The organism is Acinetobacter sp. H1(2024), assembly GCF_046557555.1.
Classification (GTDB): domain Bacteria; phylum Pseudomonadota; class Gammaproteobacteria; order Pseudomonadales; family Moraxellaceae; genus Acinetobacter; species Acinetobacter seifertii.
Window position 1 is genome coordinate 1 of the sequence record NZ_JBKGFO010000010.1, and the last position, 57,671, is coordinate 57,671.

Here is a 57,671-nt window from a genome sequence, read left to right on the forward strand (position 1 = left end):
GCAAACCGGCAAGACGCACACTACTGCCCCAGTCAGAACTATTGGAAATAAAATCCCCTAGGGTATATATCCTAACTTTTTCAGGGTCTACATATTGCCACTTGCTCTCTAAGCGCACCCACTTCTCATGGCTATAACTATTTTCATTACTACCGTTGTATAAAACGCCTGATGAAAAATTACCAAGCGCGCTGTTAAAAATCCCTTCTGCCGAACCTGAGAAAATACTCTCATCATTGGTAATGGTGTGATACATGCTGTAATTCAGAATTGCAGCATTTAAAGGTTTCATTTTTAGTAAGTTGGTGTTTGTAGTCGGTTGACCAGTTAAGTCAACAGAATAGTCACTCAACATGCTCGCAGGAACTTGTAAGTTTAGAGACTGCTCATTTTCCAGATACTTAAACTGGATTCCTTTCAGTTCATTAATACATACCCATTGGCTGTCAGGGATATGTTCATCCATTTTCAGTCTTAAGGCTTTTAAGTCATGGACGCGTATATATAATTTTCTATCTTGATCTTGATGTACCGATATTAAGTCGGTAGAAGTATTAGAATTGACAGAAATATTTAAAAATAGTTGTATATAGCCTTTATCAGAACCAGAGGTCTGAAAAGCGGCGTTTGAAACTTCCGGAATATTAGGCAAAGCGGCATTAGTGTTGTCTTGTAATGATTCAGCAAAAGCATGAACCGGCAAGTACATAACACACAAAGCACTTACGAGATATTTCATATGTGCCTCGTTAAAGAGATGCTGGCTTACCGTTAATATTCAATGAAATATTATATTTATGATCAGCTTGGAATTTAAAATCTGGGCTAATATTAAAGTTTCTTGATTTTCCTGAAAGAATATAACCATTTACGGTATTTACTTTAATCGGATAACTTTTATTTGAAGTAGTATCAACAAGTGTTAAATTATTTAAAAGCGCGTGGCGATTACCCACATTGCTAATAGTAAGATAAGCATTGTTTTGTTCTTGCTGTATTGACCAACTCAGTTTTGTAATCGCATCTTTATTCACTACAAATACAGGTAATGATGAGCGAAGTAATACATTTACACCTTGAGATGCTTTACGGCTATCGATAGGTTTTGGTAATTCATCAAGAATAATACGATAAGTTTTTTCACCAGAAATTGGTTCTGGCTTAATACGGACTACACGCAAATTATAAGAATCATTCGGTTTTAATTTTAAGAAAGGTGGACTAATTGCAATATCATCTGTTGGAATTAATTGATCTTGTCCAGCATTCTGAGTCCATTCAAATATACGTATTTGTAAGTCAGCACTTTCGTTCGACTGATTATATAAACTAATTGAGGACGCAGATTGATCACTCAATATTTCAACACTCACAGGAGAAAGACGTATTGAGGCAGCATTTAACATACTAGGCAAAAATAACAATAAACTTGTAGCAACAAAGATATTTTTTTTCATAACTTGCCCAGAATTACTTTTCTCAAATTAATCTAGAGCTAGCTCTTACAAAGAGCTAGCGACAACAATAAACAGAACTTATTTAAAAAATTAATAAGTCACAGTCACAGTTACTGTGTCAACATAGCTACCAGCGCTTGGCAAAGCTGAGCCAGCAGGGATACGGCCATATACGTTCACTGTTTGTACTGTACCAGTGCCTGTACCACTATAAGCTGTTGTTGCAATACCAATTGCTGTTGCACGGTTAGTATCAGAGAAAAGGTTATAAGGGATATATTCGTTACTTGTTGCTCCACCAATCATACGGCGTTGAGTAGTCTGAGCATTTTTACCTGCGTCAAACGCCAAAGTCCATGGCACAGTGTTGTTACATAAAACTTTAATTGCAGTACCACCTGTAGTAGTCGTATCTGCATCTACATTGCTCGCAAGAGAACTTAAAGTACCGAAGTCTAAGATTGCATTTGCAGTTGTGCCTGTAGCTGAGGTATTAAGTACACAGCTATTCGTAATAGTGGCTTTAACAGTTAATGTACCAGTAGCCGTTGCAGCATTTGCAGCGGTGATAGACATTAAACCCATAGCAATTGCAGATAAACCGATGAGAGATTTTTTCATGATTGAAAACCTTTTTACATTACGCCAATAAGAATTAATAGATGTAAAAACTAGCCTTCCCCAATCCAATCACTAGCTTCTTTGACTGTTTTTTCAAAGCGTCTTTTTTTTTACTCTACTGTGCGCGCATCATACAAAAAAACAACAAAAATATAGATATTTATTTCATTTTAAATATCTATTAACAAGTTAAATTTCGATGGATTTCTCAATTATGAGTATTTATATGGTATACACCACTTTTTAAAGAAATTTCCGGTAATTTTATTCAATTTTTTATTAGTTTTATTAAAAAATCATAAAAATTCATTAGTTAAATTTTACCATCATTTTTTATATTTTATTATTTTTAGAACTAACATTAGATTAAAAGATTAAAAAACAGACATATTTATAATTTTATATATTTTAAATGAATAAGAAATTAAAATTTAATGAATAAGAATTCTAAGAGTTTAGAACATGTTTTGATTGATTTCCTTAACTTTAGAACAAGAGAAAATTATTTATAAAGAAAGAAATACTTGCTTAAGTATTTCTGAATACCAAATGAAAAATGAACCCCAACACCCCACCTACCATCGCAAAGCTAAGTTGAACATAAGCCTTTCCGTACCAAGCCAACTTATTAAATGGATAATTTTCGCTATATTCATCAATGATCAAAATATTTTTTATGTCCCAAGCATGAAATCCTTTAGGTCTTACTGCAAAAAAATCAAGAATAGGTGTGAAGCCTAAAATAAATAAAATACCTAGCAAGGGATAGACAATACTTCCTGGAAAAATAGGTTTCTTTTTTTGTTCCATATCATCAAAAATGATCGCAATTGCAACTAGACAAGATTCGACTAAAGCAACTTTTTTAAAAGTTTCAAAATCATAACCTAGATAAAACATTAAAACTAATAAAAATACATCAGTAAAAAAAACAGAAATTGTTAATAATTTCCAGCTCATTCCAATTCCCTACTTAATTTTTAGAGTGCTATATAGTTGTAATAAGATCGGTCTAAAATACTATATCAATCTACAAATATTACCAAAAAACAAATCTAAAAAATATCAGATCAACAAGTCAAAATTTACACTTATGATCAAATTACAAGCAAACAAGGCTCTAAGAGCCTAGCTAAATATTTAAGAAAACCGTAATAAACATAAAAAAACAATTTTTTATAATATTAAAGCTCGGTTTAAAAAATTTATTTCTGTAATTATTCACATATTTAAAATCAATAAACGCTCATATTAAAAGTATAATATATAAATATTATTGGACTTATTCCTAATCTAAAACTTAATAATATCTAAAATATCCAAATTTAAAAAAATGAGTAAATAGTGCTCTGGGCATATAAGAATATTAAACTTTTTAATCTTAAGCATCTTCGACTACTTTTGATCTCCACCTCATTGAAACTAACAATTCCATACTTGTAGTTTAAGTTGCTTCTTGGCAAGGTATCTAGCAGTAAAACATTAGGAATTTGTTCACATATGGCGAGTCCAGCACAAATTATTCGACATAAATTTCTCAATACATTTTTTTCACGCCATTCTCTCTGGTTCTTATGTATTTTTACTGCACTTAGTATCACTTGGTTCAGAACTGTATATACCCCACATAGTATCTATTATTTTATTTCTGATACTTTACTCAACGGATTATGGGTGCTTACAGGTGTATTGAGTCTATTAGGGTTATATGACGTATTACAGAATAGGCACTCTATCTTAAGAAATTACCCGATCATGGGCCATTTTCGTTTTCTATTTGAAGATATACGTCCTGAAATTCGCCAATATTTCATTGAAGCCGATCAAGATGCACTACCCTTCTCGCGCATGCAAAGAAGTTTAGTTTATCAACGTGCTAAAAATGAAAATGCAGATAAACCTTTTGGTTCAATTATTAACGTATATCAAGAAGATTACCGATTTATTGTTCATTCAATTAGCCCATGTCCACCGGCAGACCCAAAGAGCTTTCGGATTCAAATTGGTAATAGCCAATGCCTTCAACCGTATAGCGCTTCTATTATGAATATTTCTGCCATGAGTTTCGGTAGTTTAAGTGCAAATGCAATACGCGCATTAAACAGAGGAGCACAATTAGGCGGTTTTTATCACGATACAGGTGAAGGTAGCCTCAGTCCTTATCATTTAGAAAATGGTGGTGATATTGTTTGGCAAATTGCCAGTGGCTATTTTGGTTGCCGTACTTTAGATGGAAAGTTCGACGAGCAAAAATTTGCTAAACAATCTCAATTACCACAAATCAAGATGATTGAGTTAAAACTTTCACAGGGTGCTAAACCAGGTCATGGCGGCATTTTACCTAAGCATAAAATTACTGCTGAAATTGCCGAAATTCGTGGTGTCTCACGTGATCACGATTGTATTTCTCCAGCAAAACATTCAAGTTTTTCTACACCAATTGAAATGATGCAGTTCTTACAGAAGTTGCGCACATTATCTGGCGGAAAACCTGTTGGTTTTAAACTATGTATTGGGCAACCTTGGCAGTTTATGAGTATTGTAAAAGCCATGCTTGAAACAAAAATTGTTCCTGATTTTATTGTAGTAGATGGTTCTGAAGGTGGAACTGGCGCAGCGCCAATTGAGTTTAGTGATTATATTGGAACACCGTTACGTGAAGGCCTACGTTTTGTACATAATACACTTGTAGGTGCTGGGTTAAGAGACCAAGTTAAAATTGGTGCAAGTGGTAAAATTATTAGTGCATTTGATATTGCTAGCACATTTGCACTAGGTGCAGATTGGGTCAATTCAGCACGAGGATTCATGTTCGCAGTTGGATGTATTCAAGCTCAAAGTTGTCATACCAACCAATGTCCTGTAGGTGTAGCAACCCAAGATAAAGATCGCCAAAAAGCCTTACATGTGCCCACTAAAGCAGAACGTGTATTTAATTTTCATAAAAATACATTACATGCTTTATCTGAAATGATTGCTGCTGCTGGCTTACGCCATCCTTCGGATATTAAAGCCCATCATTTGGCACAACGTGTAAATGACCGTGAAATTAAAAATTATGCTCAATTGCACTTTTTCTTAAAAGACGGAGAGCTTTTGCAATCTGAACTTAATAATGATGGTGATAATTTTTATTACCGAATGTGGAATATGGCTGATGCCAATCATTTTTAATTTATATTAACTTGATAATTTGAGCATCATAGTTAAGTGTGATGCTCTTTTCTATTTTAAACTTATATGTGATTTCTACTTAAATTAGTTTCTTATTTTAGTTTGTATTTAATGTATTTTTCACCTACTATTAAAGTATAAATAATATACATGCTTTAATTTTATTAAATAAATATCCTCAAATTGTTATAACAAGAAGGTGTATTCTCATGTTAAAGAAAACATTCATTTCATCTTTTGTCGCATTGGCTGTAGGGTTAAGTAGCTATGCAGTTGCTTGTACACGTGCAGTTTATTTAGGCAATAATCAACATGTTATTACTGCCCGCTCGATGGACTGGAAGGTTGATACGGGTACGAATTTATGGATTTTGCCAAGTGGTGTTGCCCGCGATGGAAGTGCAGGATCTAAATCAATAAAATGGACTTCTAAGTATGGCAGCGTTATTGCAACTGGTTACGAAGTCTCTACAACCGATGGAATGAATGAAGCTGGTTTAGTTGCAAACGTCTTATGGCTAGTTGAATCTCAATATCCTGATGTAAAAAAATCAAATAAACCACTGTTAAGTATTGCCGCTTGGGCACAATATGTTCTTGATAATTTCGCAACTGTAGATGAGGCTGTGAAAGCGCTTGAGAAAGAACCTTATACAATTGTAACTGATAGCGTTCCAGGTGAAACGAGATTAACGACACTACATTTATCTATTTCAGATAAAACGGGTGATAGCGCAATTATTGAATACATTGGTGGCAAGCAAGTTATTCACCACAGCCGAAGTTATCAAATCATGACTAACTCACCTACTTTTGATAAACAATTGGCATTGGCAGAATATTGGAAACAAATTGGTGGTACCGTTATGCTTCCTGGTACAAACCGAGCTTCTGACCGTTTTGCTCGCGCTTCATTCTATATCAATGCAATTCCTAAAAATGATGATATGAAACAAGCACAGGCGTCTGTATTTAGCGTAATTCGTAATGCATCGGTTCCATACGGTTTAAACACACAAGAAGAGCCTAATATTTCATCGACTCGCTGGAGAACTGTTGCAGACCATAAACAGATGCTTTATTTTTTTGAGTCAGCCTTATCACCAAATGTATTTTGGGTTGACTTAAAGAAAATAAATTTTAAAGACGGTAAAACACGAAGACTTGATCTTGGACCTGAGCAGAGCCATATATATGCAGGTGACGCGACATCTGAATTTAAAGTTACGAAACCATTTGCTTTTTTAAGTCCAAAAACTCTTTAATGAGGGGTAAAATTTATCATCTTTAAGATAAATAATATTAAACGTGCTTTCTTGGAATTACATTATGAAAAAAGCCCTATTTTTATTAGGTACTTGTTTACTTACAGCAGCTTGTAGCACAACCTAGTATAAGTCTAATACCACGACAGCAACATCTGAGCTAAAAACAGCTGGTCAGCTTAATTGCTTACCTACAGAACTTTGTCCAAGCTTACTGGTTAAATGGAATGAAAAACAGAAAAATCAAGTTCGTGTAGATGTTCATTTAAGTAGTAGTTACAACTTCTATGATATTAATTCGTTAGTATTTGATATCGATGGAAAGCAGTTTAGTTATAAACCAGCTCAAGCTACTGAGAAAACGAATGTTAGTCGACTTGTTCCTAAGCACTCGACGACATACTTTATTATTCCAAGTCAATTCTTACAGGAATTTAAAAATGCTCAAAACATTAATGTTCTAGTTAAAACTGACAAAGGTATTATTGAGCGCAATATGTATTCTCCGCAGAAACAATCTTCGGTCTATAAAAACTTCGTTGAGCTTTATCAGAGTTTAAAATAATCATCTGATTTAATTAAATGATGCACTCAATCTATTGACTAGGTTGAGTGCATTACTTTTTTAATAATAAAAATGCTTTGGCTTTGCATGTAAAAAGGCTGGAATCAAACCTGTTAAAGCTGCACGTATATCTGCACGCTCATTAATTAATTGATGAGACCCCTCTTCAAGCATTAATAAGGTTTGAAGCCTAAACTTACGGCGAATAAACTCAATGTTATAACGCCAATCTACTGTTTGATCTAATGCACCTTGCGCTAACCAGACAGGAATACGACAAGCAGGTCGTTCTTCCATTTCCTGCATCCATTTCGACATTGCCAAAATCCAGTCCATCCCCATCATGCGTGGCTGCAATGGGTCTTTTAAACGAATAAAACGTAAAAATTCAGGATTATGATTATTACGTCTAAAGTGCCTTGGTACTTGGCGTTTAATGCGGCGGATAATGCCAAGTCCCACTGGATTATGCCACCATGCTGTTTTAGCTGGGCGAATTAAAGGTGAAAGTAATAAAACTCTATCAACAATTGGATCTTGGCGTTTTTCTGCATACTCAAGCAAATGATGCATCCAAATTGCACCACCCGTACTTTGACCTATCCCTACCCAAGGCTTAGGTAACTGATCTGCGTGTTTAACATATCGATAAACAGCCATCATAACCTGTTGATAATGATCAAAATTTTGAATACTTGCTGGTGAACCATTACTTAAACCATGACCAGGTAAGTCATAGGTAATTACACTAAAACCCTGTTCAAGTATTTCACGAATAATGGGCTGATATATTCCACTATGTTCAAGATAACCATGTAATAAACAGACAGTTCCTTGTACTTTGTCTAATTTAGGTTTAAAAACTTGAACATGCAGACGGAATAAAGGCATTTGGACATAGCCTTGCCAGTGATCACAGTCGAGTAAATGTAAACCGTATAATTTGCGATATGCTAAAAGTTCACGAGAAGGTTCTTCTAATGTATTTAAATTAAGAGGACTTAAAACTTGCGGAGTGAGATCACGGTTAGGTACCGGTAAATCTAATTGTTTTAATACGGCAGGATTGAGAAATGGAATCTCAGACATTAAGGCACCTCTCGACAATCACTTGAACCAAATAGCATGTCACGAATTGTCGCAAGTAATTCATAATTTGCACGACGACTATGATCGTAATTTTGTACACTCGGTTGCCAACGTGTAAGTGCTGTTGGCATTGGGGCAATAACAGGAATCGTTTCGATACCATTCAAGGCAAATAAGCGACGTGTACGCGGCATATGATATTCATCTGTGACTAACATTACCGTAGGAGCACCACCTTTCTTTTGAAGCAGTAACGAACTAAAACGAGTATTTTCACAAGTATTCATACTTTTTTGTTCTAATAACTTTGCATCGACCCCACGCTTTTTTAGCCATGCCTGCATATAAGGTGCCTCAACACCACTCAACACAATCGGCAGGTCATTTTGTTGCTCAACTTCTAACGTTTTTTCCAGTCTTAAACGTGTATAACTATTAACTACAATGTCTTTGCCATTTTTATCTAAAGTTAAACCACCACCTAACACCACAATTGCATAAGGTTCTGACAGTTTTTTTGGTTGAGGTTGAAGTGGATTTTTACTGACATCTTCAACTTTCTGCTCAGGCTCGCTTACCGCTTTTTGATGCTCGGGTACTACAGGTTTTCTTGCCAAAAACTCTGTGTATTGTTCTGTAAGCGCTTTATTTTCTGAGCTGTTAATAAAAAGTGCTTCATCAATAGGACCACTTGTTTCATCAGCTGCATCTATTTCTGAGTTTTTAGCAACTAAAGGAACACTTACAGCTGAAGTTTCTTGCTCTTCTTCCATTTCTTGTTCTTTTTCTTCTAAAAGAATAATTTGCTGCAAAGCTTTATAGTTTTCTTGTATGTAGCCCAAATCTGCTGCTTTTTTCTCACGTAAAGCATCTTCGGTCAACTTTAAATAAGCTTGACGAGCAATCCATAAATTTGAACCTGGCTCTAAGTTATCATGTTCACTTAAGGCAGCTTTTCTCTGGCTTTCCGCAGCCACTTCATTTACATCCACAGGCACAAAATAGTTAAGCCCAGCTACAATAAGTTTTGAATAAAATGGTGAATATAAAAAAACTACGAAACAGCCTAATAGTACAAATAGCACAGTGACTACTTGTACAAAACGTACCATTAAATGTACTTTTGGCATAAAACTATTCCGTATGATTTTCAATTAAACCTAAACTGTTATAAAGCACAGGTTCTGGTTCTAACATAACATGGAAATGCTGATCAACATCATGCTGTACAGCCTGATAAGTTTTCTTCACATCAGCAAGAGATGCATTGGCATAATTCACCAAAACCAATGCTTGTTTGTGAAACATACCCACCACACCCAACTGCTTACCTTTCCAACCTGCTTGATCAATTAACCAACCAGCTGCAATTTTAACGTTACCGTTAGCTTGAGGATAATGTGGAATTGTTGAAAATTGTGTGATTAAACGTTCAAATTCTTGCTCATTTACTATTGGGTTTTTAAAGAAACTTCCTACATTTGGATATTCTTTAGGATCAGGAAGTTTACTTTGTCGAATGTTAATAACCTGATTTTGTAAATTTTCAGCAGTTAGATTGTCTCCAACTGCCTGCTTTAAATCACCATAATTTAACTTTAAATGAGGCTGCTTAGGTAATTTAAAGGTGACATGCGTAATGATGTAGCGTGTCGGATCATCTTTAAAAATGCTATGTCTATAAGAAAAATGACAGTCTGCTGCTAAAATTGATTTGATCTCTTTAAACTGTCGGTCATAGACTTGCACTGACTCAATGAACTCACCAACTTCAACGCCATAAGCACCAATGTTTTGTACTGGTGAAGCACCAACTAACCCTGGAATAAGTGCTAAATTTTGCAAGCCATACCAGTTCTGCTTAGTACTATATAAAACAAAATCGTGCCAAACCTGCCCTGCACCTACTTTAACTTGAACAAAATCCTGATTTTCAGATAAAACTTCTATACCTTGAATATCAAGATGTATAACTAGCGCATTAATCTGCTGCGGCAACAACATATTACTACCGCCAGACAAAACAAGTACGTTTAACTCATGCTGTTTAGCAAAATCCAAAGCAGCTTTAATATCTTCGATAGACGTGATTTTAGTGTAATGAGATGCTGTCACATCTAAACTTAAAGTGTTGAATGGCTTAAGCTGTACTTGATTTTGAATTTGCATTGTATTGAAAAACCTATTCCTAAACATTCAACTGTTTTTTTAAGATATTAACCCACGCTAAAGTACTTGATTCACATTGGTCAAGTACACGCTCAAAGCCTTCCTCACCACCATAATAAGGATCAGGCAAAGCTTGTTTTGGATATTGCGGATCATGCTCACTCATTAATGCAATTTTTGCTCGAATTTGATGACTGCCAAATTGAAATATCGCGTTTTGTAGCAAATCGTGAATATCTTCAAAGTTTTGATGATCCATTGCCAAAATCAAATCAAAATCTAAAAAATCTCGAGTTGAAAGTTGTCTAGCACGTAAAGATGACAAATCATAGCCTCTTTTTTTAGCATGCATTTGGCTACGCTGATCAGGTGCTTTATTTGGATGATAATTACTCGTTCCAGCCGAATCGACGATTACATTGAGTTGATGCTTATCACAATAATGTCTGAAAACCACTTCAGCGGTGGGTGAGCGGCAAATATTTCCTAAACAGACACATAAAACCTTATATTGTGTTTCCATTAGAAATTAGTTCCAAACATTTGAATTACATAAAAATAAACAGATTGCTTGCAAAGTTACTGCAAAATTCCGACAAGCTACAAATCTGGCCAAGTCTTTCTTGACCCTAATTGCCTGTTGCATTTTGTCAAAACTCAGTTGGGTTGAAAAGGAAAATAATGTTTATCAATAGATTAAAAGTTGATAAATCAGGCGATAAAGTCGCTAAACTTTTATTTTGAATTTAATTAGAGATAGCAATCATATTTTGAATAAAATCATATTCAATTATAAAAGCCCTACTCATAGGGCTTTAGATAAATCATTTTTCTGAACTCATTAACTCGATCATTTCCTTCGTTGGCCTTAAGCTACCTAATTGCCACTGCTCAGGTGGATATTCATCAATACGAATCCAGACATGTTCCCGAAAAGCAGGATTACCTTTACCTTCTATTTCTACAAATAAGTCTGTTATGCGTTTAAAAAGTTCGGCCTTACTGTCTTTATCGAGTAAACCTTCTATAGTTTGTATATTTATAAATGGCATAATGCTACCTGAATTAACTCTAGGTCTAAATTAAAGACTCATCCTAATTGGAGCCTCCTCTAATGTCAAATCAATTTATTCCAGAACATAAATTTCCCGTAGACGTCTGTGGGATATTCAAAATTACAGAAATATTGAATGACAGATGGACGATCTTATTATTAAGAGAAGCTTTCTATGGGGTAACGAAATTTAATGATTTTTTAGAAAATACAGGTATATCAAAGCAAGTTTTAACCGATCGTCTCAAACATCTTGTCCAATTAGAAATATTCGAGCTATCAATTTATAAAGAAGTTGGCGTACGAGAGCGTAAAGAATATTTACTCACTAAAAAGGGTAAAAGCCTAAATATTGTTCTACTCGCGATGCTTGAGTCAGGTGGTAATTTTATTGAAGAAGGTAAAGATGTAGTCAAAGTTTTTGATAAAAGTACCGATGAAGAACTGAAATTAAAACTTGTAGATTCATCTAATCAAGTTATAGATTTGAAGAATTTGGAACTTAAACTCATCCATTCTAAAAAATAAATTTCTACATCTTAAGTTCAGTGATGCAAGTTCGAAAGCTATCATATTAAAAATAAAAAAAAGCCTACTCTTTCAAGTAGGCTTCCCCTTATGACTTTTGCGCTGATCATTAAGGTTTATTGTTGTTTAAAGCAACCCCATGATCTTACAGAAATACTTAAAAATAAAAAAGACCTTTCGGGTTTACTAAATCATGCCCTTGTAAGACTATTCAACCACCTATCAGGGCACTTATCTTTACGATTTTATTTATAAATTAAAACTAAGAGATGAGCTCTTCTGTAGTGTTTACCTTAGCAAAAGCATTCCTAAAAATCTGGTTGTGATGATCAATTATATATTGGGCACTTAAATGTATTGAATCAAATGTAGTATGTGCATCAGAGGCTACCATTATTTTATATCCAATCTCTGAGGCTACCATTATTTTATATCCAATCTCTGAGGCAGCTCTAATAGTCGTGTCTATACAATATTCAGTTTTCATTCCAGTTACTATAATTTGTTTAATATCAAGTCTCTCTAACAGTTCTTTTAAGTCCGTATTCTTAAAGCTACTCGGATAAGTTTTCTCAATAACAAAATCTTTATCTGAATTAAAAGATAAGTCTGCTATTAGTTGAGTATTCGGACTATCTGGATCTAAGGGTGTATTTTTGTCACCCACATGACGGACAAAAATAATGGGTCTGTTATTCAATCGGTGATGTTCTATTAGCTTAAGAATATTTGAAAGTATGAGTTGATGGTTACAAGGTTTCGACTCTGCATTGAATAGGCCATTTTGCATATCAATAACAAGTAAAGCTGATTTTGAGTTATGACTTTTATCCATAATCTTTCTCTGTAAAAAACCAATAATGTGCAGAGAAAAATAAACCCAGCCATTATTGGCTGGGTTTGGTTATCTTATTAAGTCGCTCTAATAAAAAATCACACGCAGCCTTTTCTGAAGGTCGTGGTGGTGGTATTGATTTTTTTTTAGTAAACAGTTCATGAATTAAACTTGCTCATCATTAAAGCGCAAATAAACATAGCATAGTTTTTTCTCAAAAAACAAAGCTTATTTACTTAATTGAATGTAAGTACTCATAGGCTCCTTTTTCATTACTCTCCAGCTTAATAACAGCATCCGTTTCGTCATTTAGTGTCAAATTAAATATTATCCCATTCTCATAAGAAATTTGATGGCCCATTCGGAACTCAGAATCAAGTGATTCAAAAATAATAAATTTTCCCTCGCTATTTGAAGCGATATAGTAAGTATTGTTCCGATGAACATATCTAATTGTATACATCAACATGTAAATCCCATCTCAAATCAATTATGCTTTTTCTTGAAAATAAAAAGACCCATTTTCACTTTTCATTAAAAAGTCCTAATGGAAAAGGCGCTTAAACCTAAAATAAGAAACAGTTATTTGATCATATTTCCTACTTAGTAACGTCTATACAACCTCAACGCGAATTAAGATAAATAATTATTTAATTCAAACTATTAAAAAATGAACTCCTCCCTTTTACTTTCTAAAATCAATTATTTGGCTTTTTCAACTTATACTATTAAATTGATATTACAGAAATACTTAATAATAAAAAACCCCACCATTAGTCGATAGTTAGCAGGGTACATGGTAAAAAATTTGCTTTTAGCAGGTTATTTCAATTTAGAATTTTTAAAAAATTTATTTATTTTTAAATAACTTATCAGTCGTATTTCTATCAATTTTACTACGATGTCCATTTTCAAAGTATCGATCGACATGACATAATTTTGTTTTGGTATCACAGAACACACCATTTGAGAGTGTAAATGCTGAAGTATCAAAATCGCCTTGAGAGAAAGCCTTATTCGCCTTATAAGGACCTAAGTATTTAGTTGTAAGTTTTTTTGAGATACCTTTTTTGTCTGCGCATATGTATTTGTCACAAATTACACCCTTTTGAGGTGAAAATACACCAGAGTTGTTTTTTGCCATCGCTACTGAGCTAAGCATGAAGCAACTACATCCAATGATACTAAGTAAAATTTTAGAAATTTTCATTTTTAGAACCGAATAAAATTATTAATTGTTAAGGCATTATATAAATTAGAAGCTTGCCAGAAAATCTCTACCCGCCTATAAATAACAAAAAGCCCACCATTCAATGCCTTTTTAAATAACTTATGCATCATCTGCACATCCTTCTCGAACCCAAACAGATAAAAATAGTGTTTATGTCATCTAACACCCAACATAATTGCCCTAGAACTACTTTATTTTAAGGTGTCCTGTGCTAAGTTATTTAAAGATTGAATCTTATAGAACCATTCGACAATAATGTTCAAGAATAAGGAAATAACGTATATGAGCCATTTTCAGTTTCAAACCGTTCCAAATATCATTTCTGGCTTAGGTTCTATACAAGAATTACAAAATGTTTTGTCTTCAAAAGCTTACCGTAAGTTATTGCTAGTCACCGATGCAGGCATGATCAAAAATCAATTACATCTACCCATTCTTCAAATTTTAAATACGCTCAACATTGAATATGACATTTATGCAGATGTTCAGGCTGACCCACCAGAACAAGTGGTCTTAGATGCAGCCAATTATGCAAAGCAGCAAAATGTAGATGCCATTATTGGCTTTGGTGGTGGTAGTTCTTTAGATGTTGCAAAAGTAATCGCTTTACTCGCGCACCCCGACCAGACTCAAAGTTTGCAAGACATGTATGGCGTAAACCAAGTCACCACAGCTCGCCTTCCACTTATTTTAATTCCGACCACAGCTGGTACAGGTTCAGAAGTAACACCTATTTCAATTGTGACTACTGGCGAGACAACAAAAATGGGGATTGTCTCTCCAGTACTGTACGCCGACATTGCGATTCTTGATGCTACTTTTACTCAAAACCTTCCAGCACATATTACCGCTGCAACAGGTATCGATGCGATGGTACACGCCATTGAGGCATATACCTCTAAACATAAGAAAAATATTTATACCGATATTTTAGCTAAGAATGCTTTGAAGTTACTAAACCATAACTTACCGAAAGTTCTTAAAGATGGTAATGATTTAGAAGCACGTCAAAACATGCTGTTCGGTTCAATGCTGGCAGGTCAAGCGTTTGCTAATTCACCTGTTGCGGCTGTACATGCTTTAGCTTATCCACTGGGTGGACATTTTCATTTATCGCATGGACATACCAATGCCTTAGTTCTGGTTGAAGTTTTAAAATTTAATGCGCCGAATGCAAAAAAATACTATGCGGAACTTATGCAATGGTTAGACCCATATAGCAATGGCAGCACTGATGGCTTGTGTGATCTGTTCATTGACCATATGCAGAACCACTTAGACCGTAGTGGCTTGACCTTAAAACTTAGAGATTTGGATATTGATGAGTCGAGCTTACCTCGGCTTGCTCAAGATGCCATGTTGCAAACTCGCTTACTACAAAATAACCCACGAGACATGACAGAAGCCGCTGCTTTGGCAATTTATCAGGCAATTCATTAATGACTAAACCAGTTTTAAAAAATCGAGATCAATTTAAGTTCTTTTTAGACATTCAAACGCGTTGGGCAGATAACGACATCTATGGTCATGTGAATAATGTGACTTACTATAGTTACTTTGATACAGCAGCCAATGCTTTACTCATTCAAAAAACAGGTTTTGATATTCATGAAGCAAAATCAATTGGGTTAGTGGTTGATTCAGCTTGTAGCTTTTTACAAGAGTTATCATTTCCAGAAATTATTCAAGTAGGTGTTGCGATTGGTAAAATTGGTACGACTTCTCTACGTTATGAATTAGCGATCTTTAAACAAGGCCAAGATCAAGCTTCAGCTCAAGGACATTTTGTGCATGTGTTTGTAGATCGTGAAACGCGTAAGACTGTGCCCATTTCTGAGTCAGTCCGTGAAGCTTTAAAAAGTTATTTATTATAAAAAATGGGGCAAAAAGAAAATGATCTGTTCTTTTTGCCCTCTTCAAACTTACATCATTGCGGGATCACTAAAAGAGTCTTCACCCGTTTCGACTCGACCAGCAAAACGTCGGTAATAATATGTATCACTCTGACTAGTTACTTCAAAATCATACCAATGCCCTACATCAGCCAAAGCCCAATGTTGTTTAACAACCTGTCCCGTTTTTACGGTAAGTTGTAACGGCGCATCTTGTCGATATGCACAAGGTTTTACCGTCAATATTGAATCCTTGGTTCCTTCATTCATAAGTTCGACATAAACATCACCATTGGCAATGTCATAACAGACGCGAATTTCAGGTTTAACGCCACTATCAACAATACGTTGAATATCCCCTTTGAAATGACGATGGTAGCCATTTGGACCGAGTACCCATAAGTCGTAACGGCCCAAGTTATCTTTTAAAGCATCCCATTCATCATCTAAAGTTTTATTCGGCTCGACAATATAACGCTTTGGAATGCGATCCAAGTTGAGCTTGTCATAAACATGAAAAACCGCAGCTTGCGTACCTGTATTAGAGAATATTAATTTTACCTTACCGTCCGCTTTACAGCGCGCACTGGTATGCAATTCGTAAGGTAGCGCACGCGACAAACGTATGCCACTTTGCTGAATCGGTAACTTAATATCCGTAGGTACAGGAACAGCTGGCAAAGCTTCTTGATTTTCTCTTAATGCATCTGCCTGCACACGTGTTTGTTTACCATTAAGCTGCGGTAAAGCATCTGCATTTGGTGTTTTAAAGTTAAATGCACTGGTCAAATCACCACACACTGCACGGCGGTACGCACTAATATTCGGCTCTTTTACACCGAAACGTTTTTCTAAAAACATGAGCACGGACGTATGGTCAAACACTTGCGAGTTTACCCAACCACCACGGCTCCACGGAGAAATCACATATAAAGGAACACGCGGGCCTGGACCATAAACACGACCATCAGGTGTAGGCTGAGAATGGCTTCCTTCAGGCGCAGCGTGGTCAAAATATTCATCCTGCATATCGGCACTACTTAATGTCGATTTGCCAGCATACTGACCATTTGCAAGTCGTGATGGCGCAGATGGTGACGGTACATGGTCAAAGTAACCATCATTTTCATCGAAATTAATAAGCAGTGCTGTTTTACTCCAGACTTCTGGCACAGCAGTTAATGCATCAATAATTTCTTGAATAAACCAAGCACCTTGAACTGGGCTTGAAGGATCTGGATGTTCACAGTAAATTGATGGCGCATTAATCCAAGAGACTTGCGGTAATTTACCCTCACGAATGTCTCTTTTAAAAGCGTCAAGGTACTCTTCGGGTTTATTGCCTGGTAGTGTATTTGCAATGCCTTTATAGAGTGGATTTTTGGCATTATCAGTAGCCGCATCATAGGCTTTATACGGTAGTTTTTGGCCCGTATCGGCATACGGTTTATTCGGTTCGCCACCACTTGCAACTGGGTAGCCAGAAGCAATGTTTGCCTTTCTAAAGGAACGAAATGCACCAAGCATATTATCGCCCCATTCATCCGGCATATTTTGATAACAAATCCAGCTTACCCCTGCTTCTTCTAAACGCTCAGCATAGGTCTTCCATGTGTAACCACGATCTGCCGTAGCGGGATTACCATCAATCCAATCCCATTCGTTATTTACAAATGAACGCTTAGTCGGTGTTGCCCCATTGGTACCGGTTAAATGAAAAGATCGGTTCGCATCTGTTCCAGTGTGCATAGAGCAATGATAGGCATCACAAATCGTAAAGGCATTGGCAAGCGCAAACTGATATGGAATTTCTTTTTCTTTAAAGTAGCCCATGGATATATCAGTCTTATGAGTTGGCCAGTTCGCCATACGCCCATTATCCCATGCCAACTGACTATCGTTCCATGTATGCGGTGTGCCATCTGCACGCTGTGCATTATTGGCTGTACCGTCTAAATGAAAAGGCGTTAGAACTTGCCCATTGCGTCTAAGCTGTTCCCAAACCTTACGACCATTTGGCAAAGGAATTGTAAAGCGGTCAGCAAAACCTCGAACGCCTTTTAACGTACCAAAGTAATGATCAAAAGATCGGTTTTCCTGCATTAAAATAATAACGTGCTCAATATCTTGAATGGTACCCGTTTTATTGTTTGCAGGAATTGCTAAAGCCTTTTGAATACTAGATGGAAAAGCTACCAATGCCGCAGCACCAAAACCCATATTTAAAGAGTAATTTAAAAATTTACGACGTGTAATCATGATCAGGTTCTTTTTATTATTTAAGTTTAAGGAGCACAGCGCATTACAGGCTTTTTACCTGTCTCTGGTGTATTTGAATTATCATTTGATGAGTCGTTACAACCACTCAGCAGAATGGCGCCGATCAATAAAAAATAAGAATATTTAAAGGAAGTTGTTCCTGTGCATTGCCTTTTCATGACGATATATAGTCCATTTAAAATCTAAAATGGCTAACATAGAAAAGTACAATGACAGTGGCGTGACTTGAATATTTCAATCCAGTGAAAAATATGAAAATTCTATTATTTCCACATTTCTCACCAGATCAAAATTTATGTAAATTTAAGGCTTTAATTGAATATTTTGGAGTTCGCCATCAAAAGTATCAATCAGGCTTTTTATAACGGGTTGTTGCTGTAATAGCTCTGTCGCTCTATGGAAAGCTTTTTCTTTACGAATGCTTTGCATGACATAAGGTGTAGATGTATTAACTGCACCATACTCAACCGTAAATTGTGTATTCGGCCATTGCTGGTTTAATGCATCAATGAGGCCTTGTTGTAATTGGGTCAACATATTTTCATATTCTTGAGGAATATGGAAAATCGTATTGCCTCCAATTTCTCCAGTCATTACACCATGTTGAGCAAGTTCTTGAACGGCTGGAGAAAGCTGGCTGTTTCTAAACCAGTATTCCCATTTTTCAAGTGTCCACTCACCTGCTAAGACTTGAGCAGAAAGCTTCAAAATATCCTGAGGCATCAACTGCCCGTTATCAGTTGCGCTAGATTCTTTTTCAGCTGTAGCAGTTTCAACAACCACTTCAGCTTGCACCAATGGTTGCTGCTCAATAACAGGTTCAGAAACCAAGTCATGAGTTAAAGGCGCATCCTGACCAAGAGAAAACTCAGTATCAGATGTTTCAAACAAACCTTGCGGCTCAGCCGTAAAAGTTGGCTCAGGTTCAATTTTTTTGGCCTGAGTTTCAGTCTGAACTTGTACTGCCTTTTGTTCTGGCACGGGAATGAAATCTTCTTCCAGAACACTAATTATTTCTTGAACAACTGCTGACTCAAGCCCAATTAGCTCATGATGATTTGGATCAAATACCATTAAATCCTGATTAGACTGAGGTTCAGGTTCAGGTTCAGGTTCAGGTTCAGGTTCAGGTTCAGGTTCAGGTTCAGGTTCAGGTTCAGGTTCAGGTTCAGGTTCAGGTTCAGGTTCAGGTTCAGGTTCAGGTTCAGGTTCAGGTTCAACCATAGCGGGTTGGTTAATAACTTCAACCGGCTGAACAGTACTTACAGGAGTAATATCTTGAACTGTTGATTGCGCTTGTGAGTTTAGCCCCATCACTGCTTGCTCATTTTGTTGAACAGGCTCTGAAACTAAAATTTCATTAGGTGCTAAAGGACGGAAAGCCAATAAGCGTAAAATACACATTTCAAAACCTTGCTCTTGCGTTACGGCAAGTTGCAAGTCTGAACGACCTTTACATGCGATTTGGTAATAAAGCTGTAAATCTTGAGCAGAAATCAGCTTAGACAATTGCATGATTTTGCGATTGATTTCATCGCTATATTTCAAACTCAAATCAGGTAGATATTGTAAAATTGCCAATTCATGCAATGTCGAAATTAACTGATCAAGCACCAGTGAAACATCTAACGCTTGATGTCTAAATTGCAATAAAAGCTGACTCACTTTTTCACGTTGGTTTTGATGAACCGCTAAAATCAAATCATAAATAATCGTACGGTCAATCAAGCCAAGCATTTCTTTAACATCTTGATGATGTACAGAACCTTGACCATAAGCAATCGCTTGGTCAGTTAAAGATAATGCATCACGTAATGAACCTTGAGCAGATTCAGCAATTTGCCAAATTGCATCTTGATCGGCATTAATTTGCTCTTTTTCAAGAATAGCGCCAAGGTGCTTGGTAATTTCATCGACGGCTAAAGGTCGTAAAGTAAATTGCAAACAACGTGAAATAACCGTAATCGGTAGCTTTTGTGGGTCAGTCGTAGCAAACAGAAATTTAACGTGTTCTGGTGGTTCTTCTAGGGTTTTTAATAACGCATTAAAAGAATGCGTAGAAAGCATATGTACTTCGTCAATCAGGTAAACTTTAAAACGACCTTGCGTTGGCGCATAAGGAACGTTGTCTAAAAGTTCACGTGTATCTTCTACTTTTGTTCTTGAAGCAGCATCGATTTCGATCAGGTCAATAAAACGGCCTTCATTTACCGCTTTACACGTTGCACAGACTTCACACGGCGTTGAAGTCACACCTGTTTCGCAGTTCAAACACTTGGCTAAAATACGTGCAATTGTAGTTTTACCTACACCACGCGTTCCTGTAAATAAATAAGCATGGTGAAGACGACCGCGTTCCAATGCACTACTTAATGCACGAGAAACATGGTTTTGCCCCACTAACTCATTGAAATTACGTGGACGGTATTTTCTAGCAAGTACTTGATACATGTATGCTCCTTTTTACAGGCATAAGCATACTTTGTTTTTAAAAGAGTGTGAACGCATAAAGCTCATATCCGTACAGATAAACTGCGAACTGACTTCTTTTCTCTACCAGAACCATTTATTTGTTTAAGGATGATCATGATGAAGCTCTTGATCAGTTACACCTTCATCCATGGTTTGGACCAGCCCTACACCATCCTTAATTTCAGCCGAATAATTTCCTTTCTCGGTAAAAATCTGCATGATCGTATAGTGATCTTTTTGACTTTGAGTAATGGTAAAGAAATTCTGGTTCGGATCGCCCTGATCAAATTTTCCAGTCCATCGAACAATATCTTGGTCAACAGGTTCGATCTCTACAATTTTCCCTGTGCGATTAATGCCATTTTCCAACATTTGAAACTTAATAGTGTCGCCCACTTTTTTAAGTTCAATCACATTTGGATCATATTTAATGACCATACCTTTCGCATTTTTAAGCAGCGGAAAATTAATATTAGAAGGAAGCTGATCTTTTTCTATTTCATTAAAAACAATTTGTTGCCTAGACAACTTTTCCTTTTCTGATGAACTCAAATTCAGCATATTTTGACGAGAAAATTCACTCTGACTATCTGCCACTTTTGTCCCAGACTCTTGCTGACTTTCTAAAGGCGACGTTAAAGCAGAAGAGCTTCGCTGTGAAAAAGCAAACCAGATTAAAACTGCTAACGCCACACAAGCGATAGCAGTTCCTATTAACAATTTATTTTTCTTCATTATTTACAGCTAAAATAGAGATTAGTTATATAGAGAAATTTTCTGTGCGTTCAGGTTAATGACACTGACAGCATCAATTTTTCCTTCTTCACCTAAACGTACACCATATTTCGGGTTGTATAGGTATGGGCTAGAATAGAAATTAATATTATTACCACCCATTGCGGTACTTCCTAACGGATGAGCAAAGCCTGAGCCAATATTAGTTGAACCATTATGGTACAGGCCAAGATTGTGCCCGACTTCATGGCGCATAGCGGCAAAAGAACAACCTGCAATATCATTTGCACCAATCATATTATATGCAGAAGCATTGATCCAAGCCCAACCACAGCCACCATCGCCCGGCTCATTACCTTGATAATAAACACCGTCTGCCAATACACGTTTACGCTCATTCTGTACCGTCGTGTCATCTCGTCCAGTCGAGATCGCTTCTTTTAAAGTGGCTGCAGGGATTTTATAAGTTAAATAGCCCACATCTCTTAAGTAAAAACGCGCATTTGAATTTTCAGCGGTTAAGTTTGTTAGATTTACGCCTTCAATCATTCTAAGTTTTGCAGCGCTCTCTCCTAAAATTGCATTTACTTCTGGACTAGAAACTAACAACATATCAATTGTATAACTATCTACTGTCCAGCCTTGAGCAGTGTAAATAAAACGGCGATTTTCACCATTTTTAATTGCAGTAGACAAGCCATTAGCAGCATTAATATAGGTGTTTGCCGATGCATTCGACACAATAACCACCTTATCCCCGACTTGAGCTTGAGCTGGTAGCTGCAAGGTCGGTTGCCAATTTGATGTAGACAGTTTCACCTTTAAAGTGGGCTGAGTCATATTCGGTAAAGTTGCAGGGATTGTTGCCGTTGAATCAATCACCTTTGTTGGTGAAGAGATCAGCTGCCAATAGCCTTTATCACTTACATACATAAACTCATATTGATCGCCTGTTTTAAGCGTTAAAGTCGCTTGGCTATTAACATTGGTATTATTAATCTTTGCTGACCAAGTCGCTGTAGACTTGATAATAACTCTATCTCGATCACTTGCAGTGGTAGGCAAAGTGAAATTCGAGACCCAGCTCCCATCTCCAAATGAAACTTCCGTTAGCGGGCTACTTACCGCGGCTAAAGATGTTCCGATTTGCTGAACATTTAGCTTCTGAGGTTTTATATACTCTGGAACCCATTTTCCTAAAGCAGAATAATATTTAAACCAATATTCAGAGCCATTTTTTAATGTAAAACTGCTCGGGAATAGTAAATTTGTTTTATCAATCTCTGAGCTTGCACTTGCTGTAGAAACAACTTGTACGGTTGTTCCGTCACGTACATCACTCGGTAATGCAATGGTTTGTGCCCATTTGTCATTTTGAATGAGTACTTTTTGCATTGATGCGGTTGTTAAAGGTACGACCTCATAGTTAGTACCATTGGTAGGACTAACCGTCGCTAGCTGAGCAATCCATTTATTTTGACTGCTATTAAAGATGAGTTGATAAACATCTCCACTATTTATCTTCAACACTTCTAACGGAATATTCGTATTAGAAGTATCTAAATAACTACTATAGGCAGCACTAGAACGGATTGTAATTTTGTCCGAATTATTAGCACTTGCTGGTAAAGAGAGATTTTTGACCCAATTCCCATTAGCTAAAGAAAATTCTAAATCTGAATAACCAGATGGTATTGATCCACTATTATTATTCTGATTTGGTGAAAGTACAGTTGCGGCATACACAAGTGAAGACGCAACAATTGCTCCAATAATAAGTGATGTTTTTAATTTAAAATTCACAGCGGCCTCTTTTATTTGTTTTTAGATTTTCGAATAGCAGGTTAACAAACCATTTTTTTACAGTCAATTTTCGATCAATCAATTTTTCATTAAATTTCAATTACATGAATATTGAATCATTTTGAAATAAAAACATGAAATTTATTAAAGAATGGGTTATTTATGAGAATTAAATAACTAAATTTATTATAAAGAAAATATTAAAAAAGACATTTGAAGGTAAAAAGAAAGATAAATCTCTCTTTTTACCCTTTATTTTAGTTTACTTTCTTAGGAAAGTTAAACCAGACAAATACAGTTAAAAGGAAGAAACAAATAGCTGAAATAGTGAGTACCCAACTATGCGCATAGCTAAAAGCTTGCTGAGCAACTTCAATTAATTGCCCTCCCAAAGGGCTTTCAAGGTTAGAAGCTAATTGCATGGTTTCACCAATCGAGATACTCGCTTTTTCAATTAAGTTCGATGGAAGCTCTGCTGGTAAAATAATTGAGCGGCTATAAAACCAAGATAACATTAACCCGAAAATAGCGACGCCTAAACCAGCTCCAAGCTCATAGGCCATACCTTCAATCGCACCTGCTGCACTTGCTTTTTGTGGTGGAACAGATGACATAATGGCAGCAGTTGAAGCCAGTAAGGCAATCTCAATACTGAAGCCTAAAAAGACCATACACGTCCAAGCTAAGAAGTGATCGGTCGAAAAGTTAAGCTGAGCAAGCCCCCAGAGACTAAATCCACTTATTAAAATACCGACAGTAGATACAAGTCTAAGTCCCCATTTATTTAAACAGATTCCGGCTAATGGACCACCTAAACTAATTGCGATCATAAATGGAATAATAAACATGGCTGCTTGTAATGGAGAAAACCCATGCACAAACTGCAACTCTTGAGACAAGAGTAATTCAAAGCCAACCAAAGCAATCATGGAAACAACTGCCATCACAATGCTGGTAGAAATCACTGGATGTTTAAACAATTCCAGATCAATCATTGGCATGGTCGTTCTTTTTTGGCTTCGAATGAAGTGAATTAAAGTACTTATACCCACCACAAACATCACGACTGTAAGTACCGAGAAGTTGTACATCGCCGATTTAATTGAATAGATGAGGCTTAAAATGGCTACAACCAAAATTAAAGCTTGCCCTAGGTTAATTGGCTGATCAGTTTTCTCTTGTTGTTTTGGAATAATCATCGCGATCATGACTAGAACGACTAAAATAATCGGGATATTGATAAGAAATACAGCTCCCCAATGGAAATGTTCTAGTACAAAACCACCAACCAATGGACCAAAAGCTGCTCCGCCACCACCCACTGTAGACCAAAGACCAAGTGCAAAATTTCTCTGCTTTTCTTCGGTAAAAGCATTACGAATACCCGATAAAGTGGCAGGAATAAGCATCGCTGCCCCTAAACCTAAAACTGCTCGGGAAGCAATTAGCGCGTAAGCTGTTGGAGAAAAGGCCGCAGCTAGAGAACCGACTCCAAAAATTGCAGTTCCAATAAATAATAATTTTTTAAAGCCAATACGATCACCAAGTGCACCCATCGGCAAAATCAAACCCGCCATAATCAGTGAATAAATATCAATGACCCATAAAAGCTGATTGGCAGTTAAATTCAATGCTGCACTTAAAGACGGTGTTGCAACATGCATCACAGTTGCATCAATCGTAACTGGTAAATAAATAAGGACGATAATTGTCAGGATTAACCATTTTTTTTGCATAACGCTCTTCAATATCCAAAACTTGGACACCTGTTCAAATCATGGTTATTATATACACAATTGGACACTTGTCCAACTTTTAGTTTTAATGTAATTTGTGCCGAATTCAGTCAGGTGAAAGAAACATGGCCTATCTTAATCGCGATCAACGCAGAGAAATGATTCTGCAAGCTGCCATGCAAGTTGCTTTGGCTGAAGGTTTTACAGCCATGACGGTACGCCGAATCGCAACAGAAGCACAAACATCAACTGGACAAGTTCACCATCATTTTTCTTCGGCATCTCATTTAAAAGCTGAAGCTTTTTTAAAGCTCATGGAACAACTTGATGAAATTGAGCAAACCTTAAAAACCACTAGCCAATTTCAAAGACTCTTCATTTTGTTAGGTGCAGAAAATATCGACAGACTTCAGCCTTATTTACGATTATGGAATGAAGCTGAACTCTTGATTGAACAAGATGCAGAAATAAGAAAGGCGTATAACCTTGCCATGCAGAGTTGGCATGAATCTATTGTGCAAGCGATTGAATGTGGCAAGAAAGAAGGTGAATTTAAAAATACATCTAATTCAACAGACATAGCTTGGCGGCTCATTGCCTTTGTATGTGGATTAGAAGGTATTTATCAACTTGGTTTACAAGGTTTAGCTGAAGAAGACTTTAAGCGTCATACCGAAGCAATTATTCGTCTAGAATTATTATAAATATTGAAGCTGGCATTTATTAAAAACACCAGCATTTATTGATTATATAAAACTTAGAACCAGCCTTTACGTCCTTTTAAAACTTGATCGGTGCAACGTAAGGCTTCTTGAGTAAGCCCCCACAAACGGTAATCGCCCGTGATTGAACCAATCTGGAAGTTATGTGTATAAGCAAAGCTAAGATCACGCTCAGGGTCACACCATGCACCTGAGCCATTGTAACCAATATGCCCAAAGCCATTTTTAGCGCGTTTACCCATGGTAATAATGCGGTGATATCCTAAGCACCAATTCATCGGAATTGGCATGACACGATCACGTGCATAACTTTGAATGGTACTGAGTTCTTTAAATATTTCTGGGCGAATAAGTTGCTTTCCATCCCAATCACCTTGATTTGCTAGCATCGCATAAATTTTAGCAAGACTGTTTGCAGTAAATGTACCGTTTGCTGCCGGAATAACTGCTTGTAATCCCTCATCACTAAAGAAACTAAAATTCTTCATTCCTTTTGGAATCATGGCATCTTGAAAGTCTTGTGGGTCCTGCCCAGTCCATGTAATCATTTTTTCAGAAAGAGAACTTTTGCGCGGCTGAGGTTTGTTAGGTTTTTCAGCTTGAGTAGGTGCTAGTTTTTCTGATTTTGGTTGAATAATTAACCGTGCTACCCGTTCCAGCTCACTTGCAGGCGTACCAAAATAAGCACCGTCTAACTGCAAAGGTTCAACAAGATATTTTTGCATGAGTTGATCTAAAGATTGACCAGTTGCTTTTTCAAGCACGCCACCGACAAGCCAACCAAATGTTAAAGCTTGATATGCATTGCCCTGTCCTGCAAGGAATCTTGGCTTGGTGGCTGCCATCACATCTAACATATGTGACCAGTCCAGCATTTCCCTCGCACTTTCAATAATATTTCGAATATCAAACATACCACTTTGATGGCTCAGCACATGGCGTAAAGTCATTTGCTCTTTACCATTTTGAGCAAACTCAGGCCAATAAGTCGCAATCGGTTTATCGTATTCTAAAAAACCTTCACTGACTAAAATATGCGCCAAGGTTGCAAGTACACCCTTACCTGTAGAGTAGCAAACTGCCAAAGTGTCAGGTTGCCAAGCTTCATTTTGTGATTTTAGACCGGTGTAGATATCTACAACTTTCTGGTCTCTAAAATAAACCGCTAATGCAGCACCACCTTGTCCTGTTCTAGCATCTTGAAGACGGCTAAATTGGTGGGCTAAATCAATAAAACGTTCATCTAAAATACCGTGATAGTTATGGGTATCGGCCAGTAAAATTTCTTTAATCACATGAAGTTCCTTGCATTTTTTGTTATTTTGCTCAAAAGCAGCCCAAACCTCTGTTCAGGCTGCTGATATTTTTATAATGCTTTTACAGTTCCTGCAACATGCGGTTTTTTCGATTTTGCATTACGAATCAAAAAGTCAGTCTTTTTGTCTGTATTAGCAGTTAAAAACTCAACTTTTGACGGTAAGAACATTGGTAGCTTAAACCACACATCTGCTTCATAAGCATTAGGTAACTCAAGATTCGCTAATGCTTTAGCCTTGCTCCACATACCATGCGCAATGGCCTGTTTAAAGCCAAATGCTTTTGCTGTAATGGCATGAATATGAATTAAGTTAAAATCACCAGACACTTTCGCATAACGGCGGCCTGTGTTTTCTAAAATATCCCACTCTGCCTTTGGAACATAAGCTGGCGCTTGTTCTTCTTTAGCTTTCTCACCTACTCTTTTCTCGACTTTTTGGCGAGATAAATAAGTCGTTAAACCTTCCATCATTACTTCATTGCCAACTTTTGCCGTAGTAATAAAGTCAAACTGAACACCTTTATCATGTGGTTTTAGTTCCCCAAATTTACATGATAGAGTGAGTTTTTCAGTTACACCAATTGGTCTGGTTTGTTTAATCTGGTTACGGATATGCACTAAACCTAAAATTGGAAATGGAAAGGCTTCTGCTGTCATCATGTGCATTTGCAAACTTTGAGAAAGCACAGCCAGATAAATTGCCGGTACAAAACCATTATTTTGAAAGCCACATACTTCGTTATAAGCTTTGAGATGGCTCTGATCAATTTCAAGACGGTCTACCACATATTCAACTTGTGGCAAGATTTTTGGCCCCTGAGGCTTTTTAAAAATTAAGCCTTGTACTACTTTTGGATAAGCCAATGCCGCTTTTGGTAGTTGGCTAAAATGACGAGTATTCATACCTAACCTTTTATAATTTATAGATTCTTGAATAAAAAAGGGATGCACAAGCACCCCTATTTGGCTAAAAGTGCTTAAGCGCCCAATAAGCTTTGACCACACACACGTACAACGTTGCCGTTTACACCTGTAGACGCAGTTGATGCAAACCATGCAATTGTTTCTGCTACATCAACAGGTAAACCGCCTTGTTGCATTGAGTTCATACGACGACCAGCTTCACGAATTGCAAATGGAATTGCCGCCGTCATTTGAGTCTCGATAAAGCCAGGTGCTACTGCGTTAATGGTAATACCATTTTTTAAGATAGGCGCAGTAAATTTAACTAGACCAATCACACCAGCTTTAGATGCAGCATAGTTGGTTTGACCAAGGTTACCAGCGATACCACTAATAGATGATACACAAACAATACGGCCATTTGCATTTAGACCATCGTTTTCTAACAAGTAGTCATTTACACGTTCAGCAGCAGACAAGTTAATGTTAATTACCAAGTCCCAAAGCTCTGGCTTCATGTTTGCCAAAGTTTTGTCACGAGTAATACCTGCGTTATGAACGATAATATCTAAACCGCCTTGTTTAGCCGCAGCAGTTTTAATTTTTTCGCCTGCATCGGCAGCAGTAATATCAATTGCCAATGTAGAACCACCAATGTCAGCAGCTACACGGTCAAGGTCAGCTTGTTGTTGTGGTACATCTAAACAAATTACATGAGCACCATCACGTGCCAACACATGTGCGATTGCTTCACCAATACCGCGGCTTGCACCAGTTACTAACGCAGTTTTTCCAGCAAGCGGTTTTGCCCAATCAACATCAACTACATCTGCTTTAGATACACGAATTACTTGACCAGACACATAAGCTGAACGTGGAGAAAGCAAGAAACGTAAAGTTGATTCAAGGTTTGCAGCAGCACCTTCGTCTACATAAACAACTTGAGCAGTAATACCCTTTTTAAACTCTTTACCTACAGATTTGATAAAGCCTTCAAGTGCACGCTGAGCAATCGCCTGTTTTACAGTTTTTGCAGTTTCAGGTGTTGTACCAATCACAATTACACGACCAGAAGTTGCAACTTGACGTGCAATCGGATTAAAGAATTTATAAAGTTCGTTTAACTGTTCTGAGTTTTGAATACCAGACGCATCGAATACTACTGCTTTGAATTTTGATTCTTTATCGCCTGCATTGAATGGGCGTAAATTTAAACCTACTTTTGCAGCTTCTTGTTGTAATGCAACATTATTGCCTACATAGCTGTCAGCATGAATATTGCTAAGTACTTGTGCAATCTCACCAGACAATACACTTGACGGCGCTGCGCCAACCAATACTGCACCATTCACTACTGGCTGAGCACTTTCAAAACGCTCTAATACAACAGGTGATGGTAAACCCAGATTTTTAACAACGAATTTACCAATAGGAGATTGTGTAAATGCTTGGTATTGATCAGTCATGATTATTATCTCTCAAAGAAATGAATTTTCTACGACAGGCTTCATTATGTTATGAGATGGACAGAAACAATATGAAATCAGTCGTTCATTAGAGTTACTCCAAATCATACTTGAGTTCATCTTTGGATGTCTTGACCTGAATGCTATCTACAATGTCATTCTAGTCAATACAGGTCTATTTGAATTGTGTTAAGGTAGCTAGCAAGAATATCGTTATTATGCTTGGAAAAGCCTTATGAGCAAAACAACTCAAGAAAATCCAGCAGTCGAGAATTCTGCTCAGGAAAAAGTGTCAAATACATCAAAGTCGGCTTCTAACACGGCTAAGCGTAACAGCACTACTCCTAAAGCAGCAACTAATACACAAAAAACGACACGTACTCGTTCAACGACTGCACCTGCACGTAGCCCTCGTAGTAAGAGCGCTGCTTCAGCAACCCCGTCTACATCTTCAAATGTAGCTGCAGCACCAAAAGCAACAAAAACCAAACCTTCTGTTCAACAGGATAAAACCATGAGTCAAAACACTGTTCGCCGCGTTGCAATTATTGGTGGCAACCGTATTCCATTTGCACGTTCAAATACTGCTTATTTCAAAGCGTCTAATTCTGACATGCTGACAGCAGCATTGAATGGTTTGGTTGAACGCTTTAATTTACAAGGTAAGCGTATTGGTGAAGTTGTTGCGGGCGCTGTTTTAAAACACAGCCGTGATTTCAACATGACTCGTGAAGTTGTACTGAGCACAGATCTTGCTCCTGAAACTCCTGCTTATGACATTCAAATTGCATGTGGTACAGGTTTACAAGCAGCTTTTGTCGTTGCCAACAAAATTGCACTTGGTCAAATCGATGTAGGTATTGCAGGTGGTGTAGATACAACTTCTGACGCGCCGATTGCTGTAGGTGATGGCTTACGTAAAGTTTTACTTGAGCTCAATGTTGCTAAAACGGGTAAAGACCGCCTTAAAGCTTTAACAAAAATTGATTTTAAAAAGCTTCTTGATGCACCAAGCAACGGTGAACCACGTACTGGCCTTTCAATGGGTGAGCACCAAGCAATTACTGCTTTAGAATGGGGTATCACTCGTGAAGCACAAGACGAGCTAGCTGCAAGCAGCCATCAAAAACTTGCTGCTGCTTATGAGCGTGGTTTCTTTGATGACTTAATGACTCCTTTCTTGGGTCTTAACCGTGATAACAACTTACGTGCAGACAGTACAGTTGAAAAACTTGCTAAGTTAAAACCAGTTTTCGGTAAAGGCGAAACTGCAACAATGACTGCAGGTAACTCAACTCCGTTAACTGACGGTGCTTCTGTTGTATTGCTTGCATCTGAAGAATGGGCAAAAGAAAACGGTCATGAAGTTTTAGCTTACCTTTCTTTCTCTGAAACAGCAGCTGTTGACTTCATTGGTAAGAACGGCCCTAAAGAAGGTTTGTTAATGGCTCCTGCTTATGCAGTACCTCGTATGCTTAAGCGCGCTAACCTTAAACTTCAAGATTTCGATTTCTACGAAATCCATGAAGCATTTGCATCTCAAGTATTGTCGACATTGAAAGCTTGGGAAGACGAAAAATTCTGTAAAGAACGTCTTGGTCTAGATGCACCTTTAGGTTCAATTGATCGTTCTAAACTGAACGTAAATGGTTCATCTTTAGGTGCAGGCCATCCATTTGCTGCAACAGGTGGTCGTATCTTGGCTACTGCTGCTAAATTGATTAATGAAAAAGGTTCAGGCCGCGCATTAATCTCGATCTGTACAGCAGGTGGTGAAGGCGTTGTAGCAATCGTAGAGAAATAATTTTACGATTCACCTAAAAAAGCACCCTGATGGGTGCTTTTTTACTTTAACTACTTAATTTTAATGAAGTGATGCTGCTTTAGCATTTGGGAAAAACTTATCTTCAATATGGTCATAGCACCACTGGAAAATAAAGGTATAAACCAAAATACATAAGGTTAAGCCAATATCTAAAATAAATGCATCAATCACAGTCATCTGCATCATATATGCAATCATTGGAACAGTCGCAATCAGCAAACCACCCTCAAAACCAATTGCATGTAAAATCCGCACAGGGATCGTTCTTTCCCAATTATATTTATGCTCTACTTTTTCGAAATAGTGGTTAAAAATCATATTCCAGAAAACTGAAACCACTGCCATAAACACACCGAGTGTTCCGGTCACTTCCATCGGCATGTTAAAAATAAAACTTAATGCAATCGCAATGATGACCAATAAAATTCCTTCATAACTGATTGCATGAATGAGTCTTCTCTTGGAAATCAACATTTTTAAATACTCAATAATTACTTGGATAATGTGCATTTTATTTTTATAATTTTGATTAATCCAATTAGGTTCTTTCAGTTTTTTTGACAGATGAATATTAATCAAGAACAATTGCTCATGTTCCAAGCCGTTATGGAAACAGGTTCATTTTCAGCAGCAGCACGCAAACTTGGAAAAGTTCCTTCTGCTGTAAGCATGTCTATTGCTAATTTAGAAATCGATTTGAACCTGACATTATTTGAACGTAAAGGCCGTGAACCTACCCCAACAGCTGAAGCACGAGTGCTATATGAAAAAACGGCGCAACTATTAATTGAAATGAATCAATGGAAACAACACGCCCATGCATTAAGTACTGGTCTAGAACCAAACCTCACTATTGTTGTGGTGTCTGAGCTGCTACATACCAATTGGACCGACTATGTTTGCCTATTAGAAAGCCGCTTCCCTGACCTACAAATTAATATTGTGTCTGCCCCTCAAGAGGATGCACTTCACATGTTACTAGATGGCTCTGCCCAACTGGCCCTTATGTTTGAACGTGAACATTTAGACAATAGAGAGCAGTTTGTAGAACTCAAACGTGAAGCTTTAATTCCTGTTATTTCAAAAACCCATCCGCTCGCAAGCCAAGAGCATGTTTCTTATGAGCAGATTTTGGGTACGAGACAAATTGTGGTGGCAAGTCGAGATGAGACGTTAAAACCCGAATTATTATTTTCAAAACACTACTGGCGTACAGACAACCACCACTCCGCATGCCTAATGATTTTACGTAATTTGGGTTGGGGGGTACTGCCACAAGAAATGTTTAAAGAAAACCCTGAGTTAAATAACAAGCTAAAAGCATTAGATGTATTTGATTTTACACCGTGTTTTGAATATTACGTCGACTTAGTTTGGAGCCGTGAAAATGAACTTGGTGCTGCTGCACGATTCCTCATTGACCATATTCGTAATAAGCGAATGCAGCAGGTCCCTTAAAATAATTTCAATTTAGATGCACAACATAAACGTTTTTCTTTGAAACATAACAATTGATATATCGACAGTATGGATAGAGTTTGTGCTATAAAGAAAACATAAGATTTATTACTGAAGATGTTGAATATCAATGACTCATACAGCACTTGACCAATTAAAAACATTAACGACCGTTGTTGCTGACAGTAGCGACCTTGATGCCATTCGTAAATTTCGTCCCTTAGATGCTACAACGAATCCTTCATTAATTACGGCAGCGGCAGAACAACCAGAAAGTAAAGAGCTCATTGAAGATGCTTATTATCAAGCCAAAGAAGAAGGCTATAAAAGTGATGAGTTGATTGAAAGAACCATTGATATTTTAACCGTAAAATTTGGCGTAGAAATTTTAAAACTCATTGAAGGCCGTGTTTCGACAGAAGTTGATGCTGCCCTTTCATATGACACCGAAGCAACCATTAAAAAAGCGCATGAATTATGTGAACTTTACAAAGGTTATGGTATTGATCAGTCACGTATTTTGATTAAAATCGCGTCGACTTGGGAAGGTATTCAAGCTGCTAAGGTACTTGAAGCTGAAGGGATCGCTTGTAACCTGACTCTCCTTTTCGGTTTGCATCAAGCTCAAGCATGTGCAGATGCTAAAGTAACTTTAATTTCGCCATTTGTAGGCCGTATTTTAGACTGGTACAAAAAGGCTGAAGGTGTAGACGCTTACCCAATCGAAAAAGACCCAGGTGTGGTTTCAGTTAAGAAAATCTACACTTACTACAAGCAGCAAAATATTCCAACTCAAGTGATGGGTGCGAGCTTCCGTAGTATTGATCAAGTGCTTGGACTTGCAGGATGTGATTTGCTAACGATTTCACCGGGGCTACTTACCCAGCTTGAGCAAGATACACGTACAGTTGATGCAGCTCTTGATGCGACTAAATCAAAACAAGCAGAGGCTATTGTTAGACCTGCTCAAGATGAACAAAGCTTTAAAGACGAACTTAATCATGACTTAATGGCATTCCAACTTTTACAAGGTGGTGTTGATGGCTTTATTAAAGCTCGTGACCAATTAAGTTTTTTATTACGTCAATCTTTTGGAATTGATGCAGAAATTAAACCTTAAAAAACTGCACTTTTCATACAAAATTGCCGATTTTTGTTATTATGACAAAAATCGGTTTTTTATTGGGTTTCTTGTGTTCGGCATAACAGATATAACGACATATATTATTGGTACATTCCTAATTGTGTTATTACCCGGACCCAACTCTCTATATGTGATGTCAATTGCTTCACGCTACGGGATTAAAACCGGATATATGGGTGCACTTGGTATTTTTACTGGTGATCTTATTTTAATGCTCTGTACCGTACTGGGTGCTGCTTCTTTATTAAAAGCATTTCCTTGGGTTTTTATTATTCTTAAACTCGTTGGTGCACTTTATTTGTCCTATTTAGGGTTTAAGCTTTTACAAGGCAGTATTCAACGCTGGAAACTACGTAATCAACCACAACCAGAAATGGCTGATTTACCTACTTTAGATAAAATTCACCCGTATAAAACTGCCTTAAGTATTAGTTTACTTAACCCTAAAGCGATTTTATTTTTCTTATCTTTCTTTGTTCAGTTTATTAATCCAGATTACGCTTATCCAGCTTTAAGTTTTTTAATTTTAGCGGTTATTTTACAAATTATTAGCTTTAGCTATTTAACAGCGCTTATTTTCTCTGGAATTAAGCTCTCGGCATTTTTTAAACAAAACCATAAAATTGCAGCAAGTAGTATTTTCTTGGTTGGAATTTTATTTTTTGGATTTGGTTTAAAGTTGGCAACTTCAACGATGTAATCTGCCTAGCCTATAAAGATGAACATACTGAACTTTTAAAATGCAAGCATGCCATCTGTTTTAACTTCATTGAGTACAAAGAATGTTCTAACCTGCCTTACTCCTGGTAAGGCAATAATTTTCTCACTATGAAATCGGTTAAAAGCAGCCAAATCTTTAACACGAATTTTTAGAAAATAATCGACTTCTCCAGCAACTAAATAACATTCTAAAACATTCTCCAAACCACCCGATGCCTGTTCAAACGCTTGAAAGCTATCGGGTGTTGAACGGTCTAGTACCACACCCACTAATACAATTGTTTCACGCTGTACTGTAGCTGGATTAATCCGCGCACGAACATCCAAGATTGCCCCTATTTTAAAAAGACGCTGGGTATGATTCCAACAAGATGAGGTGCTTATACCTACAAGTTTTGCCAGTTCGGCGTTACTTAAGCGTCCATTTTCTTGTAAACAACGCATAATTTTCAGATCAAGCGGTGTTAAATTTTCAGCTTGTTCATCCATAAGAACAATATCCAGTATTCATTAATTTCTATGAAATGAATAATAGCATTTATAGCTATTTAAAAAATATTATTTCATTTTTAAGATAAAAATAGAAAGCACCTTCTTAAAAAAAATTGTTAGATTTACCTAGCTGAAAATGTAGGCAGAAACATATTAATTTTTCAGGGATTTAGAACATTTAGCCATGCAAAAGATTCTTCAAGATTTTTCTATTCCAGCTGTATTCGCGGGTTTCATTACCTTTCTTATTGGTATTAGTGTTTCGGCTATTTTAGTGATTCAGGCCGCCCAAGCTTTAGGTGCTTCACCTGAACAAATTACCTCATGGTTTTGGGCTTTAGGTTTGGGTCTTGGTTTATCAGGACTTATTCTTTCTTGGAAATTCAAATACCCTGTAGCAACAGCTTGGTCTACTGCTGGTCTCGCCTTAATTATTGCAACTGGCAGTGGATATAGCATAAATGAAGCAATTGGTGCTTTTTTAGTTGTTGGTGTACTGACTGCAATTTTAGGTTTTTCAGGAATTTTTCAAAAAGCACTTTCATATATTCCTCAAAGCTTGACCAGTGCCATGCTTGCAGGGGTTTTACTCAAATTTGGTATTTCACTTTTCGCAAGTTTACAAAATGATTGGGCATTCGTTTTATCTTTGCTCGTCATTTATATCATTACAAAAAGATTATGGCCGCGTTATAGCATCGTGTTCACAGCACTTGCTGGTGTCGTACTCTGCCCTGTGTTTTTAGACTTTCATATGCCTACGCTTCACTGGTCTTTGGCTAAACCTGTTTGGATTAGTCCTGTCTTTAGCTGGTCGGCTCTTTTGGGCTTAGCGTTACCTCTTTTTGTGATTAGTATGGCTTCGCAGTATTTACCAGGTATTGCCATGATTAAGAGTTATGGCTATAAACCACATGTTAACCAACTCATTGGATGGACCGGTTTAACCCAAGTTTTGCTTGCACCTTTTGGTTGTTATAGCGTCAATATTGCCGCGATTAGTGCGGCTGTATGTCTTGACGATCAAGTTCATCCTGACCCAAGTAAACGTTATATTGCTGGCATAAGCTCTGGGTTTTTCTATGCATTGATGGGACTATTTGCCGCAACACTGACAAGCTTGCTCATGTCTTTTCCTCATATTTTTATTGTAGCTTTAGCAGGTATTGCACTACTTGGTACCATCAGCCACAACATTGCACTTGCATTTGGCCCTGTTGAAGACCGCGAGGCCGCATTATTTACCTTTTTATGTAGTGCTTCGGGTATCCAATTTTTCGGTATAGGTTCGGCATTTTGGGGTCTGATTGTCGGTATTATTGTATTTGTAGTTCTTAAGTTTAAGGCTAAAAAATAAGGCCTAAAATAAAAACTTTGCGCTTAACCGTTTAGAGCATTTCATAAACAGTTAAGTGCAAAGTCTTATTAAATTAATTAATTGCGTTTTTATCCCAAAAAGCTTGCCGTATTTGTGGCATTGCATTTAAGTGGTTAATAATATGCTGTGCTTCTTCTGTCTCAATTGAAGTCGCAATAAGCGTCACCTCTATCTCAACTTCTTTTTCTCCAAAAGGTGTCACATCAATGTCTTTAGCAGGATAATTGTGATGCTTCAACGTTAGGTTTAACTCATCCATAACCACTTTACTCTGACTGCGGTCACATATGATGTAAATGACATGCAAGACTTCTGTGTCATCGTCTAATGGACGGCGGTCAATGATATGAACAATCGGTCTCAATAACGTATTGGCAGATAAAATAAAAGCTGTTGCCAGTATAGCTTCAATAATTAAATCGGAACCTGCTGCAGCTCCAACCGCAGCAGAACACCACAAAGTCGCTGCGGTATTTAAGCCATGGATATTACCTTCTTGACGCATAATCACACCTGCGCCCAAGAAACCAATCCCTGAAACCACATAAGCAATGACCCGAACAGCGCCATCTGCTCCAGTAAGATTTGTTGCAACATCCACAAAAATTGCAGCGCCTACGGCGACGAGTACATTGGTTCGAAGACCAGCAGTCCGTTGCCTATATTGACGTTCAAATCCAATTAATGCTCCTAAAACAAAAGCAACTGAGAGACTAATTAAAGTATCAACAATATTGGATAAATCTGCATGTTGTAGAAATTGCAACTTCATCTTGCACCTATAGTTTTATTGCCAACCGTAACGGCGGATGTAGATTTTTTTTACCCATTGAGTAATACACATATAAGCAATCAAAATGAATGGCAAATATAAGAAATAACTTAATGGTAGAGCTTGTAGTTTTAAATAACTTGCTAAAGGCCCCATTGGTAAGAAAATACCAATACACATAATCACCACTGTCATGACTAACAATGGGGTTGCAGCACGACTCTGAATAAATGGAATCTTAGCCGTACGAATCATATGAACAATCAATGTTTGGGTGAGTAACCCTACAACGAACCAACCAGACTGGAATAAAGTCTGATGTTCGGGCGTATTTGCGGAAAACACAAACCACATCAAACAAAAAGTGATAATGTCAAAAATTGAGCTAATTGGTCCAAATACCACCATAAAACGACCAACCTCTTCAGGCTGCCAACGCTGTGGTTTTGCTATTAATTCTTCATCAACATTATCAAAAGGAATCACGATTTGTGACACATCATAAAGTAAGTTTTGAATGAGTAAATGAATAGGCAGCATTGGTAAAAATGGAATAAAAGCACTCGCAATTAATACCGAAAAAACATTACCAAAATTTGAACTCGCCGTCATTTTGATGTATTTCAACATATTGGCAAAAGTTCGACGACCCTCAATTACACCCTTTTCAAGTACCATTAAGCTTTTTTCGAGCAAAATTAAATCTGCTGATTCTTTAGCAATGTCTACAGCAGTATCTACAGAAATACCAATATCGGCAGCACGTATTGCAGCAGCATCATTAATACCGTCTCCCAAGAAGCCAACCACATGACCATTTGCTTTTAACTGATCAACAATACGCTCTTTGTGCACTGGGCTTAACTTGGCAAAAATATGGTATTGCTCCACTGCTCTTTTGAGCTGCTCATCAGTTAAGGTTTCAACTACACCACCTAACAGAACCTGATCATAATTCAGACCAATTTCTCGGCACACTTTTTGAGTGACAAACTCATTATCACCAGTAAGTACTTTTACAGTTACACCATGAGCATGCAAACTTTGCACTGCTTCTCGAGCAGACTCTTTAGGTGGATCAAGGAATGCGACATAACCAATTAAAATGAGATCACTTTCATCAACAACCGAATAATTTTCCTGATTATTATCAAACTCACGATACGCTACAGCAACAACACGTAAGCCATCACGGTTATAACGTTGAGTTAATGCTTCAATTGCCACTTCACGTTGTTTTGTTAAAGGTTCTACTTTGCCATTTACTTCAACATAACGGCAAACTTTCAACATTTCCTCAACTGCGCCTTTAGTAATCATACGCACTTTTTCTTGAGGCGTTTGTACCACGACTGACATACGGCGGCGATCAAAATCAAAAGGAACTTCATCTAACTTCTTATAACGTAACTTTTGCGTTTTGATCTGATCATCTACAGCTTCTAACACAGCCACATCAAGCAAATTTTTCAAACCAGTTTGATAGTAACTGTTTAAAAATGCTTGCATGAGCACAAAATCTGATTTTTCACCATTCACATCAATATGTTGAGATAAAAAGATTTTGTCTTGAGTGAGCGTTCCAGTTTTATCGGTACATAAAACATCCATCGCACCAAAGTTTTGGATTGCATCTAGACGTTTAACAATCACTTTCTTTTTAGATAAGAAAACCGCGCCCTTTGCTAAAGTTGAAGTCACAATCATCGGTAGCATTTCTGGAGTAAGACCAACAGCAACTGATAGTGCGAATAAAAATGCCTCGGTCCAATCACCTTTGGTAAAGCCATTAATGAAAAGTACAACAGGTGCCATCACCAACATAAAGCGAATGAGTAACCAACTGACTTTGTTAACACCCATTTGAAATGCTGTGTTGCTTCGATCAGTAGCCGTAACTCGGTGAGCAAGTGCACCAAAATATGTTTGAATACCCGTACTTAAAACAACTGCTTGAGCCGAACCAGAAACAATATTGGTTCCCATAAATACAATGTTATCTAGCTCTAAAGCACTCGTTTCTTCGAGATTTTTCTGTAAAGGAAATTTCTCGACAGGCATCGATTCACCAGTCATTGCAGCTTGAGAAACAAACAAATCTTTGGCATTTAAAATTCTGCAATCAGCAGGAATCATATCTCCCGCCGATAGTAAAATCACATCACCTGGCACCAAATATTGAATTGGCATTTCAAATTGATGGTTGGTTTGATTCTTAACATCAATACCATAGCGCTCATGCATAAGCGCTAAATCTTCTGCACTGACTTGATGACGAAGTACTGTAGCAGTATTGCTCACCATTGCCTTTAAAGCATCCGCAGCTTGATTTGATTTTGCTTCTTGCCAATAACGAAGTAGCGTCGAGAGAATAACCATCACACTAATGATGGTTGAGCCAGTTAAATCATCGGTAAAGAAAGCAATTAATGCCAAAAGGCTAAGCAAAATATTGAACGGATTGCGGTAGCAATACCAAAGATGTTGCCACCAAGTTAATGGTTTCTCATGAGTAATCTCATTAAGCCCCACAGCCATTTGCTGGGTATGTGCTTGCTCTTCTGTAAGCCCTGTGAAGTGAGTATCGAATTGTTTTAATAATTCACCTGTTTGGGCTCTTGATGCATCGAGCAGACGCATAGATAAGTTTTTGCTAATTTCTTGAGCATAGCTTGATTGATGTAGCTCTTTAAAAGATCGATTACGACCAAAAAAACGCATCAAATGAAATCTTTGTAAAAATGCTGTGAAGAGTCGTTGCCAGAATTTCATCACGAAATCCTCCATTTTTTAGGCGTACAAAGCTCTCGACCTTATTGAGAAATAAAGTCTATAAAAATTTAGAAAGCAATAGGAGATCGTAGACTTACGATGAAGAAGAGAAAATTAGCCCAAAGCCAAACCAACGCTGACGAAAAGTCACAGGTTTGAACATAGCTCGGATACTTTGAATCGTATGAGAGGAATTATTTACCAACATTGAAGTTTGGTAGGCATAGCTGTGTGTGGAAGCATATAAAAACATTGGCTTCTCCCCATTTCTAGCGAGAAACTAAACAGATAAGCGCTTGAAGTACTTGATTACAAATAAAGTAATTTGTATAGGTTTAATCTAATTTTTTACAAAGCTATCTCATTGCAAGATAGCCCTTCCTAAAGGTGATCTTGCTCAGTATTGGCTTTGGTTTAATTGATAATTAAACTCGAACCTCGAACAACTACCCATTTAGGATCTCCATTAAATAAACTCGCGGCAAGTATATGTTTTACTCTCCAGCACACAAGTTTATTTTTGTAATTTTTTATTAACAAAAATTTTAATCAAGCTCTATAGCTCTCTTACAACTACTGTTTTCGCCATCTTGTCATGCCATCCTTGTTTTTTCGGATCAAACGCCACCCAAAAAAGACCGATACAAAACACTAAAATGGATGGAATATATCCAATATAACGAATGATAGATTGCATCAAAGTTAACTTATTGCCTGTTTTTTCATCGAGAACCTTTAAACGCATTAAACGTTTTCCAGGGGTACCCGCAAGATAGATCCAACATAAAACGGTATATAAAAACGGAAAAGCATAATTCACGATCAAATCAAAACCATAATTTTGAGGTTTACTGCTCAAACCAGTAGAAAATATCAAATCATAATCGCCATGATAAAAAATCCATGCTGCAGGTATAATTGCTAAAAACATGATAAGGCTATCTATAATCATTGCCCCAAATCTTAGCCAGAACCCTGCATATTCGTATTTATAACTCATGCATACACCTCACTTTTTTTATGCTTTTATTTTACACCAAACACATAACTTCATTTTAGTTTCATCGTAAAGGAAACGTTTTTATTTTTAAATACTTGAAGTAATTTTTTAATCTTCAATTTTATTAAGAATTGCCCTAATTTTTTCGAGACCCTACACCCATCACATTAAAATAACATAGATCATTTTTAAGTATTTTATAAACACAAAACTCTAAATAAAGTAGCTTAATTATTTCCATTCGATTAGGCATATATAACAGCTAACTATTTTCAATAGAAAAACATCGATTTTACGCTCTTTTTTAAATAATAAAGCAGAACAAAAAAGTCCTAAACTAATAATAATTTAAAGAGGCTTGAAGTTAATATGCTATTAAATTTTTCAGAATGTTAAATACCACCAAGAAATATGATAAAGATCATATTTCTTATTTAACTTCAAAATAATGCTTTTCAGTAACGAGTTTTATTTTTAGATTTTTATATAATCGATCCTTGGCATTCTCGAGCGAAGGGACTACTTTTTCTGCAAATTTATCATCAGCCATAAGTCTTGCATAAGTTTTGTAGCCGATTACTAACTTTTCTGGCTCTTTACCTGTTTGTTTAAATTCTTCAATAAGCTTACTTACTTTCTTTGCTGTTAAATCTGCCATATGGTCGCTCCCCCTCGATATACTATTTGGTTATACGAGCTCAGTGTGACAAAAATATGAAAAAGTAATTTATTGTAAAGTTCATCTAAAAAATAAGTTTTCAGTTTAATCTTTACTATCTTAATAGTTATATTTAAAAACCTTATAAAACAATGAAATAATTAAACTTCATTTAATTTGATTGTAACTTAATTGAATTGATTTGTACCTTTAAACAAATGTGTTACTCTTAAAGTAAGAAAAGCTTCATACATATAACAACTTGTAAATAAGAGGAATAACATTATGAATTATCAACATATTATTGTACCTGTAGATGGTTCAGAAATTTCTTTGGCAGCAGCACGTCAAGCTGCCCATATTGCTAAGGCTTTTGGTAGTAAACTTACAGCGATTAGTCTTGTTGCAGTAGACCCATTTAGCGGTGTCGATTTTTATTACATCTCCCCTGTTGTAAAAGATTACTTTGTTGAAGCTCGTGCTAATGCTGAAAAAACACTGGCTAAAGTAAAAGCTTTATGTGCTGAAGAAGGTGTTGATATTGATACAGAAATTATTCAGGGTGAAATTTCATCTGACGGTATTTTAAAAGCTGTAGAAGACTTAAAATCAGACTTAATTGTTATTGGTTCACATGGCCGTAAAGGTTTCCAAAAACTTATTTTAGGTAGTTTTGCGCAAGATGTTCTTAACAGCACCAAAATTCAAGTTTTGGTCGTAAAAGAATAATTTCTTGATGTTAAGGAAAAGCCTAATCTATATCTATGGATTGGGCTTTTCCTTTGTGAACTGCATAAATTTTACACAGACTAAAAATCATTATAGAATACCAACCTCGTTTCCTATTCTTTGTGAGTCACGCCAATGAAGTAAGTCCTTTTTCTCATCAATTTTCCTTTTTTGATGTGCAAAATAGACTATTTCTTAGTGGCTTAACGTCTTTATTTAAAGTTTAACTTTCCTATTTTGTACATCCTGTATTTATGAGGTTTTAATGACTCAGCAGGCATGTGTAATATCACAACTCACTCTAGAATTTCCTTCGAAAGTGATGTTTAAACAATTGAATTTCTCACTAGAGTATCGCCAAGTATCCGCTTTAATTGGTCGTAATGGTCAAGGTAAATCCTTACTTATGCAATTGCTTCAAGAAGTTTGTCCCATTGAGGAAATGCACATCAGCGGTCAAATTACTTGGCAAACGAAGCATGCATATTTATCTCAATTAATGCGTCTTTCTTCATCCACCATTGCAGAAGCTTTAGAGATCGATCATCTCTACAATGCCTTGCAAAGAGTAGAACAAGGCGAAGCTGAATATGATGATTATGATTTATTAGAGGGCAAATGGGATCTTCCTTCAGTTTGGGAAACTTTATTGCGATCGGCACAACTCCCAACCGATTTAAAGTTTCCAGTTCATCAATTAAGTGAAGGACAAAAAACCAAGTTAGCGTTAGCAGCATTATTTTTAAAAACCGACCACTATCTATTGCTTGATGAACCAAGTAACCATCTCGATCAAGATGCTAGACAATGGTTGATTGCTCACCTAAAAAATCATCCGGCAGGTGCTCTTATTATTAGCCACGATCTGACCTTACTTAATGAAGTAGACCATATTTACTATTTAAATGAACATGGTTTACATCACACTACTGGAAACTATGATTTTTTTTATGAGCAATATCAAGATCAGATTGAGTCTTTAGAGCAGTCGATGCATCAACATCAACGTGAAGTTAAACACATGAAGCAGAAGCAACATGATGTTTTAATGAAAGCACAAAAACGTGAACGTGCTGGTAATAAGCTTCGTGATTCAAATTCACAAGCCAAAATTTTACTCGACTTTAAAAAAGAACAGGCTGGGCAAAGTTTAGGAGCAATACATTCTCAACATCAGCGTCAAATTGATCAAAGCCAGCAAGACTTAAAGAATAAAAAAGTACTTCTGGAAACCGTTAAGCCCCAGCAATTTGTCTTCCCCTCTTTTCAAAAAAGGTCAGGAGAAATTCTCAGGGTTCATAATCTAAAACTCAACTATGGCACACAGCAGCCAATTAGTTTCGCACTCAAAGCTTCTCAAAAACTTCACTTAGTTGGTCGCAATGGTATTGGTAAATCAACTTTGTTAAAACAGATTGTTCAAAGTAGTTTATTGCCTACCGACGAAATTAGCCTATTTGTAAATTGTTTTTATCTTGATCAGAACTTTAGCTTTTTGTTAGATCATCTATCAGCAGTTGAAAACCTAAGGAATATTAATTCGAATATTTCCGAATTGGAGTGGAGAAATTTACTAGGTCAACTCAGGCTCCGTGGTGATAAGGGCACCCATCCTTTAACTCAACTGAGCGGCGGTGAAAAGTTAAAAGTCGCATTGTTAGGTTTGAGTCATGCAGAGACTATGCCTGAACTTTTATTACTCGATGAACCAGAAAATCATTTAGACATCGAATCAAGAGAACTTTTCGCGAAAGCAATTTCAAGCTATGAAGGTGCTGTATTACTTGTTTCTCATGATTCAAATTTTGTTGATAAATGCGGAATTGTAGAAAAACTTTATTTAAGCTGATTCTATTTTTAATCTATACATAGGCTCGATAGTATAGAGCTTATGTATAGATTATCTTTGTCATTTTATATTTTTATTATCTAATATTTGCAAATCTAAATTAAAGGACACTGTTCTATTTTTACGTGCACTATTTCGCATTTGATAAACTTGGATAATATAATCACCATCGACGGGCAATACTATTTCTCCGGAAAAACCTAATGTCGAACCCACTAACAAGGCTTGATCTTTGCCTGGCTTTTTACCTGGAGCAAAAATATTAACATAAGCTAAATTACTATAACTATTAATATTGAATTTTAAAACTTGCCCACTTTTTGCAAACACTCTATATCTAACATCATCATAACCTTGAAACTTTCCAGTTAATGTCGTTTGATGTGAGCCTTTTAAAAAACTTACTTTTGTTTCAACATTCTTAGCAAGAACTGATAATGGTATAGATAAAATTAAACTAGATAATAATATAGTTTTAATGATTTTTTTCATTTTTAATCCTCAACATTATTTTGAATAATTATATGAAATATACTTTTTATTAAGTTTTAATTTATGTATAAATTTGATGTGTACCGTTTGAGTTTGTAAATCATTTTCTTATAGCCTTAAAAAATAGATGTCACTAAACTTTAACTTGCCAGCCAAATAAAACCAATTTAGAATCCGCCCAACGAATTTCTGGGGGCTTCATTGTGAGTACTTGCTCGATTGATAGAATTAAATCATCGACTCATATCTAAGTATCCACTACAGCCCTCTGGCTCTCTTGTGGATCTAAGAGAGTCCTCACCTTATTTTATTCTTATTCATCAGTTTTGTTTACAAACTAGCAAATACTTACATGTGCTCTTTGCTGTATTGGAGTCATCAATGCTATTTCTGAACTTAAAAAAATCTATTGTCTTTGTGAGTACTTGCTTAGCCTTTATTTCAAGTTATGCTGGTCGACCAATGGTTGTCGATGATGCTTCTTTAGTTCCCGCCCACACATGTCAGCTTGACTCATGGATGCAGAATAACCCTAACGATAAGGAATATTGGGTCATCCCTTCTTGTAATATTGGTGGTAATTTTGAATTTGGTATAGGCATGGGCCGTCATTTTTCTGACGACACAGGTAATGCGACTTATACAACTGTACAAGGGAAAACACTCTTAAAACCACTTGAGACGAATAACTGGGGACTCGGCGTTTCATTTGCTACTCAAATAAGTAACAATCACACTTCTGAAAAAGACTGGACTGTGAATGTTCCCTTAAGTATTTCTATGTTAGATGACCATTTCTTGGTACATACAAATGTGGGCTGGCTTAAAGAACATACCACTCACCGCGAACAAACTACTTGGGGTGTAGGTACAGAAACATTCATTACGAAACCTTTAACGATTACTGCTGAAGTTTATGGAAATGATCGCAATGATTCATTTTACCAAACCGGCATTAAATATATGTTGTATAAAGATAATCTCCAGTTCAATGCAAGTTATGGTAATCGATTAAAGCAAACTAAAGATGACTCATTTTTCTCAGTTGGTCTTGTGTTCATGACTAACCCACTTTTTTCTAAATGAAATGATCATTAAAAAAGCCCATCTCAGGATGGGCTTTTGTTTTTATGAATCTTTATCTAGCGAATGTGGCGTTGTAGTTTTATCTTGCTGCTTCGTATCATTCTCGCCTTGGCAACCTATAACAGAGATTGATACGATTGCTACTAAGCTTAGACTAGCTATTATTTTAGTCATATTTTACCTCATACAATTTCCATTGATTAGCTAATAAATACTGGCTATCAATATTACGATCAGCATAGGTTTATAGACTTTTTTGTTTTATCTACATAGAAATGTAAACTGAAACAATCCACTGTAGCCAAAGTAAGACACTATTTTAGAAATTGTATAAAGCCACTACTTATAACTTTTCACTAATCCGAGTAATGCAATTCGTTCTGTTCTAATCGTAAGAAACACAAAAATCTAGCTTATCGTGAGGTTGTTTAAAGCATGTCCATGCATCTTTTTCAGGTTTATCAACAATTTTTTTTGTCTTTAAATTACGATAATAAATGTGTGCATCTTTTAAATTAGATAAGTTACTTCCGACAGAAACACATGGGTCCTCGTTTGAACAAATATTTGATTCTTTAATAAATACTTTAGTATTAGGAAAAATTAATCTTTCAAAGTTAGATGTTGAGTTATTTGTAGAAGAGAGTAAGCAAGTCTCTGTAGTATTTTTACCATTTACGACAAAACAACTTTTACTGACCTCGAAGGGCTCTTGAGCGAATGTCCCCGTTGCATAAGGCAATAGAAATAAAGTAATAAGGCGCTTCATGTTCTTTCTCTCTGTATATTCGATATTTAGCCTAAAACTGCCTATTAATATTTAGACTATATTTAACTGAGTTGCCTATAATACCTCTATTAAGTTTAGTTAAATATTTACTATTTGATAAATTTTACAAAATATTGAAAAAACAGCTAAACAACTGATATATCAAATCAAAAAATTATTGATCTAAAATTTCCCAATCAGTTCCAATTTGTGCCAAAGCAGGTAGTTCATCACTATTAAAAACATTATTTTTACTATCAATAGCGAATCGATAGAGTGGAATTGAATCTGCCTCTGTTTTTTTAAAAAAACTAAAATCTTCGTTGATATGGATTAAGTCCTCTGAGCTATTATCTACTGTTATTTTACTTTTACCCACACCTAAAGGTATGTGTATATAACTTTCACAAGTAATATGAACTCTATTGCCATCCAAATCTTGATATGAACATTTCATATTTAAGCCCTTCCATAATTTTTATAGATGTGTAGGAAAACTTAACATGCTATGCACATAAGTTATGGATTTTTTTATGATGTAATTGTTTAAGTATGTATATCATGTTGAAAAGTGAACTGTTTTCTCTAATTAGGATTGATAGAAATTTTCAAAAAAAGCACCGTTATCGGTGCTTATTTTTATTTACACTTTCCATGAGGACTGTTTATTTCTTCTTTTAAAGAATCAATATCCATTTTAATTAATTCTTTATCATTTGCTAGTTCTCGACCAGATTTCTTCATGAAGGTTTTATACTCCTTAAATCTAGCAATAAGAAATTCATTATATTGTAGTTCAGATTGCATATAAGTACATTCTATTGAATCTAACTTTTTTCTTTGTGCACTGGTTAGATTTTTATTCGCATTCTTTTTTATAAAAGTATCTCTTTGTGCTTGAGCTGTATAGAATTTTTCTAAATGACTATGATATTCCTCTTCAAAACTTGTGTCTGATGCAGCCATACAATTAGTACAAATAAGTAAGCCCAAGATAAAAACTCTTGATTTCATAATATATAATATTCACTTATCATAATTAAAAAGTGCATATTATAAGACAATCATGATCAAATAAAGTAAATAAGTTATATAAAGAAAACCGCCCCAGAAGGCGGTTGCTGAAATTTTCCAGCGATTATAAAAGTGCGGTGGATACACACTTTTATAGGACTTTAGACTAAATTTATTTTTTTATTATTTTTCTTATACTCTTCAGAATTAAAATAATTTTCGATCATTCTGACGTTTTCTTCGGATACTGCTTTTTTATTTTCCAGTACCCTCTGGGCTTCTTTTTTTACATTAAAGTCTGCGGCTATAATACTTGAAAGTGGTGGAAGTTTTGGCTGCCCACCTATCGTAATTTTCTCAATAAAGCTTGCTAACCACATAATATATTCACCCTTATTTTTATATTTAGGCATTAAGCTCATGTCGATTTTAATGGTGCATTCATTTAAAGGTTTACTTAAGCACTCTTCAAAATCTATAAAATTATATTTCAGTTTACAAGGAGTGCCTTTTATCTCTTTTCGAATAATGCTGACTAAATTATTCAGTTGTTCAATCAGGTTGTCAGAAAATAATTTATCTTCTTCAAATCTTTTATAGATCTTTTCGGCAATTGTTATAAATTTTGGCATGGTTCCTTCCCTCTTATTCTAACTTTGTTTGTTAGACTGATTTTTAAGGAAGTATGATGGATATATCATTTCAGTATGTAAGTGTTGAAATGGCAAGTGTAATCAATAAGAGTGTTATGAAACCTGTGCCCATAACTCACCACAGCAAATAATTAAAATGCAAAATTCATCACAATTTATGTGCGGAAAAATTTTATATTTGGTAATAATTTTCTAAAAAAATTAAGCTCATCAATAATATTATTTGACCCAAGTTTTTTCTGATATGTTAGCTAAAAATAGAATATAGGAATATTTGAATTATTTTCATTTACTGCCTTGCTGAATAACGAGGTGATTTAGTCGAAGAATAAAAGTTAACCCTATATTCAGCAAGGTCTTCTATGGTTTATATTTTAGATTGATGCAGCTTATGCACTACTTAGCGCTGCTTCAAACATTTCAATAATTGCTTTGGCTCCTTCAGCCTTTTGCCTTGCGTCCTGATCATCGAAGATAACCGTTTCATCATTGAGTTCACTCACATATCGCCGGGCTTCGTCTAGAGCTCTCCTTAATTTTTGTACTTTGTGTTTGTTTACGTCTTTGGCAATGGTTGGCGCATATCCTCCACGTTTTGCGTTTTTAAGTTGTCTAGCTCTGTTCTCTATTGCTGTAGCCATTCAAACACTCCAACTCACCTAACAAATTTTAGTAAAGCAACTTTATTGTTTGTTATTCTTAAACATTTAGTATTTTCTTTGTTCAAAGTGTCAAATTCGTTACTTAAGCCTCACTCTTTAAAAATTTTGGATCGAGTTTGCTTAAAAATCAGTCTTTTCTAAGTCATGAAACGCGCATAACTCATATAGTCAATTTATACCGCTATTTAATAATAATTTTCCAAAAATATTTATAAATTAATGTATAAAAATATTAAAAAAATGCTATCTACTTGAAAATTCAAAGAAGATAGCATTCTTGTACCACTTACTCTACTGTAAGTTTTTGAAAATCATGGCCTGATGGTGCCTGATACACTCTTAAACCAAACTCAGGCAAAATCGCGATGAGATGGTCAAAAATGTCGGACTGAATTGCTTCATAAGAAACCCATGCAGTGGTATTAGTAAAGGCATAAATCTCTAGTGGTAGACCTTCACTCGTCGGTTGTAATTGACGAACAATTAAAGTTTGATTTTGTGCGATTCCTTTGTGCTGACGCAAATAGAATTCAACATACGCTCTAAATGTTCCGATATTGGTTAAACGTCTTTTGTTATAGCGAGACTGACTACCTAAATGCTTATTGAACTCGTCAATCTCAGATTGTTTAGCATTGAGATATTGATCTAACAATAGAAAATCTTTTAGCTTTTGCTGCTCTTCTTCGGTCATGAAGTGCACACTGCTCTGGTCAATGAAAAGCGAACGCTTCATACGACGGCATCCAGCATTACTCATACCGCGCCAGTTTTTAAAAGTGTCTGTAACAAGTTTATTGGTGGGAATAGTGGTATAGGTTTTATCAAAGTTTTGTACGGTTACAGTATGTAGTGAAATATCAATCACATCACCATCGGCATTTAGCGACGGCATTTCAATCCAGTCTCCTATACGCACCATGTCATAAGAAGCAATTTGTACACTCGCGACCAATGACAAAATTGTATTTTGGAAAACCAACATTAATACGGCTGCCATCGCACCAAAACCAGCAAGCAAGGTAAATACATCCTTTTTAAGGAATGTACCTAAAATCATTAAACCACAGACTACAAACAGGATAAGTTTAACGAGTTGCAAATAGCCCTTAATCGGCTTGTTTCTAGATTTTGGATTACGTTGATAGATTAAATTAAATATATTTAATAATTCACTGATCGTGAGCGCAATAGTCAGGAAAATAAATGCTTGCGCACCCATCTGTACCAAAGCAATTGCTTTTTCAGATAAGTGTGGAACGGTGGTAATACCATTCATAATCACAATAGCAGGAACAATATTGGCAAACCGCTTTATTACACTATGTTGAGCAAATACAGATTGATTAAGTGACTTGATTTTAGTCACTAAATGACGAATACCCCGAACAATAATTCGCTTAGCAATGAAGTTTGCCAATGCAGCAAATAGAATTAAAATTGTGAGTGAAACTATCATTTCTAGCCAAGGATAATTGCTTAACTCAGCCTGAAGATCTCGATAATAATTAAAAAAATTCAAACCTCTACACCTTAAAACTTTATTTTCAATAATTTTAAAGTGTTCGTGTGCTATAGATTAAGACTTGTTTACATATGTCGTCATAAATACAACACGTCTATAATACTTAATCGCTAAATTAGATTAATTTATGGAAATATGATTCATACAGGCAATAAGCTTAAATTTTTAGAAAGTTCTTAAATAATTTCTAACGCAAAGCCGCTTTTATCATTGTAGACCATCTAAATCAGATTTTTGTCCTTTAAGCACATGGTGAATAAATTTACCTAATGCTAAAAATTAGCCATTCGCATTAAATCAAAAATTATGAATGGAGTGACATCTATGCTCACAGGGAATCATCAACTTAAAGCAAGAAAAGTATATTTCGACTTTTCAGAGTCATCTGTATGTTGGATGCCAAATGACCCTCTGTGTTCACATGTTGCTAATGGCATAAATATGCTTTTGCCTGCGGGTGAGTTTTGGTTCTGCCGCGTGTTCAATAAAACTCTACCCTACATTAACGATGAAAAATTAAAACAAGAGGTCGTTGGTTTTGTACGTCAAGAAGCAGCTCATGCTCGTGCCCATGAAAAAGCGCAAGACTTTTTAAGAGAACATGGCTACGACATTCAAGATCCTCTCAATCGTGCTCATCTGGTTTTTAATATTTTATTAGGTGACAAACCTCTTGGTATTCCTTTTTTAAAAGGTGAGAAAGTTGAGGAGTATTGGTTACTATTCCGAGTCGGTGTAATTGCTGCAATTGAGCACTTTACCGGAACGATTGGTCAATGGACTCTCGATAGTAAGTCGTGGGATAAGGCAGATCCTGCCATGGCAGATTTATTCCGTTGGCATCTTGCAGAAGAAGTTGAACATCGCTGTGTTGCCTATGACTTATTTGAGCATTTATTAACAAATAAATTTGGTTTTTATATTTCCAGGCAAGCCATCATGATGGCAGTTTTCCCATTATTTATTTATTTTCTTGCCGATTTCGCCCGTAGTCTTGGACGACAAGATTTGGAACACCAAGATATTCAAAAATTGATGCGTCGAGGTTACATTAATATTATTCGTGAGTTTGAAAAAACTGCTACTCAATCAGATAACCTACCAACAATCAAATATTTATGGAAAGCGACATTAAGATGGGTGTCTCCAAAATTTAATCCGATCCATGAAGGTGACACCGAACAAGCTTTAGCGTATATGGCTCGCTCACCTGCCGTTCAATACTTTGAACAAATGACACAACATTCTGCTACGGCTTCAACACTAAGCTAAATGCTGACCTATTTTTTGTTTTAATCAGCGCCCCTTTATAGGGGCTTTTTTTATGTAAAAAGCATTATTCACAAAATATATCCGTCATTTTTTCCAAAAGATTACTTTTTGTTAGTGTGATCAATTTTTATAAAATAGTAAGTTCCTGCCTATCTGCTTATATTTAAAAACTTAATTTATTTAGCCTTTTACAAAATATAGATTTTATTATTCAAAGAATTAGATCAAAAAAATTAGTGAAAATTCCTATAACTCATCCTACTTTTTCTTTACAAACCGCAACAATCTTGGAATAAATCGTAATAATAATTTAATTAATAATAATTATCATTTACAACACATAAAAACCTGAGAAGATCTGCCATGATCCATGAAAATATTCTCGAATGCATAGGTAAAACGCCACTATTACAACTATCAAGGCTATTCACGCATCAATCAATCTCAGTGATTGCGAAAATGGAATTGTTAAACCCAGGAGGAAGTATTAAAGACCGTCCAGCATTATTCATGCTACGTGAAGGCTTAAAATCTGGAGTAATTCATAAAGATAGTCACATTGTTGAAAGTTCGTCAGGGAACTTAGCGATTGCCCTTGCAATGGCTTGCAAAATATATGGATTAAAATTTACTGCCGTTATTGACCCGAAAATTGCCTCAGCAAACCTACAAATGCTGAAACTTTATAAAGCCAATATCGAAATGGTCTCTGAAAAAGACCAAAACGGCGGATATTTAAAAACCCGAATTGACACCGTAAAACGGCTCTGCCAACAACTGCCAAATGCGGTTTGGATTAATCAATATGCCAATCCAAACAACTGGAAAAGCCATTACTTTGGTGAAGCAGAAGAAATCTTAAATCAAATTGATCGGAAGATTGATTACCTCGTAATTGGGGCAAGTACCTCCGGCACGATTATGGGCGTATCTCGTCGTCTTAAAGAGAAATTCCCAGAATTAAAAGTCATCGCGGTCGATATTGTCGGTTCGGTATTGTTCGGTGGCACATCTGGTCCACGTGAAATTCCCGGCATTGGAGCAAGTACTGTCCCACCACTACTCTCCCCTGATGAAATTGATGATGTCATTTATGTAGATGACTATGAATCGGCACTCGGTTGTAGAGAACTTCTTGAACATGAAGGAATCTTTGCAGGCGGTTCGAGCGGCTCGTCCATTTCAGCCATAAAAAAACTGATTCCAACCATTCCCGAAGGTTCATGCGTCTTAACGTTGCTGCCCGATCGAGGCGACCGCTATCTCGATCTTGTTTATGAAGATGAATGGTTCGAAATGATCAAGAAACGTCACTTCAATCGAAACTTACGACGTCAAGAAAACCTTACTTTACAAAATGTTGTTTAACTTTCTCCTTAGGACATATTCATGAGCAATTTGGCTACCCTTCGCTATTTAAGTCAATCAGATTTATTAAATCTTGGCGCAAATCATAGTAATTCATTTATTGAAGCAATTACTGAAGGTTTAACCCTGCATGCAAATAAACAGTTTGTACAACCTTTAAAACCTTATCTTCGCTGGCAAGGTGCAGACCATATTGCGGACCGTATTATTGCAATGCCTTGCTATTTAGGTGGCAAAGACCCGATTGCCGGAATCAAATGGATTGGTTCAAGACAACATAACCCTAAAAAATTCAATATTCCGCGTGCCAGCGCACTGATTGTTTTAAATGATTCAGAAACAAATTATCCGGTTGCAGTGATGGAAGGCAGCCTCATCAGTGCCATGCGAACTGCGGCAATTACGGGTGTTTCTATTAAGTATTTAGCGAAAAAGGACTTTTCAGACATTACCGTAATTGGCTGCGGTCCAATTGCTCAAATGCAGATTAAAACTGTACTTGAGCAATACGCTCAAGTGAAAAAAATCCATTTATTTGATGTAAACCCTGAAGCGGCTGAAAAACTCAAAGCATTGTTCTTATCAAAATATCCGAATCTAGAAATTGAAATTCATGACAGTGCTAAGTCTGCAATTCAGCAAGCCGATGTCCTCATTACCTGTACCGTTTCAGATAAGCCTTACATTCCGTTTGAGTGGCTTAAAAAAGGCTGCTTTGTTTCAAACATTTCAATTATGGACATCGAACCCGAAGTCTTCTTAAAAGTAGACAAAGTGATTGTAGATGACTGGGACCAATCAAACCGAGAAAAGAAAGTCATCAACGTGTTGGTTGAAGATGGCTTGTTCAGTCGTGAAAAACTGCATGCTGAACTTGGCGACATCATTATTGGTCATAAAAACGGCCGTGAACACGAAGATGAAATCATTTTGCTCAACCCAATGGGCATGGCAATTGACGATATTGTCTGCGCGAAGTGGTTCTTCAATGCTGCACAAGAACAAAACGTTGGCACGGTTCTACCGCTTTTATAAGAATAGGAATAACTAAAATGTTAGATCGGATTTACACAGCACAACTACAAAAAACGATAGATGCCCTCTACATGGAGAATTATGGAGATTTTAAAGATCATATTTCCTATAAAAAGCCTTATCTGGCAATTACTCTCAATGATGAGTTGGAACTCTATTTCAGCTGTTTAAAAGTAGATGGTGTAAATCCTTTCTATGTTACCCAACCCGAAGTTTTACTTCATAACCTCTTAAGCAATACAACATCTAAAGTTTCGATTTCTGAAATTTTTAACTATTTAACTCAAGCAACTTGGTGGCCGTCACCACACCATCAAAAAGCGATTGATTATTGGCTAGACAATTTAGTAACGGCTAAAAAAATTCCTCAAATTTTACAGTCAGCACTTTCATTTTCTTCGCCTTTAATCAAAAGCGAGTTGCTATCGCTGGTCGCTGACCGCCCATTTCATCCATTCGCGCACTCAAAAGGTGAACTCGCACCACTCACAACTCAAAAAGAAATTGAGGTGTATTGGTGGGCCTTTAAGAAGGATGACGTGATCAATAATATGGAGTCGATTCCTCACAAAGAGCTTCTGTTATCAGAAGTTGAGGAAAGTCTTATTACTAACAAAATGGCTGAGCTTTCAGATGACTACTTAGCCCTTCCTTTGTTAGAGACGCAACATCGCTATTTAAAGTTTGATGAAAATAAGTACGGCGGTATTGACCTAAACCACGTCACCACAATTGGTTTACCGACTTCTTCTTTAAGAACCCTTATTCACAACGCAAACCCTACTCTACATTTAAAACTCTCAACCAATGCCAAAACATTAGGTGCAATCCGCTCTATGCCAGGCCGTTATTTAATGAATGGGCATACGGCTTATGATTTTTTAAATGACGTCATTAATGAAACTGCTTTAATAAAAAATCGTCTCTTTTTAAGTAATGAAACGCACTGGTGGGTGCTGGGTAAACAAGAGCAGATTGTAAAGAATTTAGGTGTAATTGGTTGCCAAGTCCGACATTTACCTGACTTTTGCCAAGACAAAAATGTCACATCAATCACTATGTCAGCTTTAAGCTGTACCTATGTTGACCCTTGGGAAACTTTAGGCATTAAGGGTGACAAATGGACATTACTAAAAGACTTAAGCGTTCATTTTATTCAAACATTCTTAACGCTTTGGGCAAAAGGAATCATGCCTGAATGCCACGGGCAAAACACCATGGTGTGTTATGAAAATAACAAGTTGAAATGCTTTATTTTACGTGACCACGATACCTTAAGAATATGTACCACAGCCATTGAAGAAAGCGGTTTTACACCTCCGGTTTATACCATTGATACCAGCACGCCGAACAATCTTATCTTTACTAAAAATGAGGACTTATTTAATTACTTCATTACCCTAGGGATTCAAATTAACCTCTACCCGATTGCTCTAGCTACCTTGAAATATACGGATCGTACAGAAAGCGATTTTTGGGAGATGGTTCAAGACATTATTCAAGATTTTGTAGAAACCCAAGCCATTTCAGAACAAACAAAATCGCAAATTCAAACTTATCTTTTCGACAATAGAACTTGGCCATTTAAACAGCTCCTTACGCCTTTACTTGCGCAAGAAAGCGACTCAACAGGCATGCCAAGTAAAATCGGAAGTACACCAAACCCTTATCACAGCTTATCTGTTTCTAGCTATGAGACCATGGATATCTAAATCATGCGCTCATCTCGCCTAGATCATTTCATTATTTTGCTCTGTCAGTTTTTTTCCACTTTTGGGCTTATGGTGCTGATTCCAATCATGCCGCTCTATATGGAAAAACTGACGGCGCATATGAGTGCTCCCACTATCTGGGCAGGTTTAGCACTCGCGGCTCCAGCTATTGGCAGCTTATTTACAGCGCCGATTGTGGGACACCTATCCGACACATTCGGCCATAAAAAAGCCTTGCTACTTTCTCTGGCTGGTTTCTGTATTTCAATACTGCTCATGGCAAGCGCCCAGCATTTATACCTATTTATTTTCGCGCGAATTTTACTCGGTTTTTGCGGTCTTTCCGTGATTTCAAATGCTTATGTTTCATATCTTTCCAACGAGCAACAACGTGGTGCCGCTTTTGGACAACTGCAAAGTAGTGTTGCGCTCGCTTGCCTATGTGGCCCCGTGCTCGGCGGGATATTTATGGATCAATGGCGGGTTGAAGTATTACTCAACGCGACAGCATTTGTTGTGATGACCTTAATTTTGATTGCGTCATTTGTATTAACCAATCCCGTTAAAGCAGAGGTCACAAAAACCAAAGAGAAATCTAAGCTTCCAGCTTTCTTTGATAGAACGATTTTTTCATGGTTAAGCGCTGGCATTTTAGTTCAAGCGGGCGGCTTTGGTTTGGTGTCTTGCTTCGTTTTATACATTAGCGAAATAAGTCAAAGCAGTCACTCTTCGTTATCTGCCGCGAGCTTAACTGGAACTATTCATGCGCTTTCATGGGGAGCAGCCTTTATTGCTGCGACCTATTGGGGAAAACGAAATGATGATAAGGGAGATTCTTTTAATAACTTCGTTTACGCGTCTTTAATTTGCGGTATCACGATTTTCGCATTGATCTGGGTTTCGAATATTTGGCTGGTTCTTATATTACGACTCATACAAGGCTTTTGCTTTGCAGCCCTGATTCCTTCGATCTTACACACTATTTCTCTAAAAGCTGGCGCTCAAAGCCAAGGAAAAGTGATTGGTATTTCTAACAGTGCCTTTGTCTTAGGACAGCTTATTGGCCCAATCACCATCACGCTCACCTACTCATTTTTCAATATCACCGCTGCATTAATCTGCACCTCACTATTTTTTATCGGTGCGGGATTAGTAGTGATTTTGAACAGATTCTTAATGGATACAATTTTAAAAGAGGCACAAGAATGAACTCAATTATTACAACAGATGCATGGTCTTATAAACTTTTCGAACAGTACCTGAATACTTTCTTTCGTGAACTCAAAGTAGATCTTGAAGAATGCATTATTCCAGCTCAAGACTCTCCTTTATTCACCCTATATGCAGAGCAACCAAATACCCTGTATTTTGCTTATACATTTCATGCATCTAACACAGTTGTTTATGGCGCAGTTCAGCATCTATCCACCACTGGTTATCATAGATATCAACGTGGTTTTGTTCTGCAAAACTTAAACGACAATACATTTGACTCGCTCACCGACCCTAAGCAGTTAGTGAAGCTGATTACAGATGAACTGAATAGCTTATTTAAAGATAAAAACCACAATAAAAATCTGTACTCCGATATTGCCAATAGTATCGAGAACACAAAATTCTTTTTAGAAAATAGACCTTCCAAAACAGCAACTAAAGCATTGAGTGGTTTTCAGGCTACTGAACAAGGCATGTTATACGGGCACCCTTTTCATGTGACCTCTAAAGCCAATTTAGGTTTTTCTAAAGAGGACATGAAAAAGTATAGCCCCGAGTTAGGTGCAAGTTTTCAACTCCATTACTTTGCGGTTCATTCGTCTTTAATTCAAAAACTGGTCAGTGAAGAACAACCTTCTCACCATATTGAAGATGAAGTTTTAGAAAAAGCAAAAGATCGTTTGCAAGAAAACTTAGCACATTACGAGCTAATGCCAACCCACCCTTGGCAAGCTAATTTCTTACTTCAACATCCAT

53 protein-coding genes and 2 pseudogenes (1 of these 55 running past the window's edge) are annotated in these 57,671 nt (G+C 36.5%); 21 read left to right on the plus strand and 34 right to left on the minus strand.

Going from position 1 to position 57,671, the window contains the following annotated elements; translation table 11 throughout:
- The 4 genes and pseudogenes from ACLCEG_RS18360 to ACLCEG_RS18375 all read right to left on the minus strand — a co-directional run.
- Window positions 1-709, minus strand: a pseudogene (locus ACLCEG_RS18360) (fimbrial biogenesis outer membrane usher protein); the annotation flags it as partial.
- A 40-nt stretch (window positions 710-749) separates the two neighbouring features.
- The gene (locus ACLCEG_RS18365; RefSeq protein ID WP_151750365.1) at window positions 750-1,457 is read right to left on the minus strand and encodes a molecular chaperone; all 708 of its coding nucleotides are present in this window, start codon (window positions 1,455-1,457) and stop codon (window positions 750-752) included.
- 90 nt (window positions 1,458-1,547) lie between these two features.
- Window positions 1,548-2,078 carry a spore coat U domain-containing protein gene (locus ACLCEG_RS18370; protein ID WP_213033480.1) on the minus strand — a complete coding sequence of 177 codons (531 nt, stop codon included), beginning with the start codon at window positions 2,076-2,078 and terminating at the stop codon, window positions 1,548-1,550.
- A gap of 528 nt (window positions 2,079-2,606) precedes the next feature.
- Window positions 2,607-3,038, minus strand: a complete 432-nt coding sequence (locus ACLCEG_RS18375) for a hypothetical protein (protein WP_410568687.1) — start codon at window positions 3,036-3,038, stop codon at window positions 2,607-2,609.
- Between the two features lie 540 nt (window positions 3,039-3,578).
- Here ACLCEG_RS18375 and ACLCEG_RS18380 point away from each other — a divergent pair.
- From ACLCEG_RS18380 to ACLCEG_RS18390, 3 genes and pseudogenes are all read left to right on the plus strand, one after another.
- Entirely contained in the window at window positions 3,579-5,252 is a 1,674-nt protein-coding gene (locus tag ACLCEG_RS18380; RefSeq protein ID WP_410568689.1) for an FMN-binding glutamate synthase family protein, read from the plus strand.
- A 209-nt stretch (window positions 5,253-5,461) separates the two neighbouring features.
- Entirely contained in the window at window positions 5,462-6,517 is a 1,056-nt protein-coding gene (locus tag ACLCEG_RS18385; protein ID WP_004701100.1) for a linear amide C-N hydrolase, read from the plus strand.
- Window positions 6,518-6,578: 61 nt separating this feature from the next.
- Window positions 6,579-7,082: pseudogene (locus ACLCEG_RS18390) on the plus strand (hypothetical protein).
- Window positions 7,083-7,142: 60 nt separating this feature from the next.
- On the opposite strand, the gene ACLCEG_RS18395 reads toward ACLCEG_RS18390, so the two are convergent.
- The 5 genes from ACLCEG_RS18395 to ACLCEG_RS18415 all read right to left on the minus strand — a co-directional run bounded on the left by ACLCEG_RS18395 (window position 7,143) and on the right by ACLCEG_RS18415 (window position 11,392).
- Window positions 7,143-8,171 (minus strand): alpha/beta hydrolase, encoded by a 1,029-nt coding sequence (locus tag ACLCEG_RS18395; protein WP_410568691.1) that lies wholly within the window; start codon window positions 8,169-8,171, stop codon window positions 7,143-7,145.
- Window positions 8,171-9,301 carry a YdcF family protein gene (locus ACLCEG_RS18400; RefSeq protein WP_077166163.1) on the minus strand — a complete coding sequence of 377 codons (1,131 nt, stop codon included), beginning with the start codon at window positions 9,299-9,301 and terminating at the stop codon, window positions 8,171-8,173. Before ACLCEG_RS18400 ends, ACLCEG_RS18395 begins: the two co-directional genes overlap by 1 nt.
- Window positions 9,302-9,305: 4 nt before the next feature.
- Window positions 9,306-10,340: a UDP-N-acetylmuramate dehydrogenase gene (gene murB, locus ACLCEG_RS18405; protein ID WP_077163374.1), complete on the minus strand. Its 1,035-nt coding sequence runs from the start codon at window positions 10,338-10,340 to the stop codon at window positions 9,306-9,308.
- A gap of 19 nt (window positions 10,341-10,359) precedes the next feature.
- Window positions 10,360-10,863 (minus strand): low molecular weight protein-tyrosine-phosphatase, encoded by a 504-nt coding sequence (locus ACLCEG_RS18410; RefSeq protein ID WP_004701092.1) that lies wholly within the window; start codon window positions 10,861-10,863, stop codon window positions 10,360-10,362.
- Between the two features lie 301 nt (window positions 10,864-11,164).
- A complete protein-coding gene (locus ACLCEG_RS18415) occupies window positions 11,165-11,392 on the minus strand; it encodes a tautomerase family protein (RefSeq protein WP_077163375.1) in 228 nt (75 codons plus the stop codon).
- A gap of 62 nt (window positions 11,393-11,454) precedes the next feature.
- On the opposite strand from ACLCEG_RS18415, the gene ACLCEG_RS18420 reads away from it, so the two are divergent.
- Entirely contained in the window at window positions 11,455-11,922 is a 468-nt protein-coding gene (locus ACLCEG_RS18420) for a winged helix-turn-helix transcriptional regulator (RefSeq protein WP_191010050.1), read from the plus strand.
- A 262-nt stretch (window positions 11,923-12,184) separates the two neighbouring features.
- On the opposite strand, the gene ACLCEG_RS18425 is transcribed toward ACLCEG_RS18420, so the two are convergent.
- The 3 genes from ACLCEG_RS18425 to ACLCEG_RS18435 all read right to left on the minus strand — a co-directional run bounded on the left by ACLCEG_RS18425 (window position 12,185) and on the right by ACLCEG_RS18435 (window position 13,967).
- Window positions 12,185-12,757, minus strand: a complete 573-nt coding sequence (locus tag ACLCEG_RS18425) for a cysteine hydrolase family protein (protein ID WP_410568694.1) — start codon at window positions 12,755-12,757, stop codon at window positions 12,185-12,187.
- Window positions 12,758-12,989: 232 nt separating this feature from the next.
- Entirely contained in the window at window positions 12,990-13,220 is a 231-nt protein-coding gene (locus tag ACLCEG_RS18430) for a hypothetical protein (RefSeq protein WP_031944961.1), read from the minus strand.
- A 387-nt stretch (window positions 13,221-13,607) separates the two neighbouring features.
- The gene (locus ACLCEG_RS18435; RefSeq protein ID WP_191106203.1) at window positions 13,608-13,967 is read right to left on the minus strand and encodes a YcgJ family protein; all 360 of its coding nucleotides are present in this window, start codon (window positions 13,965-13,967) and stop codon (window positions 13,608-13,610) included.
- Between the two features lie 303 nt (window positions 13,968-14,270).
- Here ACLCEG_RS18435 and ACLCEG_RS18440 point away from each other — a divergent pair, with 303 nt between their 5' ends.
- Both ACLCEG_RS18440 and ACLCEG_RS18445 read left to right on the plus strand, forming a co-directional pair.
- Window positions 14,271-15,428 (plus strand): iron-containing alcohol dehydrogenase, encoded by a 1,158-nt coding sequence (locus tag ACLCEG_RS18440; protein WP_410568696.1) that lies wholly within the window; start codon window positions 14,271-14,273, stop codon window positions 15,426-15,428.
- The gene (locus ACLCEG_RS18445) at window positions 15,428-15,862 is read left to right on the plus strand and encodes an acyl-CoA thioesterase (protein WP_031983137.1); all 435 of its coding nucleotides are present in this window, start codon (window positions 15,428-15,430) and stop codon (window positions 15,860-15,862) included. Before ACLCEG_RS18440 ends, ACLCEG_RS18445 begins: the two co-directional genes overlap by 1 nt.
- Window positions 15,863-15,910: 48 nt before the next feature.
- Here ACLCEG_RS18445 and ACLCEG_RS18450 read toward each other — a convergent pair whose 3' ends face one another.
- The 5 genes from ACLCEG_RS18450 to amvA form a co-directional block, all read right to left on the minus strand.
- Complete coding sequence (locus ACLCEG_RS18450) at window positions 15,911-18,139, minus strand: phosphocholine-specific phospholipase C (protein ID WP_410568698.1); 2,229 nt, start codon at window positions 18,137-18,139, stop codon at window positions 15,911-15,913.
- 324 nt (window positions 18,140-18,463) lie between these two features.
- A complete protein-coding gene (locus ACLCEG_RS18455) occupies window positions 18,464-20,611 on the minus strand; it encodes a DNA polymerase III subunit gamma/tau (RefSeq protein ID WP_410568700.1) in 2,148 nt (715 codons plus the stop codon).
- 123 nt (window positions 20,612-20,734) lie between these two features.
- The gene (gene cpaB, locus ACLCEG_RS18460; protein WP_410568702.1) at window positions 20,735-21,367 is read right to left on the minus strand and encodes a metalloprotease secretion chaperone CpaB; all 633 of its coding nucleotides are present in this window, start codon (window positions 21,365-21,367) and stop codon (window positions 20,735-20,737) included.
- A gap of 21 nt (window positions 21,368-21,388) precedes the next feature.
- Window positions 21,389-23,170 carry a metalloendopeptidase CpaA gene (gene cpaA, locus ACLCEG_RS18465; protein WP_410568704.1) on the minus strand — a complete coding sequence of 594 codons (1,782 nt, stop codon included), beginning with the start codon at window positions 23,168-23,170 and terminating at the stop codon, window positions 21,389-21,391.
- Between the two features lie 257 nt (window positions 23,171-23,427).
- Window positions 23,428-24,906, minus strand: coding sequence for a multidrug efflux MFS transporter AmvA (amvA, locus tag ACLCEG_RS18470; protein WP_410568706.1), 1,479 nt, complete (start codon window positions 24,904-24,906; stop codon window positions 23,428-23,430).
- Between the two features lie 125 nt (window positions 24,907-25,031).
- Between amvA and ACLCEG_RS18475 the strand changes: the two genes are divergently transcribed.
- On the plus strand, window positions 25,032-25,610 hold the full coding sequence (locus tag ACLCEG_RS18475) for a TetR family transcriptional regulator (protein ID WP_077163386.1): 579 nt from the start codon (window positions 25,032-25,034) through the stop codon (window positions 25,608-25,610).
- Window positions 25,611-25,663: 53 nt separating this feature from the next.
- On the opposite strand, the gene ACLCEG_RS18480 is transcribed toward ACLCEG_RS18475, so the two are convergent.
- From ACLCEG_RS18480 to ACLCEG_RS18490, 3 genes are all read right to left on the minus strand, one after another.
- Complete coding sequence (locus ACLCEG_RS18480; protein WP_410568708.1) at window positions 25,664-26,923, minus strand: serine hydrolase domain-containing protein; 1,260 nt, start codon at window positions 26,921-26,923, stop codon at window positions 25,664-25,666.
- A gap of 71 nt (window positions 26,924-26,994) precedes the next feature.
- Complete coding sequence (locus ACLCEG_RS18485) at window positions 26,995-27,849, minus strand: MaoC family dehydratase (protein WP_410568710.1); 855 nt, start codon at window positions 27,847-27,849, stop codon at window positions 26,995-26,997.
- Between the two features lie 74 nt (window positions 27,850-27,923).
- Complete coding sequence (locus ACLCEG_RS18490; protein WP_410568712.1) at window positions 27,924-29,315, minus strand: 3-oxoacyl-ACP reductase; 1,392 nt, start codon at window positions 29,313-29,315, stop codon at window positions 27,924-27,926.
- A gap of 235 nt (window positions 29,316-29,550) precedes the next feature.
- Between ACLCEG_RS18490 and ACLCEG_RS18495 the strand changes: the two genes are divergently transcribed.
- A complete protein-coding gene (locus ACLCEG_RS18495; RefSeq protein ID WP_049066212.1) occupies window positions 29,551-31,119 on the plus strand; it encodes an acetyl-CoA C-acetyltransferase in 1,569 nt (522 codons plus the stop codon).
- Between the two features lie 60 nt (window positions 31,120-31,179).
- Here the strand turns inward: ACLCEG_RS18495 and aceI are convergent, their stop codons facing one another.
- Window positions 31,180-31,614, minus strand: a complete 435-nt coding sequence (gene aceI / locus ACLCEG_RS18500) for a chlorhexidine efflux PACE transporter AceI (RefSeq protein ID WP_005135057.1) — start codon at window positions 31,612-31,614, stop codon at window positions 31,180-31,182.
- Between the two features lie 90 nt (window positions 31,615-31,704).
- On the opposite strand from aceI, the gene ACLCEG_RS18505 reads away from it, so the two are divergent.
- The 3 genes from ACLCEG_RS18505 (at window position 31,705) to leuE (ending at window position 34,442) form a co-directional block, all read left to right on the plus strand.
- Window positions 31,705-32,598: a LysR family transcriptional regulator gene (locus ACLCEG_RS18505; RefSeq protein ID WP_410568715.1), complete on the plus strand. Its 894-nt coding sequence runs from the start codon at window positions 31,705-31,707 to the stop codon at window positions 32,596-32,598.
- Between the two features lie 130 nt (window positions 32,599-32,728).
- Entirely contained in the window at window positions 32,729-33,718 is a 990-nt protein-coding gene (gene tal, locus ACLCEG_RS18510) for a transaldolase (RefSeq protein WP_107972086.1), read from the plus strand.
- Window positions 33,719-33,791: 73 nt separating this feature from the next.
- Window positions 33,792-34,442: a leucine efflux protein LeuE gene (gene leuE / locus ACLCEG_RS18515; protein ID WP_004701054.1), complete on the plus strand. Its 651-nt coding sequence runs from the start codon at window positions 33,792-33,794 to the stop codon at window positions 34,440-34,442.
- Between the two features lie 35 nt (window positions 34,443-34,477).
- Here leuE and ACLCEG_RS18520 read toward each other — a convergent pair whose 3' ends face one another.
- Window positions 34,478-34,951 carry an Lrp/AsnC family transcriptional regulator gene (locus ACLCEG_RS18520; protein WP_004701051.1) on the minus strand — a complete coding sequence of 158 codons (474 nt, stop codon included), beginning with the start codon at window positions 34,949-34,951 and terminating at the stop codon, window positions 34,478-34,480.
- Between the two features lie 187 nt (window positions 34,952-35,138).
- Between ACLCEG_RS18520 and ACLCEG_RS18525 the strand changes: the two genes are divergently transcribed.
- A complete protein-coding gene (locus ACLCEG_RS18525) occupies window positions 35,139-36,311 on the plus strand; it encodes a benzoate/H(+) symporter BenE family transporter (RefSeq protein WP_410568717.1) in 1,173 nt (390 codons plus the stop codon).
- Window positions 36,312-36,384: 73 nt separating this feature from the next.
- Here ACLCEG_RS18525 and ACLCEG_RS18530 read toward each other — a convergent pair whose 3' ends face one another.
- The 4 genes from ACLCEG_RS18530 to ACLCEG_RS18545 form a co-directional block, all read right to left on the minus strand.
- A complete protein-coding gene (locus ACLCEG_RS18530) occupies window positions 36,385-37,104 on the minus strand; it encodes an MgtC/SapB family protein (protein WP_004701047.1) in 720 nt (239 codons plus the stop codon).
- A gap of 15 nt (window positions 37,105-37,119) precedes the next feature.
- Window positions 37,120-39,876, minus strand: coding sequence for a magnesium-translocating P-type ATPase (gene mgtA, locus ACLCEG_RS18535; RefSeq protein WP_406522786.1), 2,757 nt, complete (start codon window positions 39,874-39,876; stop codon window positions 37,120-37,122).
- Window positions 39,877-40,432: 556 nt separating this feature from the next.
- Window positions 40,433-40,876: an RDD family protein gene (locus ACLCEG_RS18540; protein ID WP_004701040.1), complete on the minus strand. Its 444-nt coding sequence runs from the start codon at window positions 40,874-40,876 to the stop codon at window positions 40,433-40,435.
- A 430-nt stretch (window positions 40,877-41,306) separates the two neighbouring features.
- Window positions 41,307-41,534 (minus strand): hypothetical protein, encoded by a 228-nt coding sequence (locus ACLCEG_RS18545; RefSeq protein WP_004701036.1) that lies wholly within the window; start codon window positions 41,532-41,534, stop codon window positions 41,307-41,309.
- 285 nt (window positions 41,535-41,819) lie between these two features.
- On the opposite strand from ACLCEG_RS18545, the gene ACLCEG_RS18550 reads away from it, so the two are divergent.
- Window positions 41,820-42,263 carry a universal stress protein gene (locus ACLCEG_RS18550; RefSeq protein WP_004701033.1) on the plus strand — a complete coding sequence of 148 codons (444 nt, stop codon included), beginning with the start codon at window positions 41,820-41,822 and terminating at the stop codon, window positions 42,261-42,263.
- A 265-nt stretch (window positions 42,264-42,528) separates the two neighbouring features.
- Entirely contained in the window at window positions 42,529-44,112 is a 1,584-nt protein-coding gene (locus ACLCEG_RS18555) for an ATP-binding cassette domain-containing protein (protein ID WP_410568720.1), read from the plus strand.
- 60 nt (window positions 44,113-44,172) lie between these two features.
- Here ACLCEG_RS18555 and ACLCEG_RS18560 read toward each other — a convergent pair whose 3' ends face one another.
- Entirely contained in the window at window positions 44,173-44,604 is a 432-nt protein-coding gene (locus ACLCEG_RS18560) for a DNA breaking-rejoining protein (RefSeq protein ID WP_191017207.1), read from the minus strand.
- A gap of 381 nt (window positions 44,605-44,985) precedes the next feature.
- On the opposite strand from ACLCEG_RS18560, the gene ACLCEG_RS18565 reads away from it, so the two are divergent.
- A complete protein-coding gene (locus ACLCEG_RS18565; protein ID WP_410568722.1) occupies window positions 44,986-45,690 on the plus strand; it encodes a hypothetical protein in 705 nt (234 codons plus the stop codon).
- Between the two features lie 42 nt (window positions 45,691-45,732).
- On the opposite strand, the gene ACLCEG_RS18570 is transcribed toward ACLCEG_RS18565, so the two are convergent.
- The 7 genes from ACLCEG_RS18570 to ACLCEG_RS18600 form a co-directional block, all read right to left on the minus strand.
- On the minus strand, window positions 45,733-45,864 hold the full coding sequence (locus ACLCEG_RS18570) for a hypothetical protein (protein WP_348885654.1): 132 nt from the start codon (window positions 45,862-45,864) through the stop codon (window positions 45,733-45,735).
- A 211-nt stretch (window positions 45,865-46,075) separates the two neighbouring features.
- The gene (locus ACLCEG_RS18575) at window positions 46,076-46,459 is read right to left on the minus strand and encodes a hypothetical protein (RefSeq protein WP_068935445.1); all 384 of its coding nucleotides are present in this window, start codon (window positions 46,457-46,459) and stop codon (window positions 46,076-46,078) included.
- 175 nt (window positions 46,460-46,634) lie between these two features.
- A complete protein-coding gene (locus tag ACLCEG_RS18580) occupies window positions 46,635-46,916 on the minus strand; it encodes a hypothetical protein (protein ID WP_410568724.1) in 282 nt (93 codons plus the stop codon).
- Between the two features lie 182 nt (window positions 46,917-47,098).
- On the minus strand, window positions 47,099-47,425 hold the full coding sequence (locus ACLCEG_RS18585) for a hypothetical protein (RefSeq protein ID WP_410568726.1): 327 nt from the start codon (window positions 47,423-47,425) through the stop codon (window positions 47,099-47,101).
- Window positions 47,426-47,634: 209 nt separating this feature from the next.
- The gene (locus tag ACLCEG_RS18590) at window positions 47,635-48,105 is read right to left on the minus strand and encodes a hypothetical protein (protein WP_077169279.1); all 471 of its coding nucleotides are present in this window, start codon (window positions 48,103-48,105) and stop codon (window positions 47,635-47,637) included.
- Between the two features lie 410 nt (window positions 48,106-48,515).
- Window positions 48,516-48,767 carry a hypothetical protein gene (locus tag ACLCEG_RS18595; protein WP_016804989.1) on the minus strand — a complete coding sequence of 84 codons (252 nt, stop codon included), beginning with the start codon at window positions 48,765-48,767 and terminating at the stop codon, window positions 48,516-48,518.
- 307 nt (window positions 48,768-49,074) lie between these two features.
- A complete protein-coding gene (locus ACLCEG_RS18600) occupies window positions 49,075-50,310 on the minus strand; it encodes a mechanosensitive ion channel family protein (RefSeq protein WP_004701012.1) in 1,236 nt (411 codons plus the stop codon).
- Between the two features lie 327 nt (window positions 50,311-50,637).
- Between ACLCEG_RS18600 and ACLCEG_RS18605 the strand changes: the two genes are divergently transcribed.
- The 6 genes from ACLCEG_RS18605 to ACLCEG_RS18630 all read left to right on the plus strand — a co-directional run.
- Entirely contained in the window at window positions 50,638-51,585 is a 948-nt protein-coding gene (locus tag ACLCEG_RS18605; protein WP_039254101.1) for a metal-dependent hydrolase, read from the plus strand.
- Window positions 51,586-51,948: 363 nt separating this feature from the next.
- Complete coding sequence (sbnA, locus tag ACLCEG_RS18610; protein ID WP_410568728.1) at window positions 51,949-52,953, plus strand: 2,3-diaminopropionate biosynthesis protein SbnA; 1,005 nt, start codon at window positions 51,949-51,951, stop codon at window positions 52,951-52,953.
- A gap of 21 nt (window positions 52,954-52,974) precedes the next feature.
- Window positions 52,975-53,988 carry a 2,3-diaminopropionate biosynthesis protein SbnB gene (gene sbnB / locus ACLCEG_RS18615; protein ID WP_274786163.1) on the plus strand — a complete coding sequence of 338 codons (1,014 nt, stop codon included), beginning with the start codon at window positions 52,975-52,977 and terminating at the stop codon, window positions 53,986-53,988.
- 71 nt (window positions 53,989-54,059) lie between these two features.
- Window positions 54,060-55,700: an IucA/IucC family protein gene (locus ACLCEG_RS18620; RefSeq protein WP_410568758.1), complete on the plus strand. Its 1,641-nt coding sequence runs from the start codon at window positions 54,060-54,062 to the stop codon at window positions 55,698-55,700.
- A 3-nt stretch (window positions 55,701-55,703) separates the two neighbouring features.
- Window positions 55,704-56,909, plus strand: coding sequence for an MFS transporter (locus ACLCEG_RS18625; RefSeq protein WP_410568731.1), 1,206 nt, complete (start codon window positions 55,704-55,706; stop codon window positions 56,907-56,909).
- Window positions 56,906-57,671, plus strand: the 5' portion of a protein-coding gene (locus tag ACLCEG_RS18630; protein ID WP_410568733.1) for an IucA/IucC family protein. 2,762 nt of this gene lie beyond the right edge of the window; the window shows 766 of its 3,528 coding nt (coding positions 1-766); the start codon lies at window positions 56,906-56,908; the stop codon falls past the right edge of the window. Before ACLCEG_RS18625 ends, ACLCEG_RS18630 begins: the two co-directional genes overlap by 4 nt.

Coding starts and splice junctions, on each gene's coding strand:
- ACLCEG_RS18575 (WP_068935445.1), bottom strand. CDS start 46,459: ATGAAGCGCCTTATTACTTTATTTCTATTGCCTTATGCAACGGGGACA.
- ACLCEG_RS18520 (WP_004701051.1), bottom strand. CDS start 34,951: ATGGATGAACAAGCTGAAAATTTAACACCGCTTGATCTGAAAATTATG.
- ACLCEG_RS18595 (WP_016804989.1), bottom strand. CDS start 48,767: ATGGCTACAGCAATAGAGAACAGAGCTAGACAACTTAAAAACGCAAAA.
- ACLCEG_RS18490 (WP_410568712.1), bottom strand. CDS start 29,315: ATGACTGATCAATACCAAGCATTTACACAATCTCCTATTGGTAAATTC.
- ACLCEG_RS18385 (WP_004701100.1), top strand. CDS start 5,462: ATGTTAAAGAAAACATTCATTTCATCTTTTGTCGCATTGGCTGTAGGG.
- ACLCEG_RS18425 (WP_410568694.1), bottom strand. CDS start 12,757: ATGGATAAAAGTCATAACTCAAAATCAGCTTTACTTGTTATTGATATG.
- mgtA (WP_406522786.1), bottom strand. CDS start 39,876: ATGAAATTCTGGCAACGACTCTTCACAGCATTTTTACAAAGATTTCAT.
- ACLCEG_RS18365 (WP_151750365.1), bottom strand. CDS start 1,457: ATGAAAAAAAATATCTTTGTTGCTACAAGTTTATTGTTATTTTTGCCT.
- ACLCEG_RS18375 (WP_410568687.1), bottom strand. CDS start 3,038: ATGAGCTGGAAATTATTAACAATTTCTGTTTTTTTTACTGATGTATTT.
- ACLCEG_RS18620 (WP_410568758.1), top strand. CDS start 54,060: ATGGAGAATTATGGAGATTTTAAAGATCATATTTCCTATAAAAAGCCT.
- ACLCEG_RS18625 (WP_410568731.1), top strand. CDS start 55,704: ATGCGCTCATCTCGCCTAGATCATTTCATTATTTTGCTCTGTCAGTTT.
- ACLCEG_RS18605 (WP_039254101.1), top strand. CDS start 50,638: ATGCTCACAGGGAATCATCAACTTAAAGCAAGAAAAGTATATTTCGAC.
- ACLCEG_RS18370 (WP_213033480.1), bottom strand. CDS start 2,078: ATGAAAAAATCTCTCATCGGTTTATCTGCAATTGCTATGGGTTTAATG.
- sbnB (WP_274786163.1), top strand. CDS start 52,975: ATGAGCAATTTGGCTACCCTTCGCTATTTAAGTCAATCAGATTTATTA.
- ACLCEG_RS18580 (WP_410568724.1), bottom strand. CDS start 46,916: ATGAAATGTTCATATCAAGATTTGGATGGCAATAGAGTTCATATTACT.
- ACLCEG_RS18450 (WP_410568698.1), bottom strand. CDS start 18,139: ATGATTACACGTCGTAAATTTTTAAATTACTCTTTAAATATGGGTTTT.
- ACLCEG_RS18430 (WP_031944961.1), bottom strand. CDS start 13,220: ATGTATACAATTAGATATGTTCATCGGAACAATACTTACTATATCGCT.
- ACLCEG_RS18570 (WP_348885654.1), bottom strand. CDS start 45,864: ATGACTAAAATAATAGCTAGTCTAAGCTTAGTAGCAATCGTATCAATC.
- ACLCEG_RS18475 (WP_077163386.1), top strand. CDS start 25,032: ATGGCCTATCTTAATCGCGATCAACGCAGAGAAATGATTCTGCAAGCT.
- ACLCEG_RS18380 (WP_410568689.1), top strand. CDS start 3,579: ATGGCGAGTCCAGCACAAATTATTCGACATAAATTTCTCAATACATTT.
- ACLCEG_RS18495 (WP_049066212.1), top strand. CDS start 29,551: ATGAGCAAAACAACTCAAGAAAATCCAGCAGTCGAGAATTCTGCTCAG.
- cpaB (WP_410568702.1), bottom strand. CDS start 21,367: ATGAAGAAAAATAAATTGTTAATAGGAACTGCTATCGCTTGTGTGGCG.
- ACLCEG_RS18560 (WP_191017207.1), bottom strand. CDS start 44,604: ATGAAAAAAATCATTAAAACTATATTATTATCTAGTTTAATTTTATCT.
- sbnA (WP_410568728.1), top strand. CDS start 51,949: ATGATCCATGAAAATATTCTCGAATGCATAGGTAAAACGCCACTATTA.
- ACLCEG_RS18485 (WP_410568710.1), bottom strand. CDS start 27,849: ATGAATACTCGTCATTTTAGCCAACTACCAAAAGCGGCATTGGCTTAT.
- ACLCEG_RS18445 (WP_031983137.1), top strand. CDS start 15,428: ATGACTAAACCAGTTTTAAAAAATCGAGATCAATTTAAGTTCTTTTTA.
- ACLCEG_RS18555 (WP_410568720.1), top strand. CDS start 42,529: ATGACTCAGCAGGCATGTGTAATATCACAACTCACTCTAGAATTTCCT.
- murB (WP_077163374.1), bottom strand. CDS start 10,340: ATGCAAATTCAAAATCAAGTACAGCTTAAGCCATTCAACACTTTAAGT.
- ACLCEG_RS18590 (WP_077169279.1), bottom strand. CDS start 48,105: ATGCCAAAATTTATAACAATTGCCGAAAAGATCTATAAAAGATTTGAA.
- ACLCEG_RS18395 (WP_410568691.1), bottom strand. CDS start 8,171: ATGTCTGAGATTCCATTTCTCAATCCTGCCGTATTAAAACAATTAGAT.
- ACLCEG_RS18435 (WP_191106203.1), bottom strand. CDS start 13,967: ATGAAAATTTCTAAAATTTTACTTAGTATCATTGGATGTAGTTGCTTC.
- ACLCEG_RS18440 (WP_410568696.1), top strand. CDS start 14,271: ATGAGCCATTTTCAGTTTCAAACCGTTCCAAATATCATTTCTGGCTTA.
- ACLCEG_RS18455 (WP_410568700.1), bottom strand. CDS start 20,611: ATGTATCAAGTACTTGCTAGAAAATACCGTCCACGTAATTTCAATGAG.
- ACLCEG_RS18400 (WP_077166163.1), bottom strand. CDS start 9,301: ATGCCAAAAGTACATTTAATGGTACGTTTTGTACAAGTAGTCACTGTG.
- ACLCEG_RS18505 (WP_410568715.1), top strand. CDS start 31,705: ATGAATATTAATCAAGAACAATTGCTCATGTTCCAAGCCGTTATGGAA.
- ACLCEG_RS18550 (WP_004701033.1), top strand. CDS start 41,820: ATGAATTATCAACATATTATTGTACCTGTAGATGGTTCAGAAATTTCT.
- ACLCEG_RS18565 (WP_410568722.1), top strand. CDS start 44,986: ATGCTATTTCTGAACTTAAAAAAATCTATTGTCTTTGTGAGTACTTGC.
- ACLCEG_RS18415 (WP_077163375.1), bottom strand. CDS start 11,392: ATGCCATTTATAAATATACAAACTATAGAAGGTTTACTCGATAAAGAC.
- amvA (WP_410568706.1), bottom strand. CDS start 24,906: ATGCAAAAAAAATGGTTAATCCTGACAATTATCGTCCTTATTTATTTA.
- ACLCEG_RS18585 (WP_410568726.1), bottom strand. CDS start 47,425: ATGGCTGCATCAGACACAAGTTTTGAAGAGGAATATCATAGTCATTTA.
- ACLCEG_RS18540 (WP_004701040.1), bottom strand. CDS start 40,876: ATGAGTTATAAATACGAATATGCAGGGTTCTGGCTAAGATTTGGGGCA.
- tal (WP_107972086.1), top strand. CDS start 32,729: ATGACTCATACAGCACTTGACCAATTAAAAACATTAACGACCGTTGTT.
- ACLCEG_RS18530 (WP_004701047.1), bottom strand. CDS start 37,104: ATGAAGTTGCAATTTCTACAACATGCAGATTTATCCAATATTGTTGAT.
- ACLCEG_RS18410 (WP_004701092.1), bottom strand. CDS start 10,863: ATGGAAACACAATATAAGGTTTTATGTGTCTGTTTAGGAAATATTTGC.
- aceI (WP_005135057.1), bottom strand. CDS start 31,614: ATGTTGATTTCCAAGAGAAGACTCATTCATGCAATCAGTTATGAAGGA.
- ACLCEG_RS18420 (WP_191010050.1), top strand. CDS start 11,455: ATGTCAAATCAATTTATTCCAGAACATAAATTTCCCGTAGACGTCTGT.
- ACLCEG_RS18545 (WP_004701036.1), bottom strand. CDS start 41,534: ATGGCAGATTTAACAGCAAAGAAAGTAAGTAAGCTTATTGAAGAATTT.
- ACLCEG_RS18525 (WP_410568717.1), top strand. CDS start 35,139: ATGCAAAAGATTCTTCAAGATTTTTCTATTCCAGCTGTATTCGCGGGT.